The sequence below is a fragment of the Leuconostoc falkenbergense genome (assembly GCF_014634805.1).
GTDB lineage: Bacteria > Bacillota > Bacilli > Lactobacillales > Lactobacillaceae > Leuconostoc > Leuconostoc falkenbergense.
The window spans coordinates 56733-114403 of sequence record NZ_BMBS01000001.1; the positions used below are offsets into that span (position 1 = coordinate 56733).

Below are 57671 nucleotides of genomic sequence, written 5' to 3' on the forward strand. Positions count from 1 at the left end.
GACAATGATATTTGCATAGCGCTTGGTTGGCTCAACAAATTGATGATACATTGGCTTCACTGTCGCAAGATATTGTTCAATAACACCACGAACCGTGCGACCACGTTCTTCAATATCTCGTTCCAAACGTCGTAAGAAACGAATATCATCATCAGTGTCAACGTACACTTTTAAATCAAGTAAATCACGGACTCGTTTGTCATTAAATAACAAAACGCCGTCAACAATAATGACATCAGCTGGAAGCACATGAATCACATCACTGGAACGTGTGTGTTTCTCATAATCATAGACAGGTTTGTCAATAGCTTCTCTAGCCAACAAGCGACCTAAGTCAGCAACAAACAAGTCAGTTTCAAAAGAATCAGGGTGATCATAATTCGTTTTGACGCGTTCTTCAAATGGCTTGTCAGACTGGTCGCGATAGTATGCATCTTGTTGTAACAAAATAGCACTGTTATCAGGAATACGTGCCACTAATTCGCGACTCACTGTCGTTTTTCCCGAGCCAGAACCACCGGTTACACCAATGACTAATGGTTTTTGCGCCATTATTTTCTTCCTCCCTCACTTGCTTCAATGCCATCTTGCAAACCGGCCATATCTTGTTTCATTGCTCTAAAATCATGATTATCAATTGGTAAGTGCTGCTCAAACTCATCAAAAATCAATAAACTGCCTACCATATCATCAGCCTCGAAATCTAACACATGACCAGCAAATTGATGATCATCAGCGAGAAAATGCAAATGCCAGCCAGCCGCAGTAGCGCCACCGAAGACAGCTGGTGCATAATAACCAACAAGTGTGCCTTGCACATCACGGGTTTCAAATTCTGGTTGGTGCTGCGCAACTGTCAAAAGACTAGGATACGGTTTTGTCTGTTTTGGTGCCACGCGAACATGAACGTGAGTAAAATGACCATGTAATTTCAAAGCTGAAAAAACGTTGTCGATTTGTTTTTCTGTTAATTGCGATGATAAATTTTGGTAAGTCGTTGCATTAAATGGTAATTGATAACTAATGTCTGGCTGATCAAAATGAACTGACGCGAATGGTAATGTCGTTTCCTTATCAGTAATATGGTTCACTGCACCGGTACTATCTGCTTGGTAAACATCACCATTTAAAATGATGACTTCGCCATCCAACCCATCCAGTGTTCCAATGCCTGTATCACCGTGTGTAAGCAATTCACCGACCGTAATCGTTCCCGCCATTTGCTTGGCCATTAATTGTGCTAAAGTACCATGCTGATATACTGTTGTCATTTTTTTGCCTCATTTCTACTAATTCTTATTTTAAGTGAATAAAAAAGGACTGTAAAGCCCTTTTACTATTTTGCACCCAATTGATTCAATTTTTACTATGAGGTAATCGCATCGCTAACAAAATACCAATTGCTGGTACCAATATAAACCAACCACTAGTTCGCGTCAATGCTACACCAATTGACTCAATTCGACCAAAACGAGTCACTAATATACCCAAAATGACAACGCTTCCTGCGCCAATAACCTGACGCATAGTTGTAATGACCGCTGTGCCATGGCTCACAAGTTCTTTTGGTAAAACATTATTTGCTGCAGTCACAGCTGGCATCATGATAAAAGCGTTACCACCTTCAAGCAAAATAGCTGCCACTAGACCAAAAAGCCATGATTGCGTACCTAACTGATTTAACAAAAGATAGCCAACAATCATCATTACCATGCCAATATAAACAAGATTTTTCAATCCTATGCGCGTTAATAAATAACCCGCCCTTGGGTTTAATTGGCTGAGTACAACCGCTGCCGGTACCATAAGCAGTCCAGACCATAGTGGCGTAATATGAAAGACACGTTGATAAAATAGTGGCATCAAGACCGTAGCTGTAATCAGTCCTGAATAAGATAGTCCTGTCAAAATCATAGCTGGCGTAAAACCACGATACTTAAATACTGATAAATTAAGAAATGGTTGTTGATGACTCATTTGACGGACAACAAAAGTCACTAATAAAGCGATGCTTATGATGACAATAAGCCACCATGTTATCGTTAGTTTCGTGTTTGCAATAGTTGATAGACTGTATAGTAACCCACCGAAACCAATTAACGTGATTGCCGATACCCAATCAAATTTTGAATGATGAATGGTATGCGTATTTTCAATTAAAGGTTGCAAACTCACGGTGAGCAGGACCAGAGTTACAAGAAATAATCCAAATAAAGCCCGCCAAGAAACATACTGCAAAACGATACCAGAAATAATTGGTCCCACTGCTAGAGCTGACCCCATCACCAAACCAACCACGCCCATGGTGAGACCACGATCTGATTTCGCTGTATTTTCAATGATAACACTTTGAAATGTGGGAAAAAGCGCACCGACAGCTATGCCTTCCAGTAATCGGCCAACAATGATACCAGCAAAAGATGGTGTGAGCATAGCAATTGCGGTGCCAATCACAAATACTGTAACAATACCATTCAACAGTGGCTTCAATAAAATGTTATCTAGCAACCATGGACTGAGCGGCATCACCAAGGTCATGGCGACCATAAAACCGGTTGTTAACCACTGTACAGTACTTGCATCAACATGAAAACTAGCCATTAAAATCGGATAAGTCGTTGTCATCGTTGACTGGCTAATTGACATAATAAACGCGATGGCTAACAGCACAGCTGAAAAAGGTGTGAGTTGCCTGATATTTTTAAACATGAAATCCCCCTAAATACGTTATTTATAATCATTCTAATCTTTTACATTATTTTTTTCAAGTTACAAAAAAAACATCTCTCGATGTTTTATTCAATATGATTCACTTCAGCTGTCTTTTCTACCAACAAACGAACGTAGTTACGATCACCAGTTGGCCCCTGATGAACACCATCATCCGCGAACCAATCCGTGTGTTGTTTGGCCAGACTAAACCAATCAATCACGTGCAAATTCTTGTAGTCTTTTTGTGCAGCAGCAAGCATATCATTATTACTATTTTGCCATGGCTTACTTTGAACAAAATTGTTCATCCAATACACTTGTCGCTTAGCACCAAAAGTATGCATCATGCGATCTAAATCAGGCCTTTTCACTTCACCGTTGGTGCCCAGACCCATTAAAATATTGGGAGCCAGTTTGCCACTATGTGCCATGCCATCTATGATACCCGGAGTTTGATAAGCCTGACGCCCAACTTCTGCATCAACGTTCATGTTCGGATCAACTTCTTGCAAATAAGGTGCGGCATCTAACATGACTGAGTCGCCAATTGCTGTGAATTGCATATTCTTAAAGGCTAGGTAGGCGTTTGTTTGTAATCCGTAATCAGCAATAATCTTTTGATCACCCTCAGACAACTGCGCATGCTTTGTTTTACTTTGGGCAGAAGATGAAGCTGCTTTTTCAGCAATTTTATTACGTTTTGCAACTTCTGCCTGATTTTTAGTTAATTGTTTTTGCAATCGTGTTTTAGGATGAGGTAAAGCAGCTTTTTTATCTGCTAGTCCATGACCGACAAACAATAACAAAAGTAGGGCCGGTGTCATAAAGAGGAAAAAACGATTACGAGAATGCAATAGCCAGTGCCAAAATTGGTGTAGCTTGCCATCACGTCGTATAACATTTTCAATATACCGATAGCTTAATTCACTTAATACCAGAACTAATATAACTTCTATTAGTAAATTAACAAAGGTTGGCTCATAATTTGAGACAAATTTTTCATAAAAAACAAAGACCGGCAATTGATAGAGATAGATACTATAAGACCGTGTGCCAAGATAATTCAATATTTTATTGTCGAGCAATCGACTGTACCACGAAGCAGGATGTGCCGTAACGGCAACCAATATGGCAACATCAGCAGTAAATAAATACATTAAACCATAATAGGTTGCAGTGAATTGTCCATTTACCCATATCATCCCAGCAATCAAAATAACTAAAGCAGCTGTCCCAATACTATTTAAATACAGTCTTGTTTTGTCTTCAATTTGTGTCGATAACTTGCTAGATGGCCAAACAAAAGCCAAGGCGGTGCCTAACAATATTGCAAAAACACGCGTATCAGTGCCATAATAAACCCGATTAATGGTGGTCGGTGAGTATAAGATTGCCATTAATATTGCACTGATAAGTGAAGCAGTCAATAAACCAATCGCAACATTAAGTCGCTTATAACCCTTTTTGAGAATAAACCAGACGACAAACGGCCAAATAAGATAAAATTGTCCCTCAATCGACAATGACCATAAATGAGTAAACGGTGATTCACCACCAAATTGTTGAAAATAGGATTGTCCATGCCCAATCGCCCAAAAATTATAGGCATAGGTCAAATTAGTTAATATAACTTGCCGTAAATTAAAAATTAGTCGCTGATCAAAAGCTAAAATAACGGTTGTCGTCATCAAAAGCATCATAACTAATGCTGGATAAAGCCGTTTTAATCGACGTATGTAAAATTTGACCGCTGCAATCGTGGCCGTTCTATCATATTCTTGGATCAAAATGTCTGTAATTAAATAACCAGAAATGACAAAAAAAAGTGGTACGCCTAGCCACCCACCAACAATTTTAGTCGGCAATAAATGAAATAAAATTACCCCGCATACGGCGAGTGCGCGCAACCCATCAAATCCAGTAATATAGCGTCTCTTTTGATTATTCATGAGATTATAACCATCAATTCCCACCCAGTAAAGATTTTGTCGTTATTTTTACATCTAGATGCAAAATAAAAAGCAAACCATCTGTTTTAGTTTACTTTCATTAATATAATATGTCAATTATTTCGATTATGTTTCTTTAAAATTAAAGTCAAACACAAAAATTAAGAAAACGAACCAAAAAAGACTTGTTTCACGCAATTTTAAGGTTGTGGGTTAATTGTTGTACCGCGCTTTTCAAAGGTATGTGGCAATTGTACTTGCATATCATCAACCACTTCGTTATTCATTAGCTTTGTTAACATTCTCATTGCTACCGCACCAATGTCGTATTTAGGTTGGCCAATTGATGTCAACTCAGGCCTTGTCACAATTGCAAACTTTGTGTCGTTGGATGTAATGATTTCAAAATCTTCAGGAACTGATTTACCGTGATCCCGCATATAATTCATAATACCAAGTGCGACTTCATCATCATATACGACAGCCGCTGTGGCTTGAGCAGCAAAAATTTTTTCGGCTACTTGAAGTCCAGCTGAGTAATCTTGGTGTGTCGCAAAAAGTAAACTATCGTCAAATGCAATATTAGCTGCTTCTAGACCAGCTTGGTAGCCAACTAGGCGGTGATGCTTGTTAATAGCATGAACCATTGGTCCAGTTACAAGTGCCACACGATCATGTTTGTTACGGATTAGAAGTTCAGTCGCCTCTTTGACGGCAGCAACATAGTCAATATTGACACTTGGCAAAATTCCTTCTTCATCTAGTGAGCCTGCCAAAACAACCGGGGCATCAACTGCCGCAATTGTATTAAGTATTTCACGATCCAATTCATTTCCCATGAAAATAATACCGTCTACTTGTTTACTAGCAAGGTTGTTGACAGCCATTGTCTCACGCACAGGATCTTCGTCTGTGTTTGTTAACAAAACATCATAATGATACATGTTGGCTACATCATCAATACCACGTGCTAATTCAGAGTAATACATATCGGTCACATCAGGCATGACTACCCCGATAGTGGTTGTCTTTTTTGAAGCTAGTCCTCTAGCCACAGCGTTAGGATGGTATCCTAACGCTTCAATTGCATCCAAAACCTTACGTTTAGTTGATTCACGTACATTACTATTACCGTTCACTACTCGTGAAACAGTTGCCAAAGACACCCCAACACGACTAGCAACATCATATATTGTAGCTGTCTGCTTTTTTTGCATAATATAGTCCTCTTTCAATTCATTAATTTGACACAATCCATATTTTAAGTCATCTCATTTCATTATAGCAAAATAAACACAATTTGCAAACGCTTACAATGACTAATTTACACGTTTTCACAATTGTTTCAATTTGTTACAAGAAAAACAACAAGAAATGAAAGTGATACAATAAAGACATAGTAAACTACGAGGTAGATAATTTTATGAACTCAGAAAAAATCAATCAATTAACGAATTGGTTAAACGATCAAAACCTAAGTGGTGCAATCATCACAAACTATCATAGTGTTGCCTATTTGAGTGGCTTTGAATCTGATCCAATTGAACGTGTACTAGCTTTGGTCTTGTTAGCTGATCATGAGCCATTTTTATTTGGCCCTGCACTTGAAGTTAATAGTATGAAAGAAAGTGGCTGGCAGTATGAAGCTTTTGGTTATGAAGACCAAGAAAACCCTTGGTCAAAGTTGGCTGCGCACATTCAAGCTGCGACTCATGGTACCTTTTTTGCTATCGAAGCAGATAATATGACTGTTGCTCGCTTGAATTTGCTACAAGCAGCATTTCCAGCAGCACAATTCATCACCGATATCACTGACCAAGTTAACAAGTTGCGCCTCATCAAAATGCCAGCTGAAATTGAACACATGAAAGCTGCCGGACGCGATGCCGACCGTGCCTTTGAAATTGGCTTCCAAGCATTAAAAGAAGGTGTTTCAGAACTCGCTGTCGCTGCTGAGCTAGAATATCAGCTCAAAAAATCAGGTGTGGTTGGCATGAGTTTTGAAACACTCGTTCAATTTGGTGATCATGCCGCTGATCCCCACGGTTCAACCTCTAGTCGCACTCTTAGTGCCGGCGAAATGGCACTATTTGATTTAGGCACAATGACAGAAGGTTACGCCTCAGATGCTACCAGAACAGTCGCATTTGGGCCAGTGAGTGATGAAGCTAAACGAATTCATGCTGTCACTTTAGAAGCTCAGCTAGCAGCACAATCACAAGCTAAAGTTGGCATGACAGCTAGCGAGTTAGACGCCGTAGCGCGTGACATCATTACCAAAGCTGGATATGGCGAATACTTCAATCACCGCCTTGGCCACGGTTTAGGATCTTCAGTACACGAATTCCCTTCAATTATGGCAGGCAATGATATGACCCTTGAAGAAGGTATGGTATTTTCAATTGAACCAGGTATTTATGTTCCTGGCGTTGCTGGCGTTCGAATTGAAGATAGTGGCTACATGAGCCGAGATGGTTTCGTACCTTACACACATACATCAAAAGAATTACTACAATTCTAAATTTAAAAAAGATGCGTTCATATGCTGAACGCATCTTTTTTAATGTTGCATTTTATTGATGGCCAATAGTAACAGCGGTATCATAGTCACACCATTATTCAGCATGTGAATCGCAATATTATTTTGAATCGCACCTGTTTTTTTATACACATAGGCTAACACCATACCCATGCTGGCGTACATTAAATAACTCAATCCGTCTGATAACGTGGTGGGAATCAGACCCATGTGTGGAAAAGCGAATATCACACCCGATAAAATGATATTTCCCCACCACCAATTGCGTCGGAAAAAGTAATTGAGAACTAGCCCTCTAAAAACCAGCTCTTCGACAACTGGTGCTAAGATCACAGCATAGATAATCATGGCAATCATTGTGACATTTAGATTTGAAGTCAACTGATTGATGGCTTCTTCATTTGCTGTTGTCGTCTCACCTGTTAAATTGACTCTTAAGTTTGCAATAGTTAACTCAATGGCCAACATAAGCAACCACATGCCAACCAGCCACCAGAAACTTTTCCTTTTTGGTGATGAATTAGGTTGAAAAATAGGCGTTATGGCCGTTGCTTTGAGCAAACGGTAGGCGTATATGCCTATCGCAATATACACCACAACCATGACCGATGCCCACAAAATCTGTTCCCATAAAACAGAACTTGCACTCGCTAATCCCAAAAAAGCAGGTGCAAACATCATCAAAAATATTACTAAACCAAAATTAATTATGCGAAGCCAAAGAGATTTAGGATTCGCAGTTTCCGTCATTTCAAGCATCATCTTCCTCATGTTGCATTTTTTGTTTTTGCCAATATAACCAAATATACCCGATATTAACCAGTATAACTAATATGACGACTAACAAAATGGTTAACCAAAGTGTTAGATAATGATGATAGTATAACAGAAATATACTAATAAAGGCCACAATCGCAATCAATGGCAAAACAATACGCGCTGCCAAATTAAACATTTAGCCCTCCAAATGAGTGTTGATAAACTCAGCCACAGCGCCTTCATTATTGGTTTTATCCAAAATCAAATTAGCAATGGCTTTAATTTCCGGCTTTGCATTGGCAACAGCTGCACCGACACCAGCGGCTTTAATCTGAGAAGAGTCATTCAAACTATCACCCAACGCGGCAACTTCATTATGCGCAATACCTAGCAAATCAGCTAATTCTAGCCCTGTTGACCCTTTATCACTGCCCTTAGGATTAAATTCTACATAGCGATCTGAACTATATGTCGTCAGCACTTGATCCGCTAATTTGGCATTAACAGTTTTATCAATCGCACGCAAAACTTCATGGTCAGTATGCTCAAAAATGACTTTCATGATTGGCTTCTCATTAGATAAAAAGTTCAAATCGTCATTAGGCATTTCAACATACGGCACGGAACGTTCCGCCATATACGCTTTATCAGCTGATGAAATATTATGAATAAATAGCGTATCAAGCGTATAAATATGGGTATCAATGTCGTTTTGAATCTGACCTAATTTGAAAATTTCTTTAGCTAGGTTGGGTGACATGCCATGCTGTACAACAATTTTCTCAGAACCATCAGCGTGCACCTCAACAATAGCACCACCATTGTAGGACACAACATATTGTTTTTCTTGTTTGTTTAGTCCCAAAGTAGCTAACGTACCAAACACTGATTTGTATGATCTTCCTGTATTAGGAACAAAATAGCCACCTTGTTGCACGAACTTTTGAACTGCTGTGATGTTTTCAGGATGAATCGTGCCATCATCATTAAGTAACGTCTCATCGAGATCTGAAAGAATTAGCTTGATCATAGTTTTCTCCAATTAATTGTCTTACATTCACTATAAATGAATACGCTTACTTATTCAATACCTCACCTAACAATGTCAAACGCGCACCGCATTGACCGCAACGGTAACGGCCGACTTGAAAACGTCTATGTCTAAAAATATCATGACCCTTTTCGCATTGATAATGCCAGAGATGCTGTGTTTTTTGACGTTGGCCAATGTCTGGTGCATATCGAATACCACCAACCTGTGACAGTAGTTGCTTGAAATCAGTATCTTTGTGTTGATAGCCTTTATGCGCAAGATGTAAATGATAGTGGGTTAATTCATGTTTAATGATTTGCTCAAACACTGGTAAGTTAGCCATTTTAGGGTTGAATTCCAATTGATGCGTCGCCAACAAATAACGACCACCGGTTGTTTTCAATCGATTATTGAAACTAGCACGGTGTCGAAATGGCTGATGAAAAGCTGTTTTTGATATGTGTTCAACCAGTTGTTGTAATTCAAAATTAGTCATTTTAGGATATTGTGCGTTTTCAAATATTTTTTAGCAACTGTCGCGGGTGATTGGTGCTTAACATTAACGGCGTAATTCATATTTTGCATGTCTTCGTTACTAATTTTGCCCGCCAAACGATTCAGAGCTCGCGTAATTTTTGGATTTTTTTTGGCGAAATCTTGACGCATCAAAGCTGCACCTTGATAAATTGGAAAAAAATGCTGATTATCTGTCAATACTTTCAATCGATATTGAACCAGTTGCGAATCAGTTGAATAAGCATCGACCACATTCACTTGTCCTTGCTTGATTGCTTGATATCGTAAGTCGGGGTCTAAACTGACCGTTGGTATTTTTAAATTATATTGCTTTTTGACACCCGGCATGCCATCAGTGCGGTCCAAAAATTCAGCGGTCATGCCCGCTTTTGCATTAGGCAATTGCGTTAAATCACCGATTGTTTTCAAATGATACTTCGAAACATCCTTTTGAGTTACAGCAATCGCGTAGGTATCATTAAATTGCATGGGTTTTGTTAAAGTTAATTGCTGTTTTTGGGCAACTTTTAAAGCGGCCACATAGGTTGTCTGTGCATTAGCACCAACTGGCAGTGTCACAGCCGGTTCAGCTAGTGTTGCTATGACAGTACCAGTAAATTCGGGATAAATGTCGATTTTGTTACTTTTGAGTGCATTAAAGAGAAAACTTGTTTTGCCAAAATTTGGCTTCAACACAACATTAGTATTGGGGTCTGCTGATTTGATCAAATCAGCGTACATATTAATCAAAATTTCTGGTTCAGACCCAAGTTTGCCTGCAATAGTAATCGTTTGAGTTGTTGATTTTTGAGGCAACATCGGCCAAACACTTCCGCCAATAAATAAAATAGCTAATAAGCTGATAAGCCATTTTTTTACTTTAAGCCTTGCAATCCAGTTAATTAACGCGCCTGCTAAAATAGCCATAATTGCCGAAGCCAACGCACCGATTAGAATCAAATTTGTGTTATTACGGTCAATGCCCAGCAGGATGAAATCACCAAGCCCGCCCGCGCCAATTAGTGCAGCTAATGTTGCTGTCCCAATAATTAGCACCGTGGCCGTTCTTATCCCAGCTATAATACTTGGCATCGCTAGTGGTATTTGAACTTTTCGCATGACTTTTTTTCGCGGTAACCCTAGTGCATAAGCAGCATCAACAATACCTTTTTCGACACCAGTTAACCCCAAATAAGTATTTTGGAAAATAGGTAATAATGCATAAATAATTAAAGCAATCAGTGCAGCCGGCCAACCAATCCCAACAAGTGGTATCAGCAATCCCAAGACCGCCAGTGATGGCAGTGTTTGCAAAATACCAGTTGCTTGTAATAACCATTCAGCGTATCGTCGATGTCGTTCAGACCAGATTGCCAGCGGTATTGCAATAACACCAGCAATCACAACTGCTGCAACTGTCAATTGGGTGTGTTGCCATAGTGCATTCCAAAATTGCGACTGCCTTGATAATAATGTCTCCCACATGTCTTCCCCTCAATATTACAACAAAAAACGTCACATTAATCTCTATTGTTGGGTAAGCATGTGTATGATTACTTGCTTGTTTTAGCCACTACCAAAGCCTGCTAGTTTTGTCCCAATAATACCGATGTCATATTTTTTTCAATGTCATGAATCACTGCTCTATTTAGCTTATCACAATCTTCATATTCTGACACACACCAATATCACGACTAAGCAAAAAAGCCCTAGCATGAGCTAGAACCATCATTTAAATCTGTTCAACATAAGCAAGCAATGTTTGGATATAGTCTTCAAGATCTGATTGGTCCTGCTTCGTAAAACGGTTAAGTGTTGGTGAGTCAATATCTAAAACACCTAGTTTTGTACCGTCCGCTTTTGTAATTGGTACGACAATTTCTGCATTAGAAATTGGGTCACAAACAATATGTCCGGAAAATGCTTTAACATCAGGCACGACGAGGGTAGATTGCGCCGTAAAAGATTGACCAACAACACCAGAATTAGGTGAAATAACTGTCACAGCTGGCTTACCTAAAAAGGGACCTAGTACCAATTGCTTCATCTGTTGGTCATATAGATAGAAACCGACCCAATTAATATCATCGACATTTTGATGAAGAATAGCAGCTGCATTGGCATAATTAGACAAAATAAGCTTTTCGCTTTTCTCACCCTGAATCCAAGTATCCAAAATTTGTGCAATTAGCGACTTTGTTTGAACTTCTGACATCTGATTGACCTCCAATAGTCATTACTGACTTAATTAAATAAAAAAACCTGCACAAATATTTAACTATTTGTACAGGGACGACATGTCGTGGTACCACCCATTTTTGTGGGTATTCCCACCTTAATTCACAACAAAAATTGTTGCTAACATACGATAACGGTGCATCCGGTCTAATCAGCTTGCACCGATTGACGTGTATGATGAGTTCATCTTCGTACTATCAATTTGACGACTTTCACCAGACGTCGCTCGCTGAGCAAATTAATAGTACTACTCTTCTCAACACTTTTTGATATGAGTTGTCCACAATTTTACACTGATTATAAATAAGTGTCAACAAATTAATGTTGATGGGCTACGATGTAATCAACTGTTTGTTGTAGCGTCACCAAATTTTCGGCATCATCATCAGAAATTTCGACATTGAACATATCTTCAACTTCCAATACTAACTCAACAAAATCAATTGAATCAGCGTCAATATCCGTCAAAAAATTAAGATTAGGTGTAATTGTATCGCGTTTCACATTGAAACGTTCTGCAATCTCATCCGCCAACATATTATAAATCGTTTCTTTTTCTATTGCCATTAGAGTCTATTCTCCAGAATTTAAATGTTAAAAACTAATTGTAACACAGATTATACATTTTCATCGTTTTGCAGTGCTTGTTTAGCTGCTTTTAAATCATCCGCATGATCAGCAACGAAAGTCTGTATATCCCCAACTAAATTATTTTCAATCATAATTTTGATTTGGCCCATCGTATTGGCAACAGCATTCGCTTTTGCGGAACCATGTGTTTTGACAACAGAGGCATTAACGCCCAAAATCACCGCGCCACCGGCTTCATTATAATCCAATTTCTTTTGAATTATTTTAAAAGCTGGTTTTAGCAAAGCACCACCGATTTTTCCCGACAAACCTGAGGCCATGATAGCTGCTTTAATTTGTTTTAACATCGTCAGTGCAGTACCTTCAGTGGCCTTAAGCGCTGCATTACCAGAAAAACCATCGGCAACAACCACATCAGCCGTCCCAGCCAATAGTTCACGGGCTTCAATGTTACCGACAAAATTAAAAGCGTGCGAATTTTTCATCAACTGATGTGCCACTTTATGTACTTCATCGCCCTTATCCTCTTCAGCACCATTATTGAGCAAACGCACACGCGCATTCTCAATATTTAAAACGTGTGACGCATAAAAGCTGCCTAAAATACCATATTGATATAAATGAACCGGCTTATTTTCAGCATTTGCACCCAAATCCATGAACACAAATTGATCATGTGGGCCTTCAAAACTTGGCAAAGCAGTTGCCAAGGCTGGACGATCAACACCTTTAATTCGACCAACTAAAAAGATGGCACTAGACAACAGTGCGCCCGTATTTCCAGCACTAAACAATGCGTCTGCTTCACCAGCTTTTACGGCGTTTGCCGCGCGAACCATTGATGAGTCCTTCTTTCGGCGCATTGCTTTAACAGGTTCTTCACCCATTTCAATCACTTCAGTTGTTGGTATCAAATTAATACGTGTCCAGTCCTTGACTAAAGGTTTTACCTGCTCTGCTATCCCATATAATTGAAATTCAATTTCTTGGTAGCGATCACGTGCCAGTTCGACACCTTTAACAATTTCTAATGGGGCAAAATCACCACCCATTGCGTCAATAGCAATTTTCATGTGTCCATCTCTTTCCGTATATCATTTATTTCTATAAATTATAGTTCATTTTAACATTGTTTTGCGTTACCCGCCGGTATTGACTCTAATCAAAATGTCGGTAACGTGCCATTGTTCGTGACAAATACGTCACTAAAGCTTTATTTTCTGGCTGATCGTCCCAATTTTTTTGACTAACTAAGTCAATGGCTTCTTGTTGCGCAATCGTCATCATGGTCAAATCTTTAACGGGATCACCAACTGCAAATTCTGGCACACCAGCTTGCTTAGTGCCCAAAATATCACCAGAGCCACGTAGTTCTAAATCTTTTTGTGCCAAAACAAAGCCGTCAGTTGTTGACACCATAGCATCTAGACGGGCACGGCCATAATCAGTTTTTGGATCGGCTACCAAAATAGCATAAGACTGTCGAGAACCACGCCCAACACGACCTCTTAATTGGTGCAATTGCGCCAAACCAAATCTGTCCGCGTCCATAATCAACATAATACTAGCATTAGGTACATCAACACCGACTTCAATCACTGTGGTAGCAACTAAAATTTGAATGCGGTTGGCTTTAAAATCTGCCATTAAACTTTTTTTCTCATCGTTTGACAAACGACCATGCAAAAGTCCAACCTGACTGTCTGGAAATTCAAGTTGCATCGCTTCATACATTGCTTGCGCATTTTGGACATCTAAGGCTTCAGACTCTTCAATCAATGGTGTGACAACATATACTTGCGCACCGTCTTCTAGTTCTTGACGAACAAACCGCAAGGTTTGATCCAGTTGGCTATGACTAATTTTGCGCGTTTGAATTATTTTTCGACCGGCTGGTAACTGATCAATAACGGATACATCCATTTCACCGTACGCAGTGATTGCCAACGTACGTGGAATTGGAGTCGCCGTCATTGCCAAAATGTCAGGATTAACCCCATTTTCGCGAAGTTTTGCGCGTTGATTGACGCCAAAACGATGTTGCTCATCAATGACTGCCAGACCCAAGTGATGAAATGCTACGTCAGGTTGAAGTAAAGCATGTGTACCAACTAAAATATCAATATCACCATTAGACAAATCTTCTAATAAATGACGACGTTGTGCAGCTTTAAGACCACTCGTTAATAATTCGACGCGTACAGATAGACCAGCTTGATCAAACATGTTAGCTAAATTAATTGCATGTTGTTGCGCTAAAATTTCAGTTGGTGCCATCATAGCTGCTTGCATGCCAGCAGTTATCACTGCATACATTGCCATGGCAGCCACCACTGTTTTACCAGAACCCACATCCCCTTGCAACAACCGATTCATGTGACGTGGCCTTTTCTGATCTTGCAAAATTTCTTGTATCACTTTTGTTTGTGCTGGCGTTAATTTAAAAGGCAAACTGTTTTCAAATGCTGCCAAGGCCGTCTCATTATAAATGACACTTTCCCCAGCAAAATTTTGATCGGCTAACTTTAGCAACTGCAACCGCATTTGGAAAACAAAAAATTCTTCAAAGGCCGCACTACGGCGTGCTGATTTAGCATGATCGGCATCACTGGGAAAGTGCATGTTTTCAATCTGCGTATTACGATCTAGGAGGCGATACTTATCGCGCAGCCCTTTAGGCACTAGTGAATCAGCATGTCCGCGTACCTCAGACCAAGCTAGTTCAATCAAATGACGTATGGTTTTAGCACTAATTTGCTTCGTGGCAGGATAAATCGGCGACAAAGCATCTATTGAGGCTTGAATCATTTTGATACCAGTCAAACCAGCTTTTGCAGCATCGTACGTGCCATACACCGCCACCTCTTGACCAACCTCAACATTTTGCGCAATCCAAGGCTGGTTAAAAAAAGACACACGGATATTTTCATGGTCAATTAACAATCCAAAGCGTGTTTGTGAACGTTTACCAAAACGATTAACGATTGGCGGCGTACTGACAACACCTTTGAAAGTTACCTTATCACCATCTAGTGTCTCAGACGGCAGCCGTTCACCCAGATCCTCGTACCGAAATGGAAAATAATCGATCAAATCTTCAATTGTAAATATATCGATGTCGTGAAGCGCTGTCAGGCGTTTTGGTCCCACACCGGGCAGAACATCAACATTATCAGTTAAAGTTATCATTTGTTATTTATTATATCATAAGAAAAAACGCCTATTAAGGCGTTCCAGAAGGTAGTAACCGGAGTCGAACCGGCGATGACGGTTTTGCAGACCGTTGCCTTACCACTTGGCTATACTACCATTTCGCGCTATCAATAAAATAACACCGCTTTTAATTATATAGAAAAAGTTATCAAATTACAAACGTTTCGTTACTTTTCAATAACTTCACCGTTGACAATCTTGAATGTACTCTCAACACTACCATCAGCTAGCCAAACTGGCGTTTTAGTTTTAGGATCCCACCACCCCTTTATTCCTAGACGATTATCCAGAACTAAGTCAGTGCCATAAGGTAAATCTAGAATGTTTTGCAATGATGGTTCAATTGCTAATGCCGTTTCAATAATTAAGGGCATAAAATTATCAGGTTGATCATTCCAAGCTTCCGTATCATTGTCGGCAAACAAAAACCAGCCAGAATCCTGCGGCGTCGTCGGTGCTAATTCCCTGTATACCCAACGTAAACGGCCTGTGCCATCAAGCAAATGTTTTGAAGCCAGCACAACGGCCTCCGGTTGATTAAATACTGAACGCATAACTGTTTATGTACGTTAGAACGCACTTTCCTCCTCAAAATAAAAATAAAATTCATGATCACAATATCATAACTAACCAACACGATTTTCTAACAAAATAGCTTGTAAATCTTGCTCTATCTCAGGTGTTTTAACCCATTCTTCCCAGCCATCATACTCTAACGGTAATAATTGATAATGGGCATTAATATAAGCAGTGACTTTTTCAACATTGGTTGATTTTGGAATATTCATTTTCAAAATGCGAACTTCTTTAATATAACCATGTTCTGCCGCATATTCTGCCCGTCCATTTTGCGAAATATTCCCTAATTCAAAATAAACGGACCCATCATTTCGCGTGATTTGTTCAATTAAATCAAATGTTTCGTTCACTTTATACCTACCTTTTTATGTTTCACAAACTGTCTCACAACCAACCAGCTAGCCACCCAAATACTGAGTAAAATACCTAACATTCCTAAAAGCATGGTCACAACTTCCATCATGAGAACTTTGGCATTCACAAACATTGCTAACGAATATTTTAATCGAATAAACCAAATTAGCAATGGCAGATTAGCCCCCAACACCCCAAAAAATAGTGTATTGATAGCAGTACCTAGAATTTGCCCACCAATGATACGCGAATGTGCATACAAACTATTACTGGTCATATCTGGCGTTCTGTCAATAACCTCATTCAAATCAGCAATAATCGCCATTGCTGCTTCTGCTACGGCGCCTAATAGTGAAATAACCATCACAACCATCGCCACATGACTAAATGACAAACCAACATTGAGCGATAGCCCTTCTAATTCTTCTGAATTTTCGGTTGAAAAACCTTGAAACTGACCAAAATGTTGTGCCACAACAGCAATAACCATCAGAATAGCTACTACAATGAGACTTGTTTGAAAAGCTGTATTCGCAACCGCTTGGTTATCCGATCCCAAATAAATCGCAATCGCTAAAATGACAATACTGACAACAGCAGTCACAACGTAGGGATTAAACTGCCAGTTAATCAAAATCATTAAAATAAAAATAACAATAAAATTAATCAACAATCCAAAAAACACTTTGAGACCTTGATTACCGCCAACAAAAATCATTAAAATAAACAGTATTAAAACCAATAATCCAATTGCGTTCATGATTTCACCACCTGTTGATGTTTAACAATTAAAGCAACTAGCGCACTCGTTACCGGAACTGCAATCACAATACCAATACCAGAAACAACCGTTTGTAAAATACCTAGATTCATAATTTGATCCAAAATATATGGCCAATTATTGCCATTGCGCAACATTAGAAAGACCATTGGCATGGTTTCAGCAATAAAAATCATGAACAACACGTTGACTAACGTTCCCATAATATCACGGCCAACATTCATGCCAGCGTGCCAATAATCTTTGAAATGATGAGCAATTTTTTCACGTCGCATGCCAAACAGCGCTGCCACAATATCAGCTGATTCATCCATAACAGCACCCAAAACACCAATGATAGTTTGTGCAATAAACAACGTCGTTGGTACTTGCGTCACATAAGACATTGTTTCAAAATGGACGCCTTCATTGGCTGTTACCTTCAATGACACTAACATTAATATCATCGCTAATAACGTTGCCAATAATGTCGACGCCAAAGTTACGACCATTTGCAGGGTTCTGCCAAGCACCAGTGCTAAACTCGAAAAAGCCACTAGCACGGCCAAAATAACGAAAATTAATAGCACATTAGCATTTTTAACATTAATATCAATTACTAAAGCGAGAACAAATAAAATAATATTGATAATTAAACTTGATAGCAACCAACTTGTTGCACGCCATTTAACATACAGCAATAACAACGAAACTAACAAAACCAGTAACACACCGATTGTTGCATCACGTTTTAGCGATAAAATTCTGAGCTTACCCGTACCATCAAGCAATAACTGATCACCGACATGATAACGATGCGTAACGGTTTGTGAGTCAGCGTATTGGTTTGACAATGTCACTGTTTTATTGCGATTCAATAGCTTGATCGTTAACCGTTGCGAATATATTTTGTCAGTATTACCATGCTCGTCAGTTGTTTTTTGAGTTAATCGTGCAGTCTCATGGACAACCTGACCAACAGGTTGTTGATAAATAATAGCATCATGACGCAATAATACCCACGTCAAAACTAATGCACCAAGCACGAACCAATATTTTTTTGTCTTTTGAAAGAAAATCAAATGTCTAACCGCCGATTTTTACCCGTCATCTGAACAGGCTTTGCTAAATATTTTATACGCTGCATGAGTCGTGCTGCTTTGACTGGCTCAACACCATCTTTTGTCTGTGCTAAATAGCTTTCCAAGCCAACCATATCAAAATTAGAAGTAAAGAACGTGGTTAATTCATTTTGCATACGATACTCTAGGATAATGCCAAGGATGGCATCACGGCTCCATGATGTCAATGTGTCAGCCCCGATGTCATCTAAGATTAAATTAGAAACCGTTTTTGCCTTAGTTAGTAATTCATCAAGTGATGCGTCCTTGTGGTCAAAAGTCCCTTTTAAATCACTGATAAACGACGGAAAATGCAGTAGCATGACCTCTATATTATTGGCAGCAAGCGCATTGGCTAACGCCCCCATCAGGTAAGTTTTCCCAATACCAAAATCACCAGATAAATACAGCCCTTGGATAAAATCTGTCTTCCCACTAATCTTTTGTGACAAGATATCCACAACTTCAGCCAATGCTGTCATGCGACCATTATCTTGAATAAGTGTCTGTAAGTCAGCATCTTGAATCGCCTTAGGCATCTTGTATGCAGTTAGCTTGCGCCGTTGCATCAATTGTTGCCGCGTGTTTTCATCAGCAACATAATGCACTAATGGATAGCCTTTTTCAATTGTTAACTGTGGATAATAGCCGGGATATAGCGTTTTTTCCCCAGCCGCTATTTTGTTTTTTTGCTGAATAAACTCATATAAGTCACCCATTTTGAGTTGGAAAGCATCGGCTTTCAAATCATTTTGATGGGCATCCCAAAAAGTTCGAATATCATCATCTTGACCGATAGATTCGATTATTTCAGCTAGATTCGCTTTGTTAGCATATTGCTTTTGAAATTGTTGCAGGACTTCTGATAGATTTTGCATATTAGTTTTTCGTCTTTATATTTTTTAACTTGGCCAAAGCTGCTGCTACATCTTGTTCTGACTTCTGTGGTGTTGTGGTTTCAGAGCCAGTCGCTAATTTAGGTTCAATACGTTTGTTTTGACGTTTTGTCGCACGTGGATTATTTGTTTTAACAGCAGGCTGATATTTGTCAATCGCATCAAGTGCATTCTCCGCTGAATCAACTTTTAATTGCAGCCATGAATTGGCGATTGTTTCAGCTGTGTCAACATTCACCGTATCACGATTGCGTTTGACCAATTCATACCAAACAAGCATGTTCACAACTTCAGCTTTTAAACGAATATCTCTAATCATCTTGTTGATGAAATAATATTCGTTTCTCGTCACAAAACCGCCACCTTTTTTAAACTTAATATCCTCAATGAAGGCATTAGGGGCTAATGTTTGAGCGTCTCGAATCAATTGCAACATTTCTTGAGAACGTTTTGTTGTGGTAGCAACCGCATGAGCGGTGTTGATGTCGGTCATGTCTGGCTTTTTGGCTGCACGACGTGAATGTAGCATTTCTTGTAGTCGTCGTTCATCTAAATCCTGCGTATCCAGTGTCATGGCTTGCGTCACGTAACCAGCCAATGTCGTTTCATTTAAGCCATAGATAACATGAATAGCTACAATAAAATCATGATGCTTCGCTAATTGCGACACCGTCGTACCACGCACCAATTGGGCAAAGCCATCAAAATCAAAGGTGTCTTTTGCTTCCGGTAATGTTGGCGTTTCTGAAGCCGGCATGCTAGGCAACACGCTATTTGTCGTTGGCTTAAATACCTGTAAGAAATGCGCCGAAATATTATCACCTTTGATAACAGATTGCCCATGATGACCATATCGCTCCTGTAAAGTCACAAAGCGATCTTCACCAACGAATTTAAAAAGTAACCCTGCTAACAGTTGTTCCTGAAAGAATGCGGTTGCATCCAGTGGTGGAAACATTTGATAGGTGTAGATTTCACCCAAGCTATCTTCAATAAAATAGGTCTTGATGAGACCGACTGCCTCTAAACGACGTCTCACTTTAACAAAATCGGGCAAACTCATATTTAGACTATCTAGTACAAAATTATGATCTTCACGATGACTTAATTGTGTATTGTACGGCACCTCATTTACTAATAGATGGTACAAAGCATACCCTGTTGCACCAATAAACGGTGTATACAGATTAAAGGCCCGATCTAAATCAGATAAAGTAACTGGTGCTTGTGATTGAACAAAAACACCTGCTTTGGCATGAAATTCAATTTTTCCATCAGTTGGTGTTGTCATTGGCAGCGATTTCCTTTAAATTTTCTATCAAAGCGGTCACTTGCTGTTTCAGTGATTGCTGATCTTTATTATTGTCGATTACAAAATCAGCTCGAGCTACTTTATCTGTTAACGGCAACTGTGAGTGAACGCGATTACGCGCTTGTAAATCAGATAGCTGGTTACGTAGTTTCAATCGTTCCAGCTGAGTTGACTCATCAGTTGTAACCACAATAATTTTATCTATTTTACCATCTTTTTCATAATGTCTTTCAAACAACAATGGTACATCCAAAATTAAAATTGGCACCTGTTGCATGCGCCAAAAGTTAATTTTATCTGCCATTGCTCGGCTAATAGCTGGTTGCATAATGTCATTTAAACGCGCTAGCTCTTGGCTGTTTGAAAAAACGATATCACCCAATCGACGGCGATTTAGGACACCGTTATCAATGACGCTTGGTCCAAAAGCTAATTTAATTTTTTCAAGTGTTGGTGTGCCTGGCTCAACAACTTCTCGAGCAACCACATCTGCATCAACAATTGGTAGACCTGCATCTCGCAGCATACCACTCACCGTTGATTTGCCTGTTGCAATCCCACCTGTTAATCCTACTAAAAGCATGCGCATACCCCTTAATTACCAAATCAATCAAATTTCACCTGACAGAATGGGCAAAACGTTGTACCTCGTTGGCCAACTTTTATTTTTACCATTGGTGTTCCACAACGTAGACATGGTTCACCTACTCGCCCGTATGCCTCTAACTCATTTTGAAATTTACCAACTTCACCAAATACGTTGCTAAAACTGTGAACAGTCGTACCATGATGTTTGATTGCCCGTGCTATTTCCGCAATAATATTGGTGCGCAATATCGCTAACTGTAACTTGGACAATTGATTGGTTGGCGTTTCTGGGTGAATTTTGCTCTGCCACAATACCTCATCTGCATAAATATTACCAATACCAGCTATTTGATTTTGATCTAATAAAAAGGTTTTGATGGGTTTTTTTGACTTTGAAAAGGCATTAATCATATATGGCAATGTCAAATCAGTTTCAGTAGGTTCTGGTCCTAATTTTGCCAGTGATGGTGAAACGAGACTTTCATGCCCAGTAGTAGCGAGTACCATACGTCCAAACCGGCGCGTGTCATTGTAAAATAAAGCACGATCATCTGCAAGTTCAAATATAATTTCTGTATGTTTATAAGGTGTAGTACCAATCGGTTCAACAGAATATTGCCCCTCCATTCTTAGATGGGAGACAATTGTGTGTTGATTAGACAACCGCAACAACAAATATTTGCCGCGTCGGTCAATTTTCGTAAAAGTCGCTTGCATGACACCCGTAACGAACGCCTGTGAATCGCCGGTAATTACCTTTGGATAAGGCACATTCACAGCAGTTACTGTCGTGCCAATGATCAATTTTTCTAGTCCGCGTCGGACTGTTTCAACTTCTGGTAGTTCTGGCATGTTGTCCTCTTACAATTATTATGACAATATTTTCAATTCGTACTAACTATCATTTTGGCTAGTAACCAATACAAATCATCTGATTACATTTTAACACAATGGTGCATAACCCTTCAGTCAAAAACTTTTGACGTCAAAAAAAGACCAGCACTGAATTGCTAGTCACGCTTTTTAGCCCATTTAGGCTTACCCTTATTTTTTGAATGTTTGGCCCGTTTCTTTTTTCGTTCAGGCAAATCATTTTTTGTTTCCACTTTAACAGGTGAGTGTTTTTTTGATGGTGATGGCGTTATACTTGGCTTTTGCGTACTATCACTATCCACTTTTGATGGCGCAATGTTTGCCTGTTGCTTCTTAACAACTATATTTGTAGATGGTTCAAATGTATTGTCAGCTTTGACCAACGTAAACTTATCACCAAGCTCACGCTTTAAGTTACGAATATCATGATCATTACCTAAGTTCAAAACCCTACCATTTTTACCCATACGACCAGTTCGACCAGTTCGATGAACATAAGTTTTTAAGCGTTCAGGCAACTGTGCATTGACCACTAATGGCAAATTATCAATGTCAAGGCCTCGTGCAGCAACGTCTGTGACTAGTAAGAGTGCCACTTCACCCTTTTTAAACAGTCTCAATGCGTCTGCACGTTGCACTTGGCGTTTGTCATTACTGCCGATGCTCATAACACTGACATGTGCATGACGCAGCGTCGCTTGCATTGACACGAGTGCACTGATTGTATTAAAGAAAACTAGCGCTTGTTGATTGTGACGAGCTAATTGAATTAATATTTTTTCTTTAGCACGTTGGTCGACGTATTGAAATTCATGTTTGATGTTCGCGGGTGCGTCAGTTCCAACCGAAATTGGGTGTACTTTTTGATTAAATACAGTGTTCACGTACTGCAAATCTGCACCAGAAGTAGCTGAAAATAACCCCAGCTGCAAATTTGTTGGTAACTGATCGGCTAACGCTTCTAAACTGGCATGCCGTTCTTCGGTCAACATCGCATCAGCCTCATCAAATATGACAGCCTTTATATTGTCTAATTTTAATACCCCACCTTCGAGCATTGTCAGCACACGTCCAAGTGTCCCTACAACAATTTGTGGTTTATCTTTTTTGAGTTTTTCAGCTTGTCGACGCCCATTGGCGCCGCCAATAAGGCTGGCGACACTCACCCCAACTAAAGTGCCCCACTCCCGCGCAACCTGCGTTGTTTGCATGGCTAATTCTTGACTAGGTGCTAAAATTAAAACTTGCGTTCGCTTTAAATTAGCGTCAACTTGAGATAACATTGGCAACACGAAAGCTAATGTTTTCCCCGTCCCCGTTGGGGCCAATCCAAAAATAGAATCACCATCGATTAAACGTTGCCAAACAGCATTTTGAATGGGGGTTGGTTGCTCAAAAACAGCATTAAATTTTTCTAAAAGTTCTGGTCTCATATTAGTCCTTTATATCAGCAGGAAATACAATACCAGCTGATTGTCGTAAATCAAATAATGTTTGGTTCACCTGCTTAGCAAGCTGCCACCATTGTTGATAACGGACGTGTTCATTTAAGGGATCAGTAATGACTCGTGCAAAATCTGATGCTTCAGCGACCATCGGATTACTCGTCCCTGCCACCCCGATGTTATCTGCATTACCTTCGCCATCATGATAAGTTATGGTGTTGAGTTCTGCAATATTATTTGTTGCAATCGTCTCTTTCAAACCATAGATTTCGCTCGATAGATAGGAATTAGCATTTTTTCCAAAGATAACTGTTACATTAAATTGGTCATAGAATAGGTTAGCAGTCCCTCGTCCATCCGCACCATTGTTTAAAAGTGTTGGCAAATATTGTACCGCCCTTGGTGCGCCAAACAAAGCAATCGCCGCATATATAGGGTAAACGCCCAAATCATATAATGCACCACCACTAAATTCACGTGTCAAAACATTGGGTTCTTTGCCCTCCAAATAAGCATCATAACGTGAGGAATACTTCTGATAAACAAATGTTGCGCCTTGAACTTGTGGCAATTCAATCACAGCCTGTTGCATCAGCTTAAAGTTTGATTGATGAACATGCCGTGCGGCTTCAAAAACACGTACATTTTCATGTCGCGTCAATAGCTCTTCAATTATCGCAAATTCCGTTGGATTGCTAAATGATGGCTTCTCCACAATTACATGCACATCTGAGGCAATCGCTACCTTAGCTTGTTCAAAGTGCAGCGCATTAGGAGACGCAATATACACCACATCAATGTCTGTGTATAAATCACTCAAAGTGGTGACCACCGTTACATTATCAGTGTCAGTGTCAAGATCAGCCAAAAAAGTGTTTCCTTTTTCTTCGGTACGTGAATACACTGTTGTCAGCGTATAGCTACCTGTTTGTATTGCTGCCTCAACAAACATTTTTGAAATCCAGTTAGTGCCAATAATACCTAATTTAATCATTTGTATGCCTCGAATTGTTTCTTTGTGCCATTGAATACCGACGTTGGCATCTTAACCGCTTTCAAGCCAGAACCAATTGTACGATCCTCATCATATTGTATAAATTGATTCTCTGCTGCCTTATTATCGGTATTGTCTTCAATTAACCAGTATTTTGTATCTTTAATTGTGTCAGCAAGTTGCTTTTGTACCGCAGGCGTCGTATAAATTACAATATCATGATTATAGTGCGAATAAAGTGTCTGAATGAGCGACGCTAAACGCTGTGCATCAGTTGCCGTTGAAATTTGGTCATCTGGTACCTGAATTGCGATTGGTAACTCACCAATCTGATTTCCAACATTATCAATGAAATATTGCGCCTGCACGGCGGCCGTTGTGTTTGAACTATATACTTGGATTGCCCCGACTTTCAGATTAGCAGATTTAGCACGCGTATAGCTACTTTTATAGCCATCATCAGCGAAAGAATTGCCTGAAGTAGCACGCAAATAAGCAAAATCAATCCCGTTATTAGCTAAATTTTTAAAGTCAACATACCCAGACGTCTGATTAATCGCCACACCTTGTACAGCAAAACCAGTTGGTGTCACATCCGTATTAACAATGACTGACTTAGCAAATACCCAGATCACAAAAGAACCCACAATACCCACAGTAATGAGTAACCATGTGGTAAAAGTCAGTGATTTTTTAGTTTTATAAGATGCTACTTTTTTCGTCGAATTATCCATAATCACTATTATACAAGAAAAAACGCTACTGCGCTGATTAAGCTGTTCATTTATATCATACGATTTCTATGAAAAAAGCTTGTAAATAATGATTATTCATGGGAAAATGAGCAGATACACTAACTTTTATTCAGGAGAATATCATGTCATTAGAAACGCAACTCAACAAGTACGCTGAACTCATTGTCAAAAAAGGCGTCAATGTGCAGCCTGGTCAAACAATTATTTTGTATGCTGCCGTTGATGAAGCCTACTTCGCTCGTAAAATCGTGGCCGCTGCTTATGAAGCTGGTGCTCGTGAAGTTGTGATGGAATGGTCCGACCAAACAATTGCAAAAGCTTTTCTTGACCATGCACCAGAGGATCGTTTAACAACCGTACCTAACTATACGATTGCCAAAGCCAATGAATTGATGGATCAATACGCTTCACGTATTTCACTGGTGTCACAAGATCCTGATGGTTTGGCAGGTGTTGATGCTGATCGACTTCACATGCTAACAAAAGCCAATCAAAAAGCTTTGGTACGTGTCCGTGAGGCAACCATGAAAGATGACATTTCATGGTTGGTAGTTGCCGCTGCTGGACAAGCGTGGGCGGAAAAAGTTTTCCCTGACCTTAAGGGTGAAGAAGCAGTTAATCGTCTGTGGGCTGAAATTTTGAAAGACGTTCGCGTTGATGATGAAACGGACGCTATCACTAACTGGGACGCGCACATTGAAACATTGAAAAACAAAGCCGATTGGTTGAACAGTCAGAACTTTAGAGAATTACGTTATCATAATGCTAAGTCAGACTTTACCATCGGTTTGGCAACAGGTCATATTTGGGAGGCAGCTTTTTCATACGATAAGGCTGGTAACATATTTATTCCGAACATGCCAACCGAGGAGGTCTTCACATCACCTGACAACCGTAATATTCAAGGTCATGTGGCAGCAACATTACCACTTTCATATCAAGGTAACTTGATTGAAGATATCGAATTAGATTTTGAAAATGGTCGTATTGTAAAAGCTTCTGCCTCAAAGGGTTTGCCTGTTTTGCAGAAGCTAATTGATACAGATGAAGGCGCAAAATCATTGGGTGAAGTCTCACTCGTACCTGATCCTTCACCTATTGCCCAAGGTGGTGTGTTATTCTACAACACGTTGTTTGATGAAAATGCTTCTGATCACTTGGCAATTGGCGCTGCCTATGCTTCAAACATCGCTGGCGGTAAAACAGATCAACCAGAAGATTTGGCAAAACGTGGCTGGAATATTTCAGATGTTCATGTTGACTTTATGGTCGGTTCAGCTGATATGTCAATTGATGGCATCACACAAGATGGTCAAACTGTACCTGTCTTTAGAAATGGTGATTGGGCATAACATGTCTTTGGGAGAGCTTTCAAGATGATCAATAATTTATTAGACAAATGGGATGGTGGTCGTTCGGTAAAAGAGCGACTCTATGACTTATTTTTCATTGCGATCATCGCTGTCATTGGTCATCTTGATTTTTGGCATACGAGTCCCAAGACAAGTATGGCAACAGCCATTACGATTATTGTGTCAACAGTGATTGCGCTGCTCTATCTGTTGCAATTACCCCGCCTGAAAAATAATTCAGATATTCCTTATAAGTTAACGTTTTTCTTTTATGTCATTTATGTCATTAGTACATTTATTTTGACCAGTACGTTGACACGTGATGTATTGTCGTTGGGCTACTGGCCACGTTTAGCAACTTTTGTCATTATTGAAGCAATCATGATGACACGTGTCATGCATGATCATTAAAAAGCAAGTTACCGTTGGTAACTTGCTTTTTTGATGAGAAAAATTGTGATAATGGGTGGATAAATAAACAGACAAAAAAGCCCGAAAATGCTGTGTACCTCGAAAATTGAAGACACATCAAAAACGCGCTTTTCTATGTTTAACCCTCAGACTCAATCAATTGTGAACCAAGTTCATAGTTGTGCGAATAGTCTACGGGAATATCAACTACCACAGGGCCTTCCGTAGCGAAAGCCTCGTCTAAGATTTTATCCAACTGATCAGGTGTTGTGACACGCAAACCTTTAGCACCAAAGCTTTCAGCATATTTTACAATGTCAATATTGCCAAATGTAACACCGGCAGACTCACCGTTGTATTTCATTTCTTCTTGGAACTTAACCATGTCATAATGCGCGTTATCATTCCAAACAATGTGAACAGTGTTCAATTGTAAACGAACCGCTGTTTCTAACTCCATAGCTGAGAAGAAGAAACCACCATCCCCTGAAACCGAGACAGATTTTGCATTTGGCCGAACCATAGCAGCAGTCAAAGACCATGGCAAACCAACGCCAAGCGTCTGCATACCGTTAGAAATTAAGAAGTGACGTGCCACGTATGACTTAAAATGACGTGCCATCCAAATATAGTGTGATCCAATATCTGTTGAGACTGTCATATCATCTGTAACATGTGCTTGGATTGACTTAATAACATTAAGTGGATGGTTCAAGTTACCTTCAGCAGGTGTGTAAGATGGTTCGTCAGAAGCACGCAAATCATCTTTTAATGCTTTCAAGACATTTTGACTTTCAGCAGGGACTTGATAACCATTGATACGCTCTGCCAACAAATCCAAACTCTGTGCTAAATCACCAATTAATTGACGTTTTGGTACAAAATTGTTGTCAATTTGAACATGTGTCGTGTCTAGCGCAACAATATTCAAATTATTTTCCTTATTCCAATTTCGTGGCTCGTATTCAATGGCATCATAACCCAATGTCACCACTAAATCTGCTTGTTGCAAAAGCTTGTCACCTGTTTGGTTACGGAATAATCCAATACGACCAAAGAAAGTTTCAGGTTCAAGGTCTCGAGAGATAACCCCTGCACCTTGGAACGTTTCAACAACTGGTAACGTCGTTTGTTCAAGTAAATGATGCAAAGCCGTCACCGTAGCATCATCAGATCCGCGCGCACCAACCAACAAAACAGGTAGCTTAGCCTGTTTGATTTGTTCTGCCAACCAATCGAGGTCAGCAATCGCTGCGGCACCTTGTTGCGCCTCAGGAACTTGTGGCAATGCAGAAATTGATACCGGTGCATCATCAACATCTTGTGGTAATGACACAAAAGCTGCACCCTTTTTGGCACCATTAGCCGCCGCAAAAGCATTAGCAATGATTTCTGAAATATTATTAGGATCTTGAATTTCTGAACTATAATGGGTGATAGCGTTAAAGAGTGATACTGAATTCGTTGACTGGTGTGTCAAACGATACAAATCACGGCGTGGTACTTGACCACCAATAGCAACAACTGAATCACTTTCAGCATTAGCTGTCATCAAACCGGTTGCTAAGTTACCAACACCTGGTCCAGAAGTCGCAATCACAACGCCTGTTTTTCCTGTGATACGTGAAAATGCTTGTGCCATAAAGGCGGCATTTTGTTCGTGACGCGTCACGATTAACTTAGGTACTTTTTGACCAGCTTTGGGATGCTCAAGTGTTTCAAATAAACGATCAATTTTTGCACCTGGAATACCAAAAACAAGATCAACACCATGATTAACTAGACTGTCTGTGACAATATCTGAACCATATTTTTGTTCTGTCATGTAAAGTTTGCCTCTTCTTGATTTAATAATGTTATCATAGCACTTTTCACATGAGTTTTGTACTGGTTAATTGTGAAGTTTGTTTTAATATCAATGATACATAATTCAAAAACTTAACATTTTTAAAGATTGTGAATTATTTCTCAACAAAAAAAGCTTGCCTCATCAGGCAAGCTTAATCACTTTTAATCACTAAATTCAAAAACAAATTCAGAATTATTAATGCGCACATCATCACCATCTTTGGCACCCGCTTCGCGTAATCGATCATCAACACCCATATGACGTAATTGACGAGCAAAGCGCATGATAGTTGCATCTCGTTGAATATTGGTCATTAAGAACAACTTCTCAATTTCCGCCCCACTTAACAACCAACGCTCCTCATCTTCAACCCATTCAACAGTAAAGTTGTGTGTTTCAGGTGTAAAGGTGTACGTTTTCTCAGTCACTTCGTTTTCCACTACTGGACGATAACTTTCTGGCGCAGGCGCGGTGGCCAACATATCAGCTGTCAAACGCATTAAGTCTTTTACACCATCTCGTGTAATTGAAGAAATCGGCATTATCGTTGGTACAGTTGGCAAACCTGAATCAGCTTCAACTTCTGATGTGAATTTTGACAAATTTTCGTTTGAATCAGGCATATCCATCTTAGTGGGCACCACAATTTGTGGGCGATTTAAAATCGTCTCATCATATTGTTGCAACTCATCTAAAATTTTGCGATATTGGGTATAAGGATCAGTTCCTTCAATACCTGACATATCAACTAAATGCAAGATTACCTTAGTTCGCTCAACATGTCGTAAAAATTGAAAGCCTAAACCAACGCCTTGCGCAGCACCCTCAATCAAACCTGGCAAGTCCGCCATAACAAAATCACGGTCATCATCCAAACGCACCATACCAATATTAGGTGATAAAGTAGTAAAGTGATAAGCAGCTACTTTGGGTTTCGCATTTGATACAACAGACAATAGCGTTGATTTTCCTGCAGAAGGGAAACCAACTAGGCCTACATCAGCTAAGACTTTCAACTCTAATTTGAGATTGCGAATTTCACCTGGTTCACCATTTTCGGACAACTCTGGTGCAGGATTAGCAGGCGTAGCAAAATGAATGTTTCCACGACCGCCACGACCACCTTTAGCTACAACGAGTTCTTGCCCATTTTCTAGCAAATCAGCTAATACTTCACCCGTGTCAGCGTCGCTAACTGTTGTGCCTTGTGGCACTTTAATATAACGGTCATCAGCAGATGCCCCAGTCATACCTTTTGTACCACCATTACCGCCAGGCTGTGCCTTAAAATGACGGTTGTATCGGAAGTCCATTAATGTCCGCAGACCTTCGTCTACTTTAAAAATGATTGACCCACCGTGACCGCCGTCACCACCGAAAGGTCCTCCCATTGCTACGAACTTTTCGTGACGGAATGACACGATACCGTCGCCACCTTTTCCGGCTTTTACTTCAATTTGTGCTTGATCTACGAATGCCATAAAATTGTCATGGCGTTGACCTCAAGTCAGTCGCCACTTTTCTCCTTGTCTGCACACCCTGTGTGCTTGCGTATGTTAAACACTCTAGTTTACCATAAAAGCGTAAAATTAGCTACGCTCCCCTGCATTCAGGGACAGGTGAATAACCCGCGCTAGTTTTTCGTTAATGCCAATCGCTGCCAATTCATCAATGCTTGCCGCCGTGATTTTTGGTAATGACCCAAATTCACGCAATAATTTTTGGCGTGTCTTGGGCCCTACGCCTTGAATTGTGTCGAGTCGAGAAGCTAACGAATGCTTACTCCGTAATTGGCGATGAAAACTAATGGCAAAACGGTGAACTTCTTCTTGTACACGTTGAATTAAGAAAAATCCCTCAGATTGTTTGTCTAATGTCACAATTTGTTCTGTGTGACCATCAATTAAATCAGCCGTCTTGTGTTTATCATTTTTGACCATTGCAGCAATTGGGACATTTGTAAGGCCAAGTTCGTCGATCAATACCTCTTTAGCTGCATGTAGCTGAATCTCACCACCATCCATTAAAATCAAATCAGGTAAATCACCACCCTCTTTGAGCACACGACTGTAACGTCGACGGATTACTTCCTGCGTTTCAGCCCATTCATCAGCGTGATGAGTAGACTGAATTTTGTACTTGCGGTAGAGATCCTTGTTTGGGACGCCATCATCGAAAACAACCATCGCACTGACAATCTCGACCCCTTGCGTATGAGAATGGTCAAATGCTTCAATCCGATGTCCCATCGGGATATGCAACGCGTCGGTGATTTCTTTCATAGCACCAGTTGTTTTTCGTTCATTTAATTGCATCAAACGGAATTTTTCTTCTAAGACGATTTGCGCATTTTTGGCGGCCAAATCAAGTAAATCCCGTTTTTCACCACGCACTGGTATTCGAACTGGTACGTTCAATATTTCGGAAAGCGCCTTGGTATCGATGCCCTTTGGCACCAATACTTCTCGTGGCTTCTGAATATTTTTTTGTGCATAAAACTGCTGTATGAAGCTCGTAACCTCTTCATCAGCCTCGCCAACAATAGCAAAGGTTCGTTTAAATTGGCGAATTAGGCGGGCTTGGCGCAAGAAAAAGACTTCAACCGTCATCCAGCCCTTATCCAAATAATAATTGAATAAATCTCGTGGTGTGGTATCGCGTGATAATACCCGTTGGCTTTCAACTGTTTCATCAATATATTTCAACTGATCACGCAAATCCGCTGCATGTTCAAATTCCAGCGATGACGCTGCTTTTTGCATCTTTTCGGTGATTATTTTTCTCACTGCCTTAGTGTCGCCATCTAGAAAATGCTTGATACGTGTGATTTGTTGATCATATTCAGTTTTAGGCACTTCATGCCAACATGGTCCCAAACACTGCCCCATATTGTAATACAAACAAGGCCGCCCTTGAAACCCATTACAGCGACGTAAAGGATAGTTTTTCTCTAAAAATCGTAATGTTTCCTGCGCTGCATAAACGTTTGGATATGGCCCAAAATAAAAACCACCGTCTTTTTTAACTTCGTTGACTAACGCCATTTTAGGATCACGTTCTTTGGTGATTTTGATGTAAGGATATCCCGTACCGTATTTGAGCCGAATATTATAGTAAGGTTTGTACTTTTTAATCAATTCATTTTCAATTAAAAAGGCTTCCTTATCAGAATTAGTCACAATAAAATCAAAATCAACAATATTGGCAACCAATTCAGCTGTCTTGCCATCGTGATCTTGTTTAAAGTATGATCTTACTCGGTTTTTGAGATTTTTTGCCTTGCCGACATAAATAATTTTACCGTTAGCATCTTTCATTTGATAAGAGCCCGGTTCAGCCGGTAGCAAGGTTAATTTTTGTTCAATATGTTGTGATGGATTTGCTAACATAGTTTCATTATACCAGTCATGTCACGTACTGCTATAAAAACGGTCATGACAAGCGATTAAAAATCCTACCATTATAGATGATAGGATTTTGAGAATAATTATTTTTGATGCGCCAAGGAAGCTGCCAAAAAATCATGGTAAAGACCTTCTGGACGATCAGGACGTGATAAGAATTCAGGATGGTATTGCGCTGCAACGAAGAAGTCATTTTTAGGATATTCGATTACTTCCATCAAACGATCATCCGGTGAAGTTGCCGCAAAGACCATACCAGCTTTTTCAAATTCATCACGGAATTTGGTGTTAAATTCATAACGGTGACGATGACGTTCTTCCACTTCTGGCTTATTACCATAAGCTTTTGCTGTCAATGTGTCGTGCAACAACATAGCTGGATACAAACCTAATCGTAGTGTACCACCACGATTTTCAACATTTTCTTGATCTTTCATCAAATCAATAATTGGTGCTGATGTCTCTGGATTTAGTTCAGTTGAGTTGGCATCTTTGTAACCCAAAACATTTCTCGCAAATTCAACTGATGCTAACTGCATGCCCAAGCACACACCTAAGAATGGTGTATTATTTTCACGGGCATAACGAATCGCTTCAATTTTGCCTTCTGTACCACGTGCGCCAAATCCACCTGGTACAATCACACCATCTGCGTCTTGCAATAAATCGTTAACATTATCAGCAGTGACCGTTTCTGACTTAATGTGATTGATGTTAACTTCTGCTTCTTGCGAGTAACCAGCATGTTTCAAAGCTTCATTGACTGAAATGTAAGCATCTGGCAAGTCCGTGTATTTACCAACTAAGGTAATGTTAACTGCTTTCTTAGGATGCTTAATTGATTCAACCATTGTTGACCAAGCTGTCATATCAGCTTGTGGTGCGTCAATTTGCAACTTATTCAAAACCACATCATCCATGCCTTGTGCTTGCAAATTCAATGGAATTTCGTAAAGAGTTTCAACATCTCGTGATTCAATAACAGCGTCAGCTTTAACATCAGTGAAGGTTGATATCTTACGTTTGAGTCCTTCTTCTAAGGGTTCTGATGTACGTAAGACAATCATGTCAGGCTGGATGCCCAATGAACGCAATTGTGCAACCGAATGCTGCGTTGGTTTTGTTTTGGCTTCACCAGCTGCAGTCAAGTAAACAATCAAACTGGTATGAATATAAAAGACGTTTTCGTTGCCAAGATCAGACTTCATTTGACGTAACGCTTCAATGAATGGCAAGCTTTCAATATCACCAACCGTACCACCGACTTCGACAATAACGACATCCGCATCAGTCGATTCAGCAGCTTTCTTCATTTTGTCTTTGATAGCATCTGTGATATGTGGAATAACTTGAACTGTTCCACCGTCATAGTCACCACGACGTTCCTTAGCCAAAACTTCAGAATAAATACGACCCGTTGTCACGTTAGAATACATGTTAGTATTGATATCCATGAAACGCTCATAATGACCCATATCAAGATCTGTTTCCAGACCATCCCCTGTCACAAAAGTTTCACCATGTTGATAAGGTGACATCGTTCCGGGATCAATGTTGATATATGGATCTAGTTTTTGAATCGCTAACTTGAGCCCGCGATTTTTCAGCAAACGACCTAAAGATGCTGCCACAATTCCTTTACCAAGCGATGACACAACGCCGCCGGTAACGAAAATATACTTCACTTGTTTATCTGCCATGATGCCTCCTCATGATTCCATCTGCGTTTACAACCACAGAAATGACGTAACAATTAGGGGTAAAATAAAATAGAAAAGCTCCCAAGAAAGTCTTGAGAGCTTTTAACGTTTGTCCCAACAAATGGGAGCCCTAATTTATAATACAGAGTTAGTCCTCATTTGTCAAATTGAATTACTCATTAATTTTCTTAGCGTGCCAAGCACGTGTTGCAAAGAAAACAATTGTCATGATGATTAGAAAAGCCAACCCAACAAGCAATGGTGCTCGTGTGTCGGGGTTAATCATCATAAATACCAACGTTACCAATAACATCAAAATCGCAAAATAGTTGGTGTATGGCGCAAAAGGCATTTTAAAGGGATGATCTGCCATTAATGACGCATGAGCTTTGCGGAATTTGATTTGGCTAACCAAAATGACAAACCAAGGCACCATACCGGGCAACGTACTAGCTGAATAAACCAATACGAAAATGCTAGAACTACCATGCCAAAACATTGGCAAAACTGCATTTAAAATGATGCCTAACAAAATACCACCAGAAATTGCTAACACAGGCAGCGTTGGCACACGATGCTTAGATAATTTCAAAAACTTAGGTGACAATTCTTTTCCCAAAGCCAATGTGTACAGCATACGACTTGATGAAAAAATACCCGAATTCAAAGCCGACATTGCAGCGGTCATCATGACAAAATTAATGATCCCCGCAGCAGCTGTAATACCTACTCGTGAGAAAGTCTCCACAAATGGCGATCCCACTTGATCTAATTTATCCCAAGGATAGATAGTAATGATAACAAAAATAGCACCAATATAAAATATTAAAATACGCGCAACAATTGATTTGATAGACTTAACAATGGCAACCTGAGGATTGGCAGCTTCACCTGCTGTAATACCAATAATCTCAATTGCTTGATATGACGTAATGACAATTGATAACGCAAAGAAAAATCCTTTTATCCCACCAGCAAAAAATGGTCCGTGTGCCCACAAATTTGAAAAGCCTAACGGTTGCCAATGATTACCAAATCCTAGTAAAATCACGAGCAATCCTAGAATAATCATGAAGATGATAGTGACAACCTTGATTAACGAAAACCACGTTTCCATTTCACCATAGGCTTTCACTGTCACTAAGTTAGCTGCCGTCAACATCGCTAATACGACAACACCCGTCACCCAATCGGGAATGTGCGGGAACCAAAAGTCTAAGTAAATTCCCACGGCAATGGTTTCACTAACACCAACTGTCAGCCATTGAAATACATTTGCCCATACCGTGAGATATCCAGCTACGGGATGAATATATTTTGTAGCGTAATTCGCAAAAGATCCAACAGATGGATCAACATATAACATTTCTCCCAAAGCACGCATCACCAAATACAGCACTAAACCAGCCAATGCGTATGCTAACAGTACAGAGACACCGGTCCATTTAATAGTTGCTGAAGATCCCATGAAAAGGCCAACACCAATTGTGCCGCCTAATGCAATCATCTGCATTTGACGTGATGATAAATCTCGATTCAATTCTTTTCCTGCCATAACTCGTCCATCCTCTTTTTTAAACAAATAAAAGCGCCCTTAAATAAAAATTCAAGGGCGCTTTCCGCGCGGTACCACCTTAGTCATATCAGCCGTTATTACAACCAGCCAATTCATTTCACTCTCATTGGAATAACGACCAATGACACCGGTCATACTTTCACGTGCGCTACTCGTATGTCACTTCGGAGGTAGTTATTCACCATCATTGCTTTGCCACTCTCACCAAGTATGGCATCTCTTCAACAACAACAATAGTTACTTGTCCTCTTCAACGTTTTCATCAATAATACACTAATTTACTATTTTAAGCAAATAAAAAACAGAATTCCTAAGAATTCTGTTTTTTATGGATCACCCAAGGTCGCCTGATTAACTCAGTGCTCCCGCTCGGATTCGAACCGAGGACCTTGGGATTAAAAATCCCCTACTCTAACCAACTGAGTTACAGGAGCATTTCTTATGCCTTAGCACATTTATATATATTACAGACTTTTCTAAAAAAAAGCAACCCCTTTTTTCAACTAAGTTTTATTACTTTTACAAAGCTGACACAAGTGGCTTAGACCGGCAAATTTCAGTAGCTGTAAATGGCATAATGTCACTCATTTTCAAAGCTTAATGAACATGTCAGATAAAAAAACTATATGACTTGCTCCTCATCCCTTTCAGCTAAATGAAACACATGCCAGATAGTAATGGCAACAATCCAAGCCACAACAAACAAGCAAACCAAAATAATACCCATTTGGTTAAAATCTAACCCATTTGCCCATTTCGTTAAACCATTTTGCCAGCCAAACATGACGGCAAATGACTGAATAAAGTCCACAAACCCAATGAATCCTGCAGCTAAAATAGAAATGCCTGTAATCGTCAAATTATAATAGACTTTTCGATATGGTGACGAAAATACCCAATGATAAGTTGTACTCATAAAGAAACCGTCAACTGTATCCATCAAACACATTCCCGCTGTAAACAGCAACGGAAAAGCCATTGTTGAATACCATGGTATACCCTCATTAGCAGCGGTAGCAGACGTTGCTAAAACCGCAATTTGCGTCGCAGTGTCAAATCCTAAACCAAACAAAAAACCAACGATTGCAACTTGCCAATTATGTTTTATCATGCCCAATAATTTCAAAAATAAACGATATATTTTGGAGGTATTAACTTGCTCATCATCCTTATCCTCTTTACCATTGTGATTGCGCATTGACGCGAATTTCACCCAAATATCATGCAAAATGAAACTATTGACAATAGCTAACATCATCAACATAGCAGCTGCAATTGAAGTCCCTAAGGCACCACCAATATGTTCAAAAACCGGCATGGCATGTTTTGCCCACTCGACAAATAGAACTGTTGCCAATGCCATCAATACCACGACCATTGAATGACCAAATGAAAAACTGAAACCGACACCGCGTGTATTTTTGCCATCATTTAGCATTTTACGTGTCATGTTATCAATGGCAGCAATGTGATCGACATCAAATGCATGCCTTAGTCCCATGGTAAATGATAAATAAGCCATTGCTATCATTTCAGGATATTGCGACGCACTGGTCATTAATAACATTATTCCTGCAATTAAAAAAAGGACAATTATTGCGCCATAGCGCATTGCATCTGTCTGTAACGTTGTTTGTTTTTGTGTGCGTAACATCATATTTTTTCTTCTCCTTGCACTGTAAAAATAAGATTATCATAGGGTATATCTCTGGTAAACATAGCGAACAAATGGTGTCCTTAGTAGACAAAATATGTCCTTTTAACATGTTACTTTGACGAGAATATGATCGATAATCGCTGACTACATTTGTTGCTTTGAGTGCATCAACACAAAAACACCCCAACTATATTAAAGTTGGGGTGTTTTTAATGTTGTCCCAACTATCTACCAAACGATTTTTGTTTAGTAGATAGTCACTCAAAGAACCTACTAAACCTCAATTGAGAAGTAGGTAGAGGAGAGAATGATTGACTTGCTTCATTGTTTTATGCATAATTTTACCTCTTTTTTTGTTATTTATTTAACAATATAATTAAAAGTATATTATTAAAATTTCATTTTGTCAAACGTTTAATAAATCAATATTGTTTATCATTGCTTGATTCTTATATCCCCATCATCTGTTGATATGATATATTTGCCAGTTGTCCCTTTATAAGCATAAGTTGACTGATCATCCTCATGCTGATTAAAAGCCGAGATGTCGCCATCCTGCGTTTTAGCAACCACACTACTTCTACCAATAGCGATTGCAACATCACCATCTTGTGCAGTGATGTTTAGTTCACCTGAAAGCTCATTACTTAACAAATTAATATCACCATCTGACACATTTATTTCACCAACATTCATGTGGTTTTGATGCATGTTTAGATCACTATCTTGAAGTTGAATCGTCGTTCTATCGCTAATGTGCGTATTTTTTATAGTTACATCCCCATCATTACTTTTAATCGTAGCTGTGGACGCAGCGATGTTGTTTAAATCAGTGTCCTCAGTATCATCGAGTTTTAAGTCATGATTGACTGTCATGTCTTTTAACTTTGTATCTGCAACATGTTGTAACGTTATTTTATCTGCTTGAATACCTGACAGACTAACATCGCTGCTATTCTGACCATTAATTTGAAGATTAGACAAATTTTGTGATTGCGGTACTGTAATCACAATTTCTTCTTGGTATCTCTGGCTATGGCGCTGCCAAGTGAATCCAGTAATATTAAATTCAATATTAACCTCGCCTCGAGATACACTGCTAGTCTGTTTATCAGTAATTGTTAAATGACTTTGTTGATAGTTCATTTCAGGTAACTTGTGATAAGTGAATACCTTAACAGTGGCTTGCTTAACATCACCCGTGACAACGCGTACGGGTAAAGCTGTTGAAATATTAATGCTTTTTACATTGTCAAAAGTATATGATTTTTGCGATATTTTGCTTTTCTTTGTTTTTTGATCAATAACTTTGAAACCATTATCCCAAGTAATAGCACTAGAAGCCCCACCAAAGCAAATGCCAATTAGTGCCATTACAACACCAATAACAACCAAAGTTAATCCAATCTTAACGCCTCGTTTCATGTTACCTATCCTCCTGATGTACGTGATTTTTATCAATGAAACGACGATAAATTAACTTGCTAAACTTCGCCGTTTTATTAATTAGCCACCTCAAAAGAGCAACACCAGCTGGTATGCCAGCCACCATAATTCCTAATATCGTCAACCCACAGCCAATATAATAAAGGCCCGTCCAAGTTGACTGCAGCAATACACCAACGCCACTAATAGCTGCCAACATACCTGTCAAACCAAGCGCAATTATAATCGCAATCAAAGCCGCGACAAGGGCAAAACAAACCGCAACTAGCGTAACCAAAATAATAAACACAGGTAACGCTAACGGTGACGCCAACAGTGCCAAGGCAATCCACCAAATTAGTTTAATATTTGACCGTGAATTTTTATTATTTGTATCATCTGCTGATTTTTCATCAGCCTTAATTGAATAATCAGCTAAAATTTTTCGTGAGAGTTGTTTTGGTGTACCTAATTCACCTACACATGCTTCATATGTGATTAAATCTGCATCCATCAAATACTCACGATAGAAATTCAACGCTTCCTCTTTATCTGAATGGTGCAACTGGTTTAGTAATTGGTCTAATTCAGTCAAATAATTCTCCATCTGCTTATTTCTCCTTCAATAATGTGTTGACATTGGCTTGAAATATTAACCAATCTTGTCGAATACTAACCAGTTTGTCACGACCCTGCGCTGTAATTTGGTAGTAACGTCGATTTCTACCTTGATAAGGTTGATCATAAGTAGTCACGTATTGATTATTTTTTAATCGTCGTAACACCGGATATAGCGTTGATTCTGAAACGGAAATGGTGCCTTGTACTCTCTGTGTTAACGCATAACCGTAATAATCTTCTTTATCTAATATTGCTAACACGCAACCATCTAATAATTCTGAACTCATTTGAATTGCCATACTTATTTTCTCCAATACTATACGACATATAATATATGTTCAAAAATATTATATGTATTTTTAATTGTTCTGTCAACAAAAAAATATCTCAACAAATGTCGTCATTGAGATATTTTTTGTTGCCTAATTATCTTTTAATAACCTGCTATCAATGAGAAAGAAATCATAGTGGTAATTTGGCTTTTAACTGTTTTATGCAATTTTTTAATAATAAAATCCGTGACGATAATCCCATGACGAGAAAATATCACTCATAATTTTCATAATTTTATCGACATCTAGTCCTTTACGAATAACGATTGGTGCTGGTTGAACACCAACAGCGCCATTTTGTTCTGGGATAAGCTTACCTGCTTCGTCAACCATTGATACCATCACACCTTGTTCGTAACGTGTGTCCAGCGTCTTATCAGGTTGAATTGATGCCACATAATCATCGGCCTCAATAATTAGGTCAGCAGCATTTTCAATTTGATCACCAATACCAGCTACTAATCCTCGGTTCCCCTTACCAGAAGGATTAGCTGAACTTGCAAATGAGAACTTGCCATACTTTTCCCACATTTCTTTGGCAATATTTTCACTTGGTGTGCCAAACTTGATAACAAAACAACTCGTTTCACGTTGATCCATCATCAAATCTTTTGTACCGTCATTTGGTATCTTGCTCTTAGCTTCTTCTTGCCATGGTAAGATGCACCCCAACAAAATGTCCTCATCCCAATGTTGTTGATACATTTGTTCGATTTCAGGTGTCATCTGCGCTAATTCTTTAACTTGTTCTACTGAACCACATAATACGACACCTGGCTTGTTACGCTTACGATTTTTAGCAGCAAACTTTCTTTCTAATCCTTTATCGTCTGAAGTCATGATAATATAACCCACCTTTGTTGGGCTAACAATCATTCCGCCATCTTCTTTCAAGATATTAATGGCTTCAGCTTGAACGCCACCATTCCAATGAATCTTTGCTGTTGTTGCTTCTGTCATGATAAAATACCATCCTTTTAATATATTGCTTTTTGTTTTTGATTATAAATGCTTTACGCATTTATCCGAAATTTGGTCGCTGCTTTTCGAATTCAGCGATCAATTTTTCATATTTCATCGTGTTATCAATATCGTCTTCACCATTGATAAACTTTTCTTTCCATTGTGAGTTGATGTCAAAGTGGAAAATATTATTTTTATAAGTCACAGTTTGTTCGGGTAAATCAATTTGAATAGTTTCATCTGCTTGAATGCCTCGCAATATTTTCCGATTTTCTTCAGGCAGCACAATTGGTAGCAAGCCATTCTTGGTTGAATTCATGTAAAAAATGTCTGAAAATCCGCCGCCAATTACTGCTCTAAATCCATAATCCGTTAGCGCCCATACCGCATGTTCTCGTGATGATCCTGATCCAAAATCATTGCCTGTAATTAAAATTGAAGCATCCTTATGTTCTGGTTTGTTTAGCTCAAACGCCTCATTTAACGAGCCGTCGGTATTGTAACGCCAGTCATAAAATAAATCTTTCCCAAACCCGGTTTTTAAAATATTTTTCAAAAATTGTTTAGGCAAGATAATATCAGTATTAATGTTGTCATTTGGAATTACAACTGCTCTGCCTGTCTCGCTTACAAAAGCTTCCATGTTATCCCCCTATACAAATTCATCTGTCGTAATATCAACAAAGTGACCAGCGATTCCTGCCGCAGCAACCATAGCTGGAGAAGCCAAATGCGTTCTTGATCCTGCACCTTGGCGTCCAATAAAGTTTCTATTTGATGTTGACGCAACATGCTTGCCTGCTGGAATTTTGTCAGGATTCATTGCCAAACATGCTGAACATCCTGGCTCACGCCATTCACAACCAGCATCTTCAAAAATTTGAGCAATTCCCGATTTGATTGCACAATTTCGAATGACCCGACTACCTGGCACGATCCACGCAGTGACGTTGGGCGCTAAATGATGACCTTTCATCATATTTGCAGCAATTTCAAGATCTTCGTAACGGCTGTTCGTGCATGAACCAATGAAAATGTAATCCAAATTAATATCAACTGGCTTCATATTGGGGTGTAAACCAATATATTCATAGGCATTAGCATCATTTTCATCTTTAATTTCTGGCAAATACTGATCAACAGGTGTTGCCATTCCTGGATTTGTTCCCCATGTCACCATCGGTTTCAAATTTGATACATCAAAGGTCAGTATCTTATCAAAATCACTTTCATCATCTGTATAGAATTGTGACCAATAGTTTTTAGCAGATTCAAAATCTTTTGGTGCTTGTTCACGGCCTTCAATATAGTCAAACGTCGTTTGATCTGGTTGTACCATACCAGTTCTTGAACCAGCTTCAATTGACATATTACACATCGTCATACGTGCTTCCATTGAAAGATTTTGAACAGTTTCTCCATAAAATTCAATCGCATAGCCGACACCAAATGACACCCCATATTTAGCAATGATGCCCATGATAATATCTTTGGCATACGTATTTTTAGGCAGCTTCCCAGTAACCTTAATCCCCATGGTTTTTGGTTTCACCTGCCAAATTGTTTGGGTCGCTAGCACGTGCTCAACTTCGGAAGTACCAATTCCAAAGGCAATTGCGCCAAATGCACCATGAGTTGCTGTATGAGAATCACCACATACGATTACTTTTGCAGGCTGTGTTAGACCGCGTTCGGGTCCCACAACATGCACAATGCCTTGTTTGTCATCACCAATCGATGCTAATGGTATGTTAAATTCCTTCGTGTTTTTGACCAATGTATCCATCTGTAATCGGGACATTTGATCTTGCACATTAAATATATCTTTCGTTGGTACGTTATGATCCATTGTTGCAAAAGTTAAATCTGGTCGTCTAACACGGCGGTTCGTGCTTCTCAACCCATCAAAAGGTTGAGGCGAGGTCACCTCATGTACCAAATGCAAATCCACATAAATCAGTTGAGCCTCACCAACTTCTCCAGCAATGACGTGTTTTTCCCAAATTTTGTCAAATAGTGTTTTGCTCATTTTATATCCGCCGATTCATAATTTTTTATGTAATCAACCATTTTTTGTGTGACTTCATCGGTCGTCATCGTGCCACCCATATCTGGTGTCACATAGTGGTTTTCAATAATGTAGTCTACTGCTGCAGTAATTTTATTGGCAATCTTTTTTTCATCAAAGCTTTCTGATAACATCATCGCTACCGTATTCACCATAGAAATGGGATTAGCTATACCTTGACCAGCAATATCAGGTGCTGAACCGTGAATTGGTTCATACAAATTAGGACCACTTTCACCAACTGACATAGAAGGTATTTGTCCAATTGAGCCTGTAATTTGTGCTGCTTCATCACTTAAAATGTCCCCAAACAAATTAGGTATAATCACAACATCAAATATTGTTGGTTTTGACATAATAGCCATTGTCATCGCGTCAACATAGTAATAGTCGATTGTCACATCCGGATAACTTTTGCCAACTTCATTCGCAATTTTTCGCCAAAACTTTGATGTAGCCAATACATTTGACTTATCAACAATCGTGATATGCTTGTTTCGCTTTTGAGCCATTTTAAAACCTTGATGCATAATGCGAGTGACTTCTGCTTCGCTGTAATACATCGTATCAATGGCTTGATGCGCTTCCAGCTTGCGTGGCTTTCCAAAGTAAGCACCAGAGGTCAGTTCACGAACGATAACAAAGTCCGTATTTTCAACATACTCTGGCTTCAATGGTGAGCGGTCAATTTGCGCTTGAGTCACTTTTGTTGGCCGTATATTAGCAAATAAATTAAGTTTTGATCTAATTTCTAATAGTCCTTGTTCTGGACGTCGTGGCGCATTATCCCATTTCGGTCCACCAATTGCACTAAGTAGCACCGCATCAGCTTGTTTTGAAACATCAATCGTTGCCTGTGGTAAAGGGTCACCAGCTCGATCAATACCATCACCACCAAAAGGTGCATCTATCAATTCATAAGCAAATGTTGTATCTTTTGTCGCAGCATCTAATACTGCCAACCCTGCTGTCATAATTTCTGGACCAATATAATCGCCTTTTAAAACTACTATTTTTTTAATGGATGTCATATTATTGATAACTCACCATTTCTTTTTCTTCAACGACTTGCATAATAACCTTTAATTGCTCGTCTGTAATCAAGTCAGACTCTTCAGCAACTGATTTAAAAATAGGGAAAATTACTTTCATATCATCACGCGTCACATCATAACCTAAACTATTTAGTTTTGACATTACCGCATGCGACCCCGACAATTTACCCAGAGGTAAGGATGCCGTAGCACCAACCATTTCTGGCTTCAAAATTTCATACGTTTCTGGATTTTTTAAGTACCCATCTTGATGAATACCTGACTCATGGGCAAAGGCATTGCGTCCCATAATTGGTTTATTACCCGCAACTGGCATGCAGGTTGCGCGTGCGACAACGTCAGAAATGACTTTGGACTGAGCTAAGACAATATCTGTTTCAACATTGAACTTTTCATGACGCACTTGAATCGCTGCGGCGGCTTCAATCATGTCAACATTTCCAGCGCGTTCACCAATACCATTAATTGTGCCCTGAATTTCCGTCGCCCCATGCGCAATGCCTGCCAAAGCATTAGCTGTTGCCATTCCCAAATCATTATGCGTATGAGTTGACCAACCAACTGTGTCAAAACCAATAATATTTTGACGCAAGTTTTCAAAAACTTCACCGTATTCTTCTGGCGTATCATAACCAACTGTGTCTGGTATGTTAATCATTGTTGCTCCGGCGTCAATGGCTGTTTGCACGCTGGCTACCAAAAAATCAGGTTCAGTTCTCGTCGCGTCTTCAGGTGAAAACACAATATCTTGCATATATTGCTTAGTAAAAGTAACGTCTGCTTTGATTTTGTCCAATATTTCTTCTTTAGTCATGTGCAATTTGAACTCACGATGAATGGGTGAAGTGGCAATGAACGCGTGAATCATTGGATGTTTTGCATTCTTAGTTGCCTCAATAACGGCATTAATGTCATTTCTGACCATTCGTGCCAAACCGACAACTTTTGCGTTAGTCACAACTTCTGCAATTCTTTTCACTTCCTCAAAGTCTTTCTGAGAAGCCGCAGGAAATCCTGCTTCAATGGCCGCAACGCCATAATTATCCAGTTCTTTTGCTATTTCAATCTTTTCGTCAATTGAAAAGTTAACCCCAATTGTTTGTTCACCATCACGCATTGTTGTGTCATAAAAAGTTACTTTGCTTACCATAATTTTCTCCTTAAATTAAAATCCCGGATTAGTCAATATGACTAGTCCGGGATTATGCACTCACATCCTTTTATTCACTAGCCATTAGATAAATAACTAACAACTAGCTCAAAAGCTCAACTTGTTAGGGTAGTCTAAGCAAGTTGAGGAGAAGGGCTGCGTTTGTTTTGTTAATTTGTACTGTGGCCTGATTTCTCATGTGAAACACTTCCTTTTAATTTAATAATACAATCATAACGAGTATGTCATTTGTCGTCAATTTTCAGGTGTGTTTTATTCCAAATTTATATAATTTTGCCACACTATAATCCTAACGCCATTTTAGCGTATCGTGACATTCTATTGATTTCCCAAGCTGGTTGCCAAGTGAGTTCAACTTTGGTGGTCTTAACTTCAGGTAAAATTTTTAATGCGTCATCAATCATTTCTTCCAATACACCAATCAGCGGGCATCCCATTGTTGTCAACGTCATATTAACAGTGACGTCACCGCTAGCGCTGATAGCAACACCGTTAATTAGTCCCAAATTAACGATATCAACTCGTAGTTCTGGGTCAATGACTGTTGTCAAAGCATCCATAATACTTGCCTCAATTTTTTGATTCATACCTTATCCTACCGATCCAACCATTTCAAATTTCATTAATCGATTTAACTCAACAGCATATTCCATTGGCAGCTCTTTTGTGAATGGCTCAATAAAGCCCATAATAATCATCTCTGTGGCTTTTTCAGCAGAAATACCACGTGTCATCAGATAATACAATTGCTCTTCGGAAACACGTGAAACTTTTGCCTCATGTTCCATCGACACATTGCCATTCAAAATTGTGTTGTATGGAATCGTATCGGCTGAAGATTTATCATCAAATAAAATTGTGTCACACTCGACGTGAGCAAATGACCCATCAGACTCGCGACCAAATTTCACTGTACCGCGATAATCTGTGGCACCACCATCATGTGCAATTGACTTTGAAATGATAGACGACGAGGTATTTTTGGCATTATGAATCATTTGCGCGCCAGAATCTAAATTTACGCCCTCACCAGCAACGGCAATTGATAACATGGTACCTTTTGCACCCTCGCCCTCCAAATACACTGATGGATATTTCATCGTCGTTTTTGAACCAAAATTACCATCAACCCATTCCATCGTTGCGTTTTCATGCGCTGCTGCACGTTTTGTTTCCAATGAATACACATTATTTGACCAGTTTTGAATCGTCGTGTAGCGGCAATAGCCGTCTTTTTTAACAATCACTTCTACCACAGCAGCATGCAACGCATCCCCTGAATACATTGGCGCTGAACACCCTTCAACATAATCAACATGTGCCCCTTCGTCAACAATAATCAATGTCCGTTCAAACTGACCCTCATTTTCAGTATTAATTCGGAAATAAGACTGAATCGGTGTCGTCACGTGGACACCTTTCGGTACATAAATGAATGTACCACCAGACCAAACTGCTGAATTTAAGGCCGCTAATTTATTGTTGGTTGGTTTAACAAGTGACCCAAAGTATTCTTGAATAAGCTCGGGATATTCTTGGACCGCAGTATCTGTGTCGGTAAAAACAATCCCTGTCTTAGCAAATTCTTCTTTCATGCGATGGTAAACAACTTCGGACTCATATTGTGCAGAAGAGCCGGCTAGCCACTTCCGTTCAGCTTCTGGAACACCCAAGCGTTCAAAGGTGGCTTTCAATTCCGCTGGCACGTCATCCCAGTCACGATATTTGTCATTGGTTGGCTTGTTATAGTAATAAATATCATCAAAATTGATTTCGCTTAGGTCCGGTCCCCATTGCTGCATTGGCATTTTGAGATATGTTTGATATGCCTGCAATCGGTAATCCAGCATCCACTCCGGTTCATTTTTTTTAGCTGAAATTTGACGGATAATGTTTTCATTTAGTTCTTTACCCGTCGAAAAAACTGCTTGATAATCGTCTTGAAAGCCTAATTCAGTCACCTTATCATTTGAAATAGCTGCCTTTGTTTGATCAATAGCTGCTTGTCTGTCTATTTCCATGCTTGCACCCCTCTTATTTTTCTATTGCTAATAATTCTGCCAAAGCATGCCATGCTAAAGTTGCACACTTGATTCGCGTTGGAAATTTAGTCACACCTAAAAGAATTTGCGCTTCCCCAAGAGCGTTATAATTTCCCGCTTCGCCACGAACCATTTCTGAAAATTGATCTACTAGCTGAGCAATCTGGCTGGTATTTTTCCCGATAACTAAATCCGTCATCATCGAAGCAGAAGACTTTGATATGGCACAACCATCTCCATAAAAATGAATATCAGTCACAATATCATGATCTATATTAAAAGCCAAATCAATGACATCACCACAGGTGGGATTATACTTTCGAATATGATAATTTTCGGTTCCCAACATAGGCTGATAATGATGCGGATGTTGCGCGTACGCCATAATCGTTTGACGGTACAAATAATCTAAATTATGCAAACTCACGGTTAAAGTACTCCTTAATTTTTTCTAAGGTGGCAACAAAGCGATCAATTTCTTGACGTGTATTATAGATGTAAAAGCTAACACGAACGGTCGCAGCAACATCTAAATAATGCATCAGTGGCTGTGCACAATGGTGTCCTGCTCGTACCGCAATACCTTCTTGATCCAAGGCAGTCGCTAAATCATGCGCATGAATACCCGCTATATTAAATGCGATTACACCAGTGTGCTGTTCACTCTCTTGCGGACCATAGACAGTCAGACCATCAATACTTTTAAACTTTGGCAAAGCATAATCAACCAATGATTGTTCGTATTTTGCTACCTCAATCATCCCGATATTTGTTAGATAATACACAGCAGCTCCCAGACCAATAGCACCAGCAATATTTGGTGTTCCCGCTTCAAAACGCCAAGGCAATGGTTGAAACGTTGCTTCATGTAAATCGACAAATTCAATCATTTCGCCACCAAATTGTGCTGGTCGCATTTGATTTAACACATCATACCTGCCGTATAGCACACCAATACCGGTTGGTCCCAGCATTTTATGACCTGAAAAAGCAAAAAAATCAACACCCATTTCTTGCACGTCTATTGCCATGTGAGGCACTGACTGTGCCCCATCAGCAATCATAATGGCCCCGTGTTCATGTGCCATCTGAGCTAATTTTTTAATTGGATTGACCACGCCCAACACGTTCGAAGCATGAGTAACTGATACGATTTTGGTTTTATCAGACAGTTTTGCTTCGGCATCCGCCAAGTCTAAAGTACCGTCTTCTTTAAGATCAATATATTTCAAGCTAGCACCAACCCGCTTGGCCAACTGTTGCCACGGGACAATATTAGAATGATGTTCCATGTACGATAAGAGAATTTCATCTCCTTGTTTAACATTTTCTACACCATAAGTACTTGCCAACCAATTCAACGATTCAGTTGTGCCACGTGTGAACAACACTTCTTCTCGCCTTTTGGCATGTATCAATTTTTGGAGTTTATCCCGTGCTTGCTCATATAAATTGGTAGCACGTTGTGATAATTCATAAATACCGCGATGCACATTTGCATTGTCGTTTTGATAGTAACTAGTGATGGCATCGATGACAAATTGAGGTTTCTGCGAAGTTGCAGCGCTGTCGAAATATATCAGAGGTTCGCCATTAATTTTTTGGTTAAGTATTGGAAAATCAGTTTGATTCATCTTCATGTTTTAACTTTCTGTCAATTTCCGTCACTACCTGCTGTTGCGCTTCCTTTGTTGGCATTTTTGCTAATACTTCACCCATAAATCCGCGAATAACCAGTTTTCGAGCAACTTGTTCACTAATGCCTCGACTCATTAAATAATACATTTGATCCTCATCAACACGACCAACGGAAGCGGCGTGGCCAGCAGTCACATCATTTTCATCAATTAATAATAGCGGATTAGCATCACCGCGTGCTCGACGTGATAACATCAAAACACGTGACTCTTGTTGTGCATCTGAGCCTTGTGCACCTTTAATAATTTTGCCAATACCATTAAATACTAGAGTTGAGCGGTTTAAAATGACACCTCGCTGGAAAATATGCCCTAATGTATGACGCCCTCGATTCAAGATAGTGGTCACAAATCCTTGTGTTTGCTTTTTTGTTGTCAGCCCAATAACATTGGCATGTGAGGTAGCCCCTTCACCGTTCAATTGACTAGCTAAGCGGATTATCGCATTGCCATCATTAAATTCAGCATTTTGCCAATCAAGTGTGGCATGGTCTCTCACTTCAGCCTCACGATTAATATAAGCTGTTGTTTGCTCGTTAAAGGCGTCAATATTAGCATAAGTTACTTGGGCACCAACATCAGCGATGACCTCAACAACAACTGAAGCTTTGGATTTTTGATCGCCTATCGTGTGTATTTCTTGCAAAATATCCGCCTTAGCATTTGCACCAATATAAACAAAAATACGCGCAACCAAATCTTTGCCAGAAGCAGCCAAATGATTTAGTGTTAAATGCAAAACGTCATCAAATTGGACATTTTCTGGGATATATACAAAAATTCCTGTATTAAATTGCGCAAAATTTTGTGCAGATAAACGATCAGTTGTCTTAGTAATGACGGTGCCAATCATTTTTTCTAGCAGTGCCGGGTAATCGATTTTTGCTTGCACCATACTCATCAAAATCACACCTTGAGCAGTCATTGCCTCGGTCAAATGTTGGTAAGTTGTCGATAATCCACTCACTTCGATACCATTGCCCTTATTTTTCATAAAAAATGGTGTCGTGGCTGTTTCAGTCGCTGGTATCATATCATCTAGTTGCCACGCGTTATACCGTACTTTGGCAAATGTAGGCAATGGTAAAGATTGTATTGAATGATTATCAGCCATATTAATCCTCCACAAAATATGAGTTCACATCTTCGTCAGTTAACTGAACACTCAAACCCAATTCATCTCGAAGGCCAGCATAGCCTTCAGTTTCCAGCTTTTTGGCCAATTCGGCGCCACCTGTTTTGACAATTTTTCCGCCCATCATCACATGAACAAAGTCTGGCACAATATAATCCAAAAGTCGCTGATAGTGGGTAATCATTAACGCGCCAAAATCACTAGATCGCATGTCATTGACGCCTCGGGAAACAACTTTCAAAGCATCAATATCTAATCCTGAGTCAATTTCATCCAAAATCGCAATTTTTGGTTCAATCATCATCATTTGCAAAATTTCATTGCGCTTTTTCTCCCCGCCTGAGAAGCCTTCATTGAGATAACGTTCCGCCATTTCTTCAGACATAGATAAAAATTCACGTTTTTCATCCAGTTTTTCAATGAATGACATAACACCCATTTGATCATCTTCTGGACGGCGTGCGTTAATGGCAGCCCGCATGAACTCAGCGTTGGTCACACCTTGAATTTCTGATGGATATTGCATTGCCAAAAATAAACCAGCGCGTGCGCGTTGATCCACTGACATGTCAGCTAAATCTTGATCATCAATGGTAACATGGCCTTGAGTCACCTCATAAGCTGGGTGCCCCATAATGGTTTGCGATAGTGTCGATTTACCAGTACCGTTTGGTCCCATAATGGCATGAATTTCACCAGTATTAACGACCAAATTAACCCCTTTCAAAATTTCTTTTCCTGCCACTGAGACATGTAAGTTTTCAACCTTGAGTGTTGTCATTTTTATTTCCCCCTTTTCGTTGACTGAGCTTTTTTAGGATATCTTCGTTATTATGTATTTTAGCAATTACCCGCGCATTTTCAATCATTTCATTGACAATAAAATCTTGACTGTGCCACATGTCGCTTGCTTGCACCAATTGCCAGAAAAAGTTTTCCAAAAAATAAGTGCTATCATCTGCATGTGCTAAGTCAATCCCATAAGTGGCCAACATCATTGCCAGTTGATAGTTTTTCATCAACATCTGATATTCTGCTAGTAAATAGACAATTGCTTCTTGACAACCAGTGTGATCATTGACAGCATTTGATTTTTGATGACGCCAGACGTCTTCAAACGCTTGTTGCGCCTTGGTAAATTGACCACAATGATAATAATAATGACTGGTTATCGCATAAAACAATAATTTGTATTGTTGATTGAAACACGCAATATCAATGTGCGATACCAATTTTTTCGCTTTATTATCATCTTTCACCAAAATTACCATGTAAAAATATTTGGCAATTTGATAAGTTGACAACTCTTTGTCCAGTATTTTGTCCAGCGCTACTTGTTCTATATTCTTTTTAAATTGATTAACATTTTGGTAAAATAATGCTTTTAAAGCCTGTGCTAGTAACTTTTCATTGCGTGTTTGATGTGAAGAAACTGCTATTGGAAACACATCATTCAATGTCAATCCTATTCGTTCACACAGCGCAATCATAATATCAAATGATGGAATCTGTTGATGTTTTTCAAATTTTGAAAGCGTGGCTTGCGTACAAATACCTGCACAAAGTGTAACCTGCGATATCCTGAGACGTTTTCTCGTCTTAATAAATTTTTCTATGTTGATCATATTTCTCCAAAATCCTACAAAAAAGCACCTAACTGTCAAAACAGTTAGGTGCTTAATCCGATATCCCAACCGTCTACTCTATTTCTGAAAGAAAATAGTAGACGATTAACACAAAATAGCCTACTAGTCACATGAGGACAAGGAGTGCAAAAAATGTGTTGTTCAATTGTGTTGTTATCTTATTCATAATATTGGTACTAATTGTATGCTCATTATTTACCAATGTCAAATCAAAAAATTATTTATATCAAATTTTTTTGTCATGAAACTGTTTATGCCGCTGTTCAAAATTTTTAATAAAGCAATGTAGCACAATAATCAATTTATATGAAATTATTTTTGACAAATAGCTGTTCAAATCGTTCTGCTAGCCAGCGATAGACAACAAAAACAACTATCATTGTCATCACACAGTTAATCACTGTTGGAAATAAGGACGATACTGTTGCTACTATCGCAGGTTGTATGGTCATGCCCTTGAACAAACTCATCACAAAATTATGCCCTGTTGTCATGACTAACTTGGTAACGACAGCCGCCAAAATAACCACAATTAATTTAACGCTCGTACCATGTTTTTTATAGTGAACCAGTGAAAATACATAGGTAGCAATACCACCAACGACGAAACATTCAAAAAAGTAATATGGGGCTTCCATCACATAGCCATGAAATAGATCAAACAATGCTAGCCCAAAACCGCCAGCAAGCGCACCACGTTTAAACCCTAAAAGTAGTACTGACAATAGCACTGCTGAATTTCACAAATGCACAAAAGGTTTTCCAATTAATGCCGGCATTGGCACCTGTATACTGGTTGCAACAAAGGTAATACTAGTGAACAATGCCACCAGTACAATGTTAATAACGGCGTTATTATGTTGTTTCATAATGATTATCTCCCTGCCAAACATGGCCCACAAATTGGTTTAATTGAATTGCATTAGCAACTGCTTGAAATGTAAATTCTTTGGCCTCTTTAACTGAAGCACTGATTGAATTATTTTTAACCATATTAGCAAGAATTGCTGCCGAAAATGTACATCCTGCCCCATGATTATAATCTGTTTTTATGATTTCATTCTGGAATACTTCAAAATTTGTCCCATCATACAATAAATCCGTCGCTAAACCGTCAGCAAATCGGTTTCCCGATTTAATCACGACATTTTTGACGCCGTAATCATAGATTTTCTTTGCTGCTTCTTTCATTTCAGAGACATTATTGATTGATTGGACATCCGTCAACAATGCTGCTTCCAAAACATTAGGCGTCACAATGTCAGCCTTCGATAATAATTTCTTTTTATAAGTTGTCAAATCAATCGTTTTGTCATGAGCAATTGTCAACTTTGTAGCCATCACTGGATCCACCAGCAACATACCAAATTTAGCCGTTTCGAGATAATCAATTAAAATATTAAAATTATTGATATCCGAAATCATACCAACCTTAATCCCCGCTAGCGTAATAGATAATGTCGTTTGCAGTTGAGCTGAAACAGTTTCAGTTGGCATTGGATATTGCGCCACTTGCCAGTTGTTTGGATTCATAGTGACAATATTTTCTATCGCCACTACGTTAAATCCATCATATCTTTCAAACGTTTTAATGTCTGCCTCAATGCCCCCACCGCCACTCGTATCTGAACCACCAATAGATAATATTTTTTTCATAATTACCTCGTTTTCAATTAGCTATATTGTTATTTAAAAAATGTTAATTTAGTGTTATCTCATTTAATATACACTACTTCAAAAAATATTCAACATTCACTAGTTCACCTTTTTTTAACGAACATTCTACTTTGTCAGAAAGTTGATGTTCTCATGATAGCAAAATAAGCAGTTAGTCATCGCGCGTGCTCCGATAACTAACTGCTTATTGTAGATACTTTTTAAATGATACTCACCCAACTTAGTGTTGCCAGTTGAGCCAACTATCTCAAATTACTTTTCTTGATCACCATCACCAAGATCGTCAAGATCATTACCACCAGTTAATTCCGTCATGTTGGCATCAATTGATTCATCTTCACTCAAATCAATTTCGTTGGCATCGTCATCATCGTCGTCAACAGCCACATCATCGTCTTCAGAATCATCTTCGGCGTCATCATCTTCAACTGTTGTGAAATCTTCATCTTCGGGATCATCATCGTTATAATCGATAACATCATCATCAGATGCATTATCAGCAAATACGTTGACTTTCTTTTTAGCTGACTTTTTACGCTTCGGTGCATCTTCTTCATCATCAAGTTCATGAATTGATTCATCAATGGCATCAACTGGATACCAAGCACGTAATGCCCATTCATTATTACCAAGTGAAATGAATGAACCATCTGTATTTAAGTCAGTGTAGAATTGTGATAAACGTGGCTTAAAAGTTTCTGAATCAATTTCCAAAAAGTCTTGAATCTCTTGAACGAGTGAGCTGAAAGGCATTGCTACTTTATGTTCAGTCAAAACAGCAGTTGCTATTTCGACAAGTGCTAATTCTTCTTTAGGGTGATTGCCTAATGTTGTAAGTGACATATTGCACGTCCTTTCGGGGTTTCTAACTAGTCTAGCATACTAGATTTGGCGCTAAATTGCAACCGAATTTCGTATTGTCCAACAATTTGTTGATTAGCATATAAAACATAATCCACGTCAACTTCACCTCGCCAGTTTGCCAAATCAAAGTGGGTCACCAATAAGGTTGTTAGCGTTTCAATTTGCATTTGTCCGGCTGGTGTTTGATACAAAGCTGGAACACGTTGTGATTTCACAAATGCTAATTTGGTTATTGTCTCACCAGAGCGATTTAAGCGCACGCGTTCATCATCAATTTTGAACATAACTTGTGTTGTCTGATCGTCAATAATCTCTGTATAACGCAAATAAAGTGCGCCATTTTTTAACAATAACTGACCATCTGTATCAAATTGAAAGTCTTCGATATCATTTCCCTGACGAATTTTCGTTTTTAGGTGAACTTTTACGTCCGATTGCCCGTTAATTATCATATTCTGCCCCTATCTCAATCTAAAATCTATTATAATATAAGAAAGCACAAAAGGGCATACTATATGATGTTAGATAAAAAAATTACTAATGAAAAAGTTCTACGCGATCCTATTCATAATTTTATTCATATTCAAGATCAAGTTATTTTGGATTTGATTAACACCCCTGAATTTCAGCGGTTGCGTCGCGTTAAGCAACTTGGCATTACCAGTTCAGTGTTTCACGGAGCGGAACATTCACGTTTTGGGCACTCTGTGGGTGCCTATGAGATTGCTCGACAGATTACCGAACACTTCGATCAATATTATGGCGATGTGTGGGATTCAAGTGAGCGCTTAGTCACGCTTGTCGCTGCCTTGCTTCACGATGTTGGACACGGTGCATTTTCTCATACATTTGAACACCTATTTGGCACAGATCATGAAGCAATTACACGGGAAATTATCATGGGTGATACGGCCGTACACACGATTTTGGCACAAGTATCAACAGATTTTCCCAATAAAGTGGCTAGTGTTATTGCTAAAACTTATGAAAATCCACAAGTCGTGCAATTAATTTCTAGTCAAGTTGACGTTGATCGCATGGATTATTTATTACGTGACGCTTATTTTACTGGTACTAAATATGGTGAATTTGATATTGATCGTATTTTGCGTACCATGCGCCCAACCCCAACCGGCATTGCCTTTGATATCGCCGGTATGCATGCCGTTGAAGACTATGTTGTGTCACGTTATCAGATGTATTTACAAGTCTATTTTCACTCTGTCTCACGTGGTATGGAAGTGCTGTTAGAACATATTTTGACGCGTGTTCGCGAGCTTTATCAAGCCAGCCATCACAACCCTGTACCTGAAAAGGACTTCGTTGGCCCACTTTTGGCGCCATTATTTGATGAAAAGCCATTGGGATTAGACGATTATCTCAAGCTCGACGATAATGTGTTTATGACTTATATCAATATCTGGCAATCCCACCCCGATCCGATTTTATCGGACTTATCACAGCGTTTTCTTGGACGTCGCCCGCTCAAGTCAATTGCTATCACCAATGAGACGGCACCTTTATTGGGCGAGTTAGAACAGCTTGTGGATAACGCGGGCTTTAACCCTGATTACTACACAGCACGTAACGATGCTTATGACTTACCATACGACGATTACAAACCCAACGTGGCCAAGCCAAGAACGCAAATTGACTTTTTGTTAGCTGATGGGACACACCGCGAACTCTCTGATTTATCAACACTCGTCGCTGCGATTAAAGGCAAAGCGTCACTTGATCAGCGATTCTTTTTCCCGAAAGAAATGTTAAATATTGAGCCAGACGAATTATTTGCTGATACTTTCAAGACCTTTCGCAGTTTCATTAGAAATAATGCGTTGACAACACCTAATCCTGAAACTTAAAATAAATCACCGTAAATCAAATTACGGTGATTTTATTTTGTTATGCATTCATTTGTTTTGCGATATTAGCCAAGGAAATTTCATTAGTTTCAGCAAACCAAATGTCTGGTTGAGCATCTTTAGCTGCTTTACCAATGCCCAGTGCCGTTTGCCCTGCACCTTTGATCGCTTGCACGCCAGCACTGGCATCTTCTAACCCAATGATTTGTGTTGGTTGTAGCTTCAATATCTCCCCTGCTTTGGTAAATATTTCAGGATCTGGTTTGCCATGTGATAACGTGGCTGGATCCACAATGCCGACAAAATCAGCCATGATGCCTAATTTTTTGAGTATCGTTGGTGCGTTTTTTGAAGCACTGGCAACACTCGCGACGTAACCTTCACGTTTTATTTCGGCTAGAAATTCAGTCATTCCGGGCAAAATATCTGCCGGTGTCAACGCTTGAATTAATGCAACATAATGTTGATTTTTTTGTGCCGCAAATGCTGCTTTTTCATCATCCGTGTAGTCATTTTCATGACCACCTTCAGCTAAAATCATATTTAGCGAATCCATACGACTAATACCTTTAAGTTGACGCCCTAATTCAGCCGACCAAGACACATTCAAGGACGTAGCCAAATCATGCCAAGCTTGCTCGTGAAACTTAGCGGTATCCGTGATGACACCATCTAAATCGAATGTAAAGCCTTTTATTTCTGAAAAATTAACCATGATAAGACACCTCTTTTGCCTCCCCAGCTACCAAATCAATCGCTTTGTCATAAACGTGAACGGTTATGGCTTGATCGCTCATCAATACCATGACAGTTGGCTTGATATCAATATCAATTAAGACACCTCGATATTGCTGTGTAAAGTGTAATTCAGACCACTGTTTTGGTAATCGTGGATTGATGCTGAACTGACCGTGCAATAAATCAACTCCAGCATAATCATTTTGAATGACTGATAATGTTTCGCCCATGACACCCATGTGAACACCCTCTGCGGTTGTACCACCTTGAATATCATAATAATCAGAACCAATTGCGTCTGTCAAAAAATCATACGCTTGTGTTTCAAATTTTGTATCACCTTGTCGCGCCAACTCGACATAGATACCAGCAAATACTGGGCGAGAAGTCGTTGAACCATGTGTTGTGCGGTCTAAGTAATAGGCTGTATTCTTTGCCAACCAATCATCGGGTAATTGATACCCAAGTTGATGAATCAGTGACTCTGTCTGTTGCGCACCTAGGTTATACAATAGCATTAGAAAGTCAGCCTGTTTAATGACCTGATAATCATCAGGGGACTTGCCTTCTGACTTGAGTATCCTATCAATTCGGTGAATATCACCATACTTAGCTTGATATGCTGAAAAATCGAGATGCTCAAGTTTGAAGAAACCTTCATATTGTTCGACAATGCCACGATTATCAATGGATAACTTCAAATGATGACGAATGTCTTCTGCTTTTTCCGCTTCATTTTGAGTATACCCAACTGCTCGTGCTGCCGCGTCAAAATCAATCTTGACGTTCTGCGATAAATCATGCAGATAGTTCAACAACCAAACCACCATAACGTTTGTATAAGCGTTATTGAGCAATCCACCAGCATGAGCACCGGGAATTTCTTCATGGAATTCGTTAGGTCCCATAACGCCTTTAATTTGGTAACGGTCACCGATTTTCTCTGCTTTGTTAATCCAAAAACGACCAACTTGGATTAACATGTTTAAACCGCCTTTATCAAGATGGTCATAGCGTCCTGTCACCTGTTGGTAAACCCACATATTATAGGCAATTGCTAATGAAATGTGGCGTTGTAATCGAGAATTATCTGGAATCCAAGTGTTATCAACTGTGTTCAAATGAATCAGTTGACTTTGCTCGTCACCATACATTCCTGATTGCCAAGGATACATCGCACCTGATTCGTTCTCTGA

The 57671-nt window shown here is 39.3% G+C and carries 55 protein-coding genes, 2 tRNA genes and 1 pseudogene (2 of these 58 cut by a window edge); 4 read left to right on the forward strand and 54 right to left on the reverse strand.

Translation table 11 applies throughout. The features are described from left to right. From udk to ccpA, 5 genes are all read right to left on the reverse strand, one after another. Positions 1 to 552, reverse strand: the 5' portion of a protein-coding gene (udk, locus tag IEU71_RS00330; RefSeq protein WP_004915389.1) for a uridine kinase. 75 nt of this gene lie to the left of the window's left edge; 552 of the gene's 627 nt are visible here — the first part of the coding sequence; its start codon is at positions 550 to 552; its stop codon lies off the left edge, out of view. Beyond that, positions 552 to 1271: an acetolactate decarboxylase gene (gene budA / locus IEU71_RS00335; RefSeq protein WP_004915391.1), complete on the reverse strand. Its 720-nt coding sequence runs from the start codon at positions 1269 to 1271 to the stop codon at positions 552 to 554. The genes udk and budA overlap by 1 nt, the downstream gene beginning before the upstream one ends. An 85-nt stretch (positions 1272 to 1356) precedes the next feature. Beyond that, positions 1357 to 2709, reverse strand: coding sequence for an MFS transporter (locus IEU71_RS00340; protein ID WP_004915392.1), 1353 nt, complete (start codon positions 2707 to 2709; stop codon positions 1357 to 1359). Positions 2710 to 2795: 86 nt separating this feature from the next. Beyond that, positions 2796 to 4661: an acyltransferase family protein gene (locus IEU71_RS00345; protein WP_004915395.1), complete on the reverse strand. Its 1866-nt coding sequence runs from the start codon at positions 4659 to 4661 to the stop codon at positions 2796 to 2798. Between the two features lie 200 nt (positions 4662 to 4861). Then, on the reverse strand, positions 4862 to 5878 hold the full coding sequence (gene ccpA, locus IEU71_RS00350) for a catabolite control protein A (protein WP_004915397.1): 1017 nt from the start codon (positions 5876 to 5878) through the stop codon (positions 4862 to 4864). A 206-nt stretch (positions 5879 to 6084) separates the two neighbouring features. On the opposite strand from ccpA, the gene IEU71_RS00355 reads away from it, so the two are divergent. Next, positions 6085 to 7182: a M24 family metallopeptidase gene (locus IEU71_RS00355; RefSeq protein ID WP_004915398.1), complete on the forward strand. Its 1098-nt coding sequence runs from the start codon at positions 6085 to 6087 to the stop codon at positions 7180 to 7182. A 39-nt stretch (positions 7183 to 7221) separates the two neighbouring features. Here the strand turns inward: IEU71_RS00355 and IEU71_RS00360 are convergent, their stop codons facing one another. The 21 genes from IEU71_RS00360 to IEU71_RS00460 form a co-directional block, all read right to left on the reverse strand. Further along, positions 7222 to 7959, reverse strand: a complete 738-nt coding sequence (locus IEU71_RS00360) for a CPBP family intramembrane glutamic endopeptidase (RefSeq protein ID WP_004915400.1) — start codon at positions 7957 to 7959, stop codon at positions 7222 to 7224. Beyond that, positions 7952 to 8155 carry a hypothetical protein gene (locus tag IEU71_RS00365; RefSeq protein ID WP_004915404.1) on the reverse strand — a complete coding sequence of 68 codons (204 nt, stop codon included), beginning with the start codon at positions 8153 to 8155 and terminating at the stop codon, positions 7952 to 7954. The genes IEU71_RS00360 and IEU71_RS00365 overlap by 8 nt, the downstream gene beginning before the upstream one ends. Beyond that, positions 8156 to 8989: a Cof-type HAD-IIB family hydrolase gene (locus IEU71_RS00370; protein WP_004915407.1), complete on the reverse strand. Its 834-nt coding sequence runs from the start codon at positions 8987 to 8989 to the stop codon at positions 8156 to 8158. A gap of 46 nt (positions 8990 to 9035) precedes the next feature. Next, entirely contained in the window at positions 9036 to 9488 is a 453-nt protein-coding gene (locus IEU71_RS00375) for a SprT family protein (RefSeq protein WP_004915411.1), read from the reverse strand. Beyond that, on the reverse strand, positions 9485 to 10993 hold the full coding sequence (locus tag IEU71_RS00380) for an ABC transporter permease/substrate-binding protein (RefSeq protein WP_004915414.1): 1509 nt from the start codon (positions 10991 to 10993) through the stop codon (positions 9485 to 9487). The genes IEU71_RS00375 and IEU71_RS00380 overlap by 4 nt, the downstream gene beginning before the upstream one ends. Positions 10994 to 11240: 247 nt before the next feature. Further along, on the reverse strand, positions 11241 to 11723 hold the full coding sequence (gene msrC, locus IEU71_RS00385; RefSeq protein ID WP_004915417.1) for a free L-methionine (R)-S-oxide reductase MsrC: 483 nt from the start codon (positions 11721 to 11723) through the stop codon (positions 11241 to 11243). A gap of 341 nt (positions 11724 to 12064) precedes the next feature. Continuing rightward, positions 12065 to 12313 carry an acyl carrier protein gene (locus IEU71_RS00390; RefSeq protein ID WP_004915420.1) on the reverse strand — a complete coding sequence of 83 codons (249 nt, stop codon included), beginning with the start codon at positions 12311 to 12313 and terminating at the stop codon, positions 12065 to 12067. A gap of 50 nt (positions 12314 to 12363) precedes the next feature. Continuing rightward, positions 12364 to 13410 carry a phosphate acyltransferase PlsX gene (gene plsX / locus IEU71_RS00395; RefSeq protein WP_004915422.1) on the reverse strand — a complete coding sequence of 349 codons (1047 nt, stop codon included), beginning with the start codon at positions 13408 to 13410 and terminating at the stop codon, positions 12364 to 12366. A gap of 85 nt (positions 13411 to 13495) precedes the next feature. Next, positions 13496 to 15526 carry an ATP-dependent DNA helicase RecG gene (recG, locus tag IEU71_RS00400; RefSeq protein WP_004915425.1) on the reverse strand — a complete coding sequence of 677 codons (2031 nt, stop codon included), beginning with the start codon at positions 15524 to 15526 and terminating at the stop codon, positions 13496 to 13498. 49 nt (positions 15527 to 15575) lie between these two features. Next, positions 15576 to 15646: transfer RNA gene (locus IEU71_RS00405), tRNA-Cys, on the reverse strand. Between the two features lie 71 nt (positions 15647 to 15717). Next, complete coding sequence (locus IEU71_RS00410) at positions 15718 to 16104, reverse strand: immunity protein Imm33 domain-containing protein (protein WP_004915427.1); 387 nt, start codon at positions 16102 to 16104, stop codon at positions 15718 to 15720. A 72-nt stretch (positions 16105 to 16176) separates the two neighbouring features. Continuing rightward, on the reverse strand, positions 16177 to 16479 hold the full coding sequence (locus IEU71_RS00415) for a hypothetical protein (protein WP_004915431.1): 303 nt from the start codon (positions 16477 to 16479) through the stop codon (positions 16177 to 16179). Next, complete coding sequence (locus tag IEU71_RS00420; RefSeq protein ID WP_004915435.1) at positions 16476 to 17243, reverse strand: YibE/F family protein; 768 nt, start codon at positions 17241 to 17243, stop codon at positions 16476 to 16478. Before IEU71_RS00420 ends, IEU71_RS00415 begins: the two co-directional genes overlap by 4 nt. Continuing rightward, a complete protein-coding gene (locus IEU71_RS00425; protein WP_004915438.1) occupies positions 17240 to 18325 on the reverse strand; it encodes a YibE/F family protein in 1086 nt (361 codons plus the stop codon). The genes IEU71_RS00420 and IEU71_RS00425 overlap by 4 nt, the downstream gene beginning before the upstream one ends. Then, the gene (dnaI, locus tag IEU71_RS00430) at positions 18322 to 19242 is read right to left on the reverse strand and encodes a primosomal protein DnaI (protein ID WP_004915441.1); all 921 of its coding nucleotides are present in this window, start codon (positions 19240 to 19242) and stop codon (positions 18322 to 18324) included. The genes IEU71_RS00425 and dnaI overlap by 4 nt, the downstream gene beginning before the upstream one ends. Position 19243: 1 nt before the next feature. Further along, on the reverse strand, positions 19244 to 20551 hold the full coding sequence (locus IEU71_RS00435; protein ID WP_004915443.1) for a DnaD domain protein: 1308 nt from the start codon (positions 20549 to 20551) through the stop codon (positions 19244 to 19246). Further along, entirely contained in the window at positions 20535 to 21155 is a 621-nt protein-coding gene (coaE, locus tag IEU71_RS00440) for a dephospho-CoA kinase (RefSeq protein ID WP_004915446.1), read from the reverse strand. Before coaE ends, IEU71_RS00435 begins: the two co-directional genes overlap by 17 nt. A 23-nt stretch (positions 21156 to 21178) precedes the next feature. Next, positions 21179 to 22012 carry a bifunctional DNA-formamidopyrimidine glycosylase/DNA-(apurinic or apyrimidinic site) lyase gene (gene mutM / locus IEU71_RS00445; protein ID WP_004915449.1) on the reverse strand — a complete coding sequence of 278 codons (834 nt, stop codon included), beginning with the start codon at positions 22010 to 22012 and terminating at the stop codon, positions 21179 to 21181. Positions 22013 to 22170: 158 nt separating this feature from the next. After that, positions 22171 to 23466: a DEAD/DEAH box helicase gene (locus IEU71_RS00450; protein ID WP_004915453.1), complete on the reverse strand. Its 1296-nt coding sequence runs from the start codon at positions 23464 to 23466 to the stop codon at positions 22171 to 22173. Position 23467: 1 nt separating this feature from the next. Further along, positions 23468 to 24472: a Gfo/Idh/MocA family protein gene (locus tag IEU71_RS00455; RefSeq protein WP_004915456.1), complete on the reverse strand. Its 1005-nt coding sequence runs from the start codon at positions 24470 to 24472 to the stop codon at positions 23468 to 23470. Continuing rightward, a complete protein-coding gene (locus IEU71_RS00460; RefSeq protein WP_004915458.1) occupies positions 24469 to 25206 on the reverse strand; it encodes a GH25 family lysozyme in 738 nt (245 codons plus the stop codon). Before IEU71_RS00460 ends, IEU71_RS00455 begins: the two co-directional genes overlap by 4 nt. Before the next feature lie 143 nt (positions 25207 to 25349). Between IEU71_RS00460 and IEU71_RS00465 the strand changes: the two genes are divergently transcribed. Both IEU71_RS00465 and IEU71_RS00470 read left to right on the forward strand, forming a co-directional pair. Next, the gene (locus IEU71_RS00465) at positions 25350 to 26579 is read left to right on the forward strand and encodes an aminopeptidase (protein WP_004915461.1); all 1230 of its coding nucleotides are present in this window, start codon (positions 25350 to 25352) and stop codon (positions 26577 to 26579) included. A gap of 24 nt (positions 26580 to 26603) precedes the next feature. Continuing rightward, positions 26604 to 26990, forward strand: a complete 387-nt coding sequence (locus IEU71_RS00470; RefSeq protein WP_004915464.1) for a hypothetical protein — start codon at positions 26604 to 26606, stop codon at positions 26988 to 26990. A gap of 139 nt (positions 26991 to 27129) precedes the next feature. On the opposite strand, the gene alsS is transcribed toward IEU71_RS00470, so the two are convergent. From alsS to IEU71_RS00600, 26 genes and pseudogenes are all read right to left on the reverse strand, one after another. Then, on the reverse strand, positions 27130 to 28815 hold the full coding sequence (gene alsS, locus IEU71_RS00475; protein ID WP_004915467.1) for an acetolactate synthase AlsS: 1686 nt from the start codon (positions 28813 to 28815) through the stop codon (positions 27130 to 27132). A gap of 185 nt (positions 28816 to 29000) precedes the next feature. Further along, a complete protein-coding gene (gene obgE, locus IEU71_RS00480) occupies positions 29001 to 30320 on the reverse strand; it encodes a GTPase ObgE (RefSeq protein WP_004915468.1) in 1320 nt (439 codons plus the stop codon). A gap of 108 nt (positions 30321 to 30428) precedes the next feature. After that, positions 30429 to 32228: an excinuclease ABC subunit UvrC gene (gene uvrC, locus IEU71_RS00485; protein ID WP_004915471.1), complete on the reverse strand. Its 1800-nt coding sequence runs from the start codon at positions 32226 to 32228 to the stop codon at positions 30429 to 30431. A gap of 98 nt (positions 32229 to 32326) precedes the next feature. Next, the gene (pyrG, locus tag IEU71_RS00490; protein ID WP_004915474.1) at positions 32327 to 33943 is read right to left on the reverse strand and encodes a CTP synthase; all 1617 of its coding nucleotides are present in this window, start codon (positions 33941 to 33943) and stop codon (positions 32327 to 32329) included. Between the two features lie 172 nt (positions 33944 to 34115). After that, positions 34116 to 35498 carry an amino acid permease gene (locus IEU71_RS00495; protein WP_004915477.1) on the reverse strand — a complete coding sequence of 461 codons (1383 nt, stop codon included), beginning with the start codon at positions 35496 to 35498 and terminating at the stop codon, positions 34116 to 34118. A 381-nt stretch (positions 35499 to 35879) separates the two neighbouring features. Next, a tRNA-Lys gene (locus tag IEU71_RS00500) sits at positions 35880 to 35953 on the reverse strand. A gap of 188 nt (positions 35954 to 36141) precedes the next feature. Then, positions 36142 to 37176, reverse strand: coding sequence for a HoxN/HupN/NixA family nickel/cobalt transporter (locus IEU71_RS00505; RefSeq protein WP_004915479.1), 1035 nt, complete (start codon positions 37174 to 37176; stop codon positions 36142 to 36144). Between the two features lie 435 nt (positions 37177 to 37611). Continuing rightward, positions 37612 to 38601 (reverse strand): DUF4097 family beta strand repeat-containing protein, encoded by a 990-nt coding sequence (locus IEU71_RS00510; RefSeq protein ID WP_004915482.1) that lies wholly within the window; start codon positions 38599 to 38601, stop codon positions 37612 to 37614. Position 38602: 1 nt separating this feature from the next. After that, entirely contained in the window at positions 38603 to 39208 is a 606-nt protein-coding gene (locus IEU71_RS00515; RefSeq protein WP_004915485.1) for a DUF1700 domain-containing protein, read from the reverse strand. A gap of 4 nt (positions 39209 to 39212) precedes the next feature. Then, positions 39213 to 39521, reverse strand: coding sequence for a PadR family transcriptional regulator (locus IEU71_RS00520; RefSeq protein WP_004915488.1), 309 nt, complete (start codon positions 39519 to 39521; stop codon positions 39213 to 39215). Positions 39522 to 39725: 204 nt separating this feature from the next. Further along, entirely contained in the window at positions 39726 to 40514 is a 789-nt protein-coding gene (locus IEU71_RS00525) for an L-threonylcarbamoyladenylate synthase (protein ID WP_004915491.1), read from the reverse strand. 61 nt (positions 40515 to 40575) lie between these two features. Further along, positions 40576 to 41160, reverse strand: a complete 585-nt coding sequence (gene leuD, locus IEU71_RS00530) for a 3-isopropylmalate dehydratase small subunit (protein ID WP_004915493.1) — start codon at positions 41158 to 41160, stop codon at positions 40576 to 40578. Between the two features lie 9 nt (positions 41161 to 41169). After that, positions 41170 to 42546, reverse strand: a complete 1377-nt coding sequence (gene leuC / locus IEU71_RS00535) for a 3-isopropylmalate dehydratase large subunit (protein ID WP_004915496.1) — start codon at positions 42544 to 42546, stop codon at positions 41170 to 41172. Further along, positions 42543 to 43616 carry a 3-isopropylmalate dehydrogenase gene (gene leuB, locus IEU71_RS00540; RefSeq protein ID WP_004915499.1) on the reverse strand — a complete coding sequence of 358 codons (1074 nt, stop codon included), beginning with the start codon at positions 43614 to 43616 and terminating at the stop codon, positions 42543 to 42545. Before leuB ends, leuC begins: the two co-directional genes overlap by 4 nt. Before the next feature lies 1 nt (position 43617). Further along, complete coding sequence (locus IEU71_RS00545; protein ID WP_004915502.1) at positions 43618 to 44790, reverse strand: 2-isopropylmalate synthase; 1173 nt, start codon at positions 44788 to 44790, stop codon at positions 43618 to 43620. Between the two features lie 302 nt (positions 44791 to 45092). Further along, positions 45093 to 45398, reverse strand: coding sequence for a metal-sulfur cluster assembly factor (locus IEU71_RS00550; RefSeq protein ID WP_004915505.1), 306 nt, complete (start codon positions 45396 to 45398; stop codon positions 45093 to 45095). A 3-nt stretch (positions 45399 to 45401) separates the two neighbouring features. Continuing rightward, positions 45402 to 46832, reverse strand: a complete 1431-nt coding sequence (sufB, locus tag IEU71_RS00555) for a Fe-S cluster assembly protein SufB (RefSeq protein ID WP_004915507.1) — start codon at positions 46830 to 46832, stop codon at positions 45402 to 45404. Between the two features lie 13 nt (positions 46833 to 46845). Next, positions 46846 to 47280 carry a Fe-S cluster assembly sulfur transfer protein SufU gene (gene sufU / locus IEU71_RS00560; RefSeq protein ID WP_004915510.1) on the reverse strand — a complete coding sequence of 145 codons (435 nt, stop codon included), beginning with the start codon at positions 47278 to 47280 and terminating at the stop codon, positions 46846 to 46848. Next, on the reverse strand, positions 47267 to 48493 hold the full coding sequence (locus IEU71_RS00565; RefSeq protein ID WP_036067211.1) for an aminotransferase class V-fold PLP-dependent enzyme: 1227 nt from the start codon (positions 48491 to 48493) through the stop codon (positions 47267 to 47269). The genes sufU and IEU71_RS00565 overlap by 14 nt, the downstream gene beginning before the upstream one ends. Next, a complete protein-coding gene (gene sufD / locus IEU71_RS00570) occupies positions 48474 to 49664 on the reverse strand; it encodes a Fe-S cluster assembly protein SufD (RefSeq protein ID WP_004915514.1) in 1191 nt (396 codons plus the stop codon). Before sufD ends, IEU71_RS00565 begins: the two co-directional genes overlap by 20 nt. 1 nt (position 49665) lies before the next feature. Beyond that, positions 49666 to 50466 carry a Fe-S cluster assembly ATPase SufC gene (gene sufC / locus IEU71_RS00575; protein ID WP_004915517.1) on the reverse strand — a complete coding sequence of 267 codons (801 nt, stop codon included), beginning with the start codon at positions 50464 to 50466 and terminating at the stop codon, positions 49666 to 49668. Next, positions 50447 to 51310, reverse strand: coding sequence for a helix-turn-helix domain-containing protein (locus IEU71_RS00580; protein WP_004915518.1), 864 nt, complete (start codon positions 51308 to 51310; stop codon positions 50447 to 50449). Before IEU71_RS00580 ends, sufC begins: the two co-directional genes overlap by 20 nt. 323 nt (positions 51311 to 51633) lie before the next feature. Further along, positions 51634 to 52200: pseudogene (locus IEU71_RS00585) on the reverse strand (ECF transporter S component). Next, positions 52187 to 52987, reverse strand: coding sequence for a hydroxymethylpyrimidine/phosphomethylpyrimidine kinase (locus IEU71_RS00590; RefSeq protein ID WP_004915528.1), 801 nt, complete (start codon positions 52985 to 52987; stop codon positions 52187 to 52189). The pseudogene IEU71_RS00585 and the gene IEU71_RS00590 overlap by 14 nt, the downstream one beginning before the upstream one ends. Before the next feature lie 273 nt (positions 52988 to 53260). Beyond that, a complete protein-coding gene (rpoE, locus tag IEU71_RS00595; protein WP_004915531.1) occupies positions 53261 to 53851 on the reverse strand; it encodes a DNA-directed RNA polymerase subunit delta in 591 nt (196 codons plus the stop codon). A 26-nt stretch (positions 53852 to 53877) separates the two neighbouring features. After that, the gene (locus IEU71_RS00600) at positions 53878 to 54324 is read right to left on the reverse strand and encodes a YwiB family protein (protein WP_004915534.1); all 447 of its coding nucleotides are present in this window, start codon (positions 54322 to 54324) and stop codon (positions 53878 to 53880) included. Positions 54325 to 54390: 66 nt separating this feature from the next. Between IEU71_RS00600 and IEU71_RS00605 the strand changes: the two genes are divergently transcribed. Further along, positions 54391 to 55737: an HD domain-containing protein gene (locus IEU71_RS00605; protein WP_036067221.1), complete on the forward strand. Its 1347-nt coding sequence runs from the start codon at positions 54391 to 54393 to the stop codon at positions 55735 to 55737. Between the two features lie 40 nt (positions 55738 to 55777). On the opposite strand, the gene pgmB is transcribed toward IEU71_RS00605, so the two are convergent. Next, positions 55778 to 56452, reverse strand: a complete 675-nt coding sequence (pgmB, locus tag IEU71_RS00610; RefSeq protein WP_004915538.1) for a beta-phosphoglucomutase — start codon at positions 56450 to 56452, stop codon at positions 55778 to 55780. After that, positions 56445 to 57671, reverse strand: the 3' portion of a protein-coding gene (locus tag IEU71_RS00615) for a glycoside hydrolase family 65 protein (protein WP_004915540.1). Its footprint extends 1140 nt past the window's final position; only the last 1227 of its 2367 coding nucleotides appear in the window; its start codon lies beyond the right edge, outside the window — the gene reads right to left on this strand; it ends in the stop codon at positions 56445 to 56447. The genes pgmB and IEU71_RS00615 overlap by 8 nt, the downstream gene beginning before the upstream one ends.

Bases quoted from the DNA above. Each gene is read 5' to 3' on its own strand.
- IEU71_RS00365 (WP_004915404.1), bottom strand. From the start codon at position 8,155: ATGTTTAATTTGGCAGCGCGTATTGTTTTGCCATTGATTGCGATTGTG.
- leuD (WP_004915493.1), bottom strand. From the start codon at position 41,160: ATGGAAGCTTTTGTAAGCGAGACAGGCAGAGCAGTTGTAATTCCAAAT.
- budA (WP_004915391.1), bottom strand. From the start codon at position 1,271: ATGACAACAGTATATCAGCATGGTACTTTAGCACAATTAATGGCCAAG.
- IEU71_RS00345 (WP_004915395.1), bottom strand. From the start codon at position 4,661: ATGAATAATCAAAAGAGACGCTATATTACTGGATTTGATGGGTTGCGC.
- IEU71_RS00600 (WP_004915534.1), bottom strand. From the start codon at position 54,324: ATGATAATTAACGGGCAATCGGACGTAAAAGTTCACCTAAAAACGAAA.
- IEU71_RS00525 (WP_004915491.1), bottom strand. From the start codon at position 40,514: ATGACAGAAGCAACAACAGCAAAGATTCATTGGAATGGTGGCGTTCAA.
- IEU71_RS00590 (WP_004915528.1), bottom strand. From the start codon at position 52,987: ATGAAAAAAATATTATCTATTGGTGGTTCAGATACGAGTGGCGGTGGG.
- IEU71_RS00470 (WP_004915464.1), top strand. From the start codon at position 26,604: ATGATCAATAATTTATTAGACAAATGGGATGGTGGTCGTTCGGTAAAA.
- sufC (WP_004915517.1), bottom strand. From the start codon at position 50,466: ATGACAACACTCAAGGTTGAAAACTTACATGTCTCAGTGGCAGGAAAA.
- recG (WP_004915425.1), bottom strand. From the start codon at position 15,526: ATGATAACTTTAACTGATAATGTTGATGTTCTGCCCGGTGTGGGACCA.
- IEU71_RS00360 (WP_004915400.1), bottom strand. From the start codon at position 7,959: ATGCTTGAAATGACGGAAACTGCGAATCCTAAATCTCTTTGGCTTCGC.
- leuC (WP_004915496.1), bottom strand. From the start codon at position 42,546: ATGAGCAAAACACTATTTGACAAAATTTGGGAAAAACACGTCATTGCT.
- alsS (WP_004915467.1), bottom strand. From the start codon at position 28,815: ATGACAGAACAAAAATATGGTTCAGATATTGTCACAGACAGTCTAGTT.
- IEU71_RS00465 (WP_004915461.1), top strand. From the start codon at position 25,350: ATGTCATTAGAAACGCAACTCAACAAGTACGCTGAACTCATTGTCAAA.
- IEU71_RS00450 (WP_004915453.1), bottom strand. From the start codon at position 23,466: ATGAGACCAGAACTTTTAGAAAAATTTAATGCTGTTTTTGAGCAACCA.
- dnaI (WP_004915441.1), bottom strand. From the start codon at position 19,242: ATGCAAAATCTATCAGAAGTCCTGCAACAATTTCAAAAGCAATATGCT.
- pgmB (WP_004915538.1), bottom strand. From the start codon at position 56,452: ATGGTTAATTTTTCAGAAATAAAAGGCTTTACATTCGATTTAGATGGT.
- obgE (WP_004915468.1), bottom strand. From the start codon at position 30,320: ATGGCATTCGTAGATCAAGCACAAATTGAAGTAAAAGCCGGAAAAGGT.
- plsX (WP_004915422.1), bottom strand. From the start codon at position 13,410: ATGAAAATTGCTATTGACGCAATGGGTGGTGATTTTGCCCCATTAGAA.
- uvrC (WP_004915471.1), bottom strand. From the start codon at position 32,228: ATGTTAGCAAATCCATCACAACATATTGAACAAAAATTAACCTTGCTA.
- pyrG (WP_004915474.1), bottom strand. From the start codon at position 33,943: ATGGCAGATAAACAAGTGAAGTATATTTTCGTTACCGGCGGCGTTGTG.
- IEU71_RS00390 (WP_004915420.1), bottom strand. From the start codon at position 12,313: ATGGCAATAGAAAAAGAAACGATTTATAATATGTTGGCGGATGAGATT.
- IEU71_RS00375 (WP_004915411.1), bottom strand. From the start codon at position 9,488: ATGACTAATTTTGAATTACAACAACTGGTTGAACACATATCAAAAACA.
- IEU71_RS00340 (WP_004915392.1), bottom strand. From the start codon at position 2,709: ATGTTTAAAAATATCAGGCAACTCACACCTTTTTCAGCTGTGCTGTTA.
- IEU71_RS00455 (WP_004915456.1), bottom strand. From the start codon at position 24,472: ATGATTAAATTAGGTATTATTGGCACTAACTGGATTTCAAAAATGTTT.
- IEU71_RS00460 (WP_004915458.1), bottom strand. From the start codon at position 25,206: ATGGATAATTCGACGAAAAAAGTAGCATCTTATAAAACTAAAAAATCA.
- coaE (WP_004915446.1), bottom strand. From the start codon at position 21,155: ATGCTTTTAGTAGGATTAACAGGTGGGATTGCAACAGGCAAATCAACG.
- IEU71_RS00545 (WP_004915502.1), bottom strand. From the start codon at position 44,790: ATGGTAAGCAAAGTAACTTTTTATGACACAACAATGCGTGATGGTGAA.
- IEU71_RS00410 (WP_004915427.1), bottom strand. From the start codon at position 16,104: ATGCGTTCAGTATTTAATCAACCGGAGGCCGTTGTGCTGGCTTCAAAA.
- IEU71_RS00510 (WP_004915482.1), bottom strand. From the start codon at position 38,601: ATGAAACGAGGCGTTAAGATTGGATTAACTTTGGTTGTTATTGGTGTT.
- IEU71_RS00515 (WP_004915485.1), bottom strand. From the start codon at position 39,208: ATGGAGAATTATTTGACTGAATTAGACCAATTACTAAACCAGTTGCAC.
- IEU71_RS00605 (WP_036067221.1), top strand. From the start codon at position 54,391: ATGTTAGATAAAAAAATTACTAATGAAAAAGTTCTACGCGATCCTATT.
- sufB (WP_004915507.1), bottom strand. From the start codon at position 46,832: ATGGAAATAGACAGACAAGCAGCTATTGATCAAACAAAGGCAGCTATT.
- ccpA (WP_004915397.1), bottom strand. From the start codon at position 5,878: ATGCAAAAAAAGCAGACAGCTACAATATATGATGTTGCTAGTCGTGTT.
- leuB (WP_004915499.1), bottom strand. From the start codon at position 43,616: ATGACATCCATTAAAAAAATAGTAGTTTTAAAAGGCGATTATATTGGT.
- IEU71_RS00370 (WP_004915407.1), bottom strand. From the start codon at position 8,989: ATGATCAAGCTAATTCTTTCAGATCTCGATGAGACGTTACTTAATGAT.
- IEU71_RS00520 (WP_004915488.1), bottom strand. From the start codon at position 39,521: ATGGCAATTCAAATGAGTTCAGAATTATTAGATGGTTGCGTGTTAGCA.
- IEU71_RS00580 (WP_004915518.1), bottom strand. From the start codon at position 51,310: ATGATCAACATAGAAAAATTTATTAAGACGAGAAAACGTCTCAGGATA.
- mutM (WP_004915449.1), bottom strand. From the start codon at position 22,012: ATGCCAGAACTACCAGAAGTTGAAACAGTCCGACGCGGACTAGAAAAA.
- IEU71_RS00355 (WP_004915398.1), top strand. From the start codon at position 6,085: ATGAACTCAGAAAAAATCAATCAATTAACGAATTGGTTAAACGATCAA.
- IEU71_RS00565 (WP_036067211.1), bottom strand. From the start codon at position 48,493: ATGAAGATGAATCAAACTGATTTTCCAATACTTAACCAAAAAATTAAT.
- IEU71_RS00380 (WP_004915414.1), bottom strand. From the start codon at position 10,993: ATGTGGGAGACATTATTATCAAGGCAGTCGCAATTTTGGAATGCACTA.
- sufD (WP_004915514.1), bottom strand. From the start codon at position 49,664: ATGGCTGATAATCATTCAATACAATCTTTACCATTGCCTACATTTGCC.
- msrC (WP_004915417.1), bottom strand. From the start codon at position 11,723: ATGTCAGAAGTTCAAACAAAGTCGCTAATTGCACAAATTTTGGATACT.
- IEU71_RS00550 (WP_004915505.1), bottom strand. From the start codon at position 45,398: ATGAATCAAAAAATTGAGGCAAGTATTATGGATGCTTTGACAACAGTC.
- IEU71_RS00505 (WP_004915479.1), bottom strand. From the start codon at position 37,176: ATGATGTTACGCACACAAAAACAAACAACGTTACAGACAGATGCAATG.
- IEU71_RS00435 (WP_004915443.1), bottom strand. From the start codon at position 20,551: ATGACAACACCAACTGATGGAAAAATTGAATTTCATGCCAAAGCAGGT.
- rpoE (WP_004915531.1), bottom strand. From the start codon at position 53,851: ATGTCACTTACAACATTAGGCAATCACCCTAAAGAAGAATTAGCACTT.
- IEU71_RS00495 (WP_004915477.1), bottom strand. From the start codon at position 35,498: ATGGCAGGAAAAGAATTGAATCGAGATTTATCATCACGTCAAATGCAG.
- IEU71_RS00420 (WP_004915435.1), bottom strand. From the start codon at position 17,243: ATGAACGCAATTGGATTATTGGTTTTAATACTGTTTATTTTAATGATT.